Raw genomic sequence first — 57,671 nt, forward strand, 5'->3', positions numbered from 1 at the left:
TCTTTGTACTGCTCGTCAGTAATTTCTGACTTGGGTCTAGCCCATAAGGCAGTTGCTTGATTGATGGTCTCAAACTCATCTTTTATAACTTGCTCTTTTTTTTCTTCGTCCCATTCCTCTTTCTGCATCTGGATGGGCAAGGAAATGTGATCCGAATACTTACGAATGATGGATTTCAATTTCCAAGAAGACAATAACTCGTCTTCGCCTTCGCGCAAGTGTAAGGTGATCGAGGTACCACGCTCAGGACGATTGATGGTTTCAATCGTGAATTCGCCAGCACCTTGAGACTCCCAACGCACACCCTCGGAGGCGGGTAAGCCCGCACGTCGCGTTTCCACGATGATGTTGTCAGCCACGATAAATGCTGAATAAAAGCCAACACCAAACTGACCAATCAGAGCAGCATCCTTTTGCTGATCGCCAGAGAGTTTTGCAAAGAACTCTTTGGTGCCTGAACGGGCGATGGTTCCGAGATTGGCAATCACTTCATCCCGGCTCATGCCAATCCCGTTATCACTGATGGTGATGGTTTTAGCTTCTTTATTGAAGCTGATTTTGATCTTTAACTCTGGATCGGACTCGTACCAATCCGAATGGGTCATCGCCTCAAAGCGTAACTTGTCAGCAGCATCCGAAGCGTTTGAAATGAGCTCTCGTAAAAAGATTTCCTTGTTGGAATACAAGGAATGGATCATTAACTGCAAAAGTTGTTTTACTTCAGCCTGAAAGCCAAGGGTTTCTTTTACTGTGCTCATCGGAAATGTCCTTTTTTGTTTAATTTTTGATTGCTTAACATATTGGGGCAGCTTAAGCAATTTCAAGAGCCTAAATCGTATCGATAATCGCCTACAATAGGGGTCTTGCCCCCCGCTATAAACCTGAGATCGGCGTATGAAAAAGCTTTATATCAAAACATTTGGCTGCCAAATGAATGAGTATGATTCGGACAAAATGGCCGACGTACTTCATTCAGCCCAAGGCATGGACCAAACGGATCAAATTGAAGATGCTGATGTCATCTTGCTAAATACCTGTTCCATCCGTGAAAAAGCCCAAGAAAAAGTGTTTTCTGATTTAGGACGTTTGCGGGAGCTAAAGCAGTTAAAGCCTAACCTTTTAATTGGCGTAGGCGGATGTGTTGCCAGCCAAGAAGGTAAGCAAATTATTAATCGTGCCCCGCATGTGGATTTTGTCTTTGGCCCACAAACCCTGCATCGTTTACCAAAACTAATTGATGAGCGACTCGCCACTGGTCAATCGCAAGTGGATATCTCATTTCCAGAAATTGAGAAGTTTGATCATCTCCCGCGCTCACGTCAGACCAAAGGTTCCGCCTTTGTCTCCATCATGGAGGGCTGTTCAAAGTACTGCAGCTACTGCGTAGTACCGTACACACGCGGTGAAGAGGTATCTCGCCCCTTTGAGGATGTACTCACTGAAATTGTGGGCCTAACCGAACAGGGTGTGAAGGAAATCACTCTATTAGGTCAAAACGTCAATGCCTATCGCGGGCTCATGGGCCATACATCAGAGATTGCTGATTTTGCCCTGCTCCTCGAATACATGTCAGAGATACCGGGGCTGGAGCGGATTCGATTTACCACGAGTCACCCAAAAGAATTTACCCAACGCCTAATTGATGTCTATAACCGAGTCCCGCAATTAGTAAGTCATTTACACCTTCCCGTACAGCATGCCTCTGATAAAATTTTGTCGGCAATGAAACGAGGCTATACGAGCTTAGAGTTCAAAAGCATTATTCGCAAAATGCGCTCTGTTCGTCCCAATCTCTCGCTTTCAAGTGACTTCATCGTAGGCTTTCCTGGGGAAACCGAAGCTGACTTTGAGAAGCTAATGGATATGGTGACCGAACTGCAATTTGATAATAGCTATTCATTTATCTTTAGTCCTCGGCCCGGCACTCCTGCAGCCAATCTAGAAGACGATACGCCCTATGAAGTCAAATTAAAGCGCTTGCAACGTTTGATTGCGCAAGTTGATTCTCAAGCACTTACGGTCAGCCAAGCAATGTTAGGTAATGATGAGCGCGTCCTGATTGAGGGCTTAACGAGAGATAAGGCACATTTACTAGGGCGTACTGAGAACAATCGTGTCGTCAATATCGTGATCCCTGAAGGAGATGCTGATCAAAGCGCAGTCGATCAATGGATTGGACAGATGTTAGAGGTTAAGGTCACCGAAGTTCTAAAGCACACTCTACGCGGTGAAATTATTCATTCTTTGGTTTAGATTGATTAATGAGCCAAACCTTAAACCTTGATCTCCAGTTTGCTACGCAAGCCCTGCAAAATCAGGTTTTGAGGATTACGAGTTTGGCGCAAATTCGTAAATGGGCTGGGGCCTGTTTTCAATACAAGGCAATGATCACGCTTCGGTTTGTAAATCAAGCCGAGGCTCATGATCTCAATCTATTTTTTCGCGGCTTTGATAAGCCGACCAATGTTCTCACTTTTTCCTATCCAACACAGGGAAAATCGATCGAAGCAGACATTGTTTTATGTCTTCCAATCCTGCGCAAAGAAGCTAAAGAACAGCAGAAGCCGCTCGTGGCCCACCTCGCCCATCTTTTGATTCATGGCTGCTTACACGCCAAAGGCTATGACCATTTAAAGCCAAAAGATGCCAAACAAATGGAAGCCTTAGAGATCAAGATATTGCAATCGCTTGGCTTTGCAAATCCTTACTAAAAATGATTCGTTTGATGGAGAGTCATCAAAATGTTTTATGCTGTCTATTAATTTATGTCAAATAGCCTGATTGATCGCCTAAGCGCGTTTTTTTCTGACCAGTCTTCTGATCCCAAAGCGCAGCGCAAAGAGTTGATTGAGACTCTTCGTGAAGCCCAAGCCGAAGGGCTTATGGATGCCGATGCCCTTTCAATGATCGAGGGTGTTTTTCAGGTTGGCGAATTATCCGCTCGCGATATTTTGCTTCCTCGCGCCCAGATTGACTGGATTGATATCAATGCGCCCTTATCTCAAATCATTGCGGATGTGGTTAAAACTGGTCACTCGCGCTTCCCAGTGTATGAAGGCAATCGAGATCAAGTCATTGGGATTCTATTAGCCAAAGATCTCTTGCGCCATTTCACTGAAAAGGATTTTCAGGTTCGCGACTGGCTTCGGCCAGCTGTATTTATTCCTGAATCAAAGCGTTTGAGTGTACTGCTCAAGGACTTTCGCAATAACCGTAATCATTTAGCTATTGTGGTCGATGAATACAGTGGTGTGGCTGGCATGATTACGATTGAGGATGTGATTGAGCAAATTGTTGGTGATATTGAAGATGAGCATGACATCGATGAGGAGGCCGACAATATCACCGTCTTAAAAAATGGCGACTATCGTATCAAGGGCATGACCGAATTAGAACAGCTCAATGATGAGTTAAAAACTGACTTCTCGGCAGAAGATGTAGAAACCGTTGCCGGGCTAGTCATTCAACATTTAGGTCGAGTACCAAAATTTGGCGAGCGGGTTCGTATTGATGGTTATGAATTCGAGGTCCAACGTGCCGATCCCCGTCAGGTCCATATTCTTCTGATGCGCCGCATTGCAACCCCCAACGTTTCTACCACCGATTCTTAATTGCAAAGTAGTCGTCTTCAGGCCAATCCCGTTGTTTATGGCGCCTTACTTGTTTTTTTAGGGGTTCTCTTAGCAGTCGCGAGTGAGCTTCCCTTTAGTGGCTTCATTCAAATTGCCATATTTGCTTATGTTCTATACATACTGGGCGGGAACGGCGAGGCAAAATCCAGTCAGGCATTTCGGGATGGATACTTACTTGGCCTGGGCTATTTTGTAATCGCTCTTTGGTGGATTTTTATTAGCCTACACGATGTTGGTGGAATGACAGTCTGGTTATCAAGCCTTGCTGTTTTCGCTCTAGCCAGTCTCATGGCGATCTATTTTGGATTAGCTAATCTGATTGCAAAGCAAGTTACTTATTCTGCGTGGCGATCTCTTGCGATACCTGCCGCATGGGTGCTAACCGAATATTTGCGGGGTCAGATCTTTACTGGCTTTCCCTGGATGGGATTTGCCGAGTCGCAAGTAAATGGTCCATTTGCCAATATTGCACCCTACTTCGGCGGCCTAGCCTGTACCTTTTTATTTATCTGGACCGCCTTGCAATTGAGTCGACCCCGACTACGAAATATCGTTGGCATCGTGGGAGTGGTTGTAATTATCCAGATCTTGGGAATGTGGTCCTTCACCAGCCCCAAAGACTCACCCATCTCAGTGCGACTGATCCAGGGAAATTTTGAACAAAGCCTCAAATTTAATCCCGCCGAAATTCTTAAACAGATTCATTTCTATCGTGATGCAATTGTTAAAGCCCCGGCTGACTTAATCATTGTCCCTGAGACTGCATTCCCATGGCCCGAGACAGATATTCCTGATCAGTCGATTGAACGCATTCAAACGTTTGTGAATGAGACAGATAGTCATGTGTTACTTGGCTTAATTGGCAAAATTACTAAAGGCGATACTGCGGTTCAGTATTCCAATCGAGTCAGCGGGTTTTCTAAAGAGCAGTCGATCTACCGCTACGATAAACATCACTTAGTTCCTTTTGGCGAATTTATTCCTCCAGGTTTTCAGTGGTTTGTGGATGCTTTTAAAGTGCCGATGAGTAACTTTGCCAGAGGATCGATTGATCAAGCCCCATTTTCAATTCGTCCCCGCTCCAATACAGATCGCCCCCTTTATGCAGCCATCTCAATTTGCTACGAGGATATTTTTGGTAACGAAATCGCCACCCGAATTCGTAATAGCCAAGATCCAGTTAATCTTTTAGTGAATGTGACCAACTTGGCTTGGTTTGGCCAATCGCAAGCCCCCATGCAGCAATTGCGCCTCTCCCAATTGCGCTCTCTTGAAACTGGCCTGCCCAGTTTACGCGCCACTAATACCGGAATCACTGCAGTGATTGATGAGCGTGGACGAGTCATAGCAAGCCTTCCCCAATTTGTGCAGGGCGAGCTTGAGCTGCGTGTACAAGCCTTTGAGGGACGAACGCCTTATGTGATCTGGGGTAATTGGCCAATTTTGATCTGGGTACTTTTTACCTTGGGGATTGGCTATTGGCGAAGAACACGACCGAACTGATTTTTTAACAAGTCCTTGGTTTGCCGAGTAAAATCAAGGTCTTATCTAAAAAATCATTGTGTAGCATGCTAACGTTTCAACAAATTATTCTCAAACTTCAAGATTATTGGGACCAACAGGGTTGTGCGCTGTTGCAGCCTATCGATCTCGAAGTTGGAGCCGGTACCTCGCATACAGCCACTTTTTTGCGAGCCATTGGTCCCGAACCCTGGAAGGCAGCCTATGTTCAACCTTCACGCCGTCCCAAGGATGGTCGTTATGGTGAAAACCCAAATCGCTTACAACACTACTATCAATACCAAGTTGTTTTAAAACCAGCACCTGCGAACATCTTGGATTTGTATCTAGGTTCCTTAAAGGCTTTGGGGCTTGATCTGAAGCAAAACGATATTCGTTTCGTGGAAGATGACTGGGAGAACCCGACCTTAGGGGCATGGGGCCTTGGTTGGGAGGTTTGGCTTAATGGGATGGAAGTGACTCAATTTACGTATTTTCAACAAGTGGGTGGCTTAGATTGCAAACCCGTGTTAGGTGAGATTACCTACGGAATTGAACGTTTAGCGATGTACTTGCAAAACTGCTCAAACGTCTTTGATCTTGTCTGGACAGACGGTGTGACCTATGGTGATGTATATCACCAAAACGAAGTAGAGCAATCGCGCTATAACTTTGAGCACTCCAACACAGAGTTCCTGTTCGCAAACTTTAATCAGTACGAGAGCGAAGCAAAGCGCCTAATGGAGCAAGCGCTTGCACTACCTGCGTATGAGATGGTTTTAAAAGCAGCCCATACATTTAACCTTCTGGATGCGCGTGGGGCTATTTCAGTCACAGAGCGTGCTGCTTATATTGGTCGTATTCGCAATCTATCACGATTGGTCGCGCAAGCGTATTACGAATCACGCGAACAATTAGGCTTTCCCATGTTGCAAACCAAAGCGCATTAAGGCATTAATTTCTATATGAACCATCTCCCCTTACTGCTCGAACTATTTACCGAAGAGCTTCCCCCAAAATCACTCAAACGTTTAGGCGAATCCCTTTCACAATCGATTTACGAAAGTTTAAAGAAAGCTCAGTTACTAAGCGCCAGTAGCACCTGTGAGTCTTTTGCCAGCCCTCGACGGTTAGCAGTTCTCATTAGCGATGTATTGGATCAAGCGCCAGATTATCCGGTGCGAGAGAAACTGTTGCCACTCTCAATTGCCTTTGATGCACAAGGCAAACCCAGTCAAGCGCTTACTAAAAAGTTGGCAAGCTTAGGTCACTCTGATACTCCACTGAATCAACTGGAACGCAGTGGTGAAGGTAAAAATGAAGCACTTTATTTAAATATGATTGCCATAGGTGCGCGTCTTGAATCGACATTACAACAGGCCCTAGTGGATGCAATTCATCATTTGCCGATTGCAAAGATGATGCATTACCAGATTCAAACGCAATCAGGTGCAATTGAGGAAGTTCAATTTGCAAGGCCTGTGCACCGCATCATTGCATTACACGGATCGAAGACGCTTGCGATTCATGCCTTGGGAATTGATGCAAGCAAGCAAACTGAAGGTCATCGTTTTTTATCCTCCGGGATTATTACCATTGGCGATGCGCAGGAGTACGAGGCCCGACTTGAGGCTGCAAAAGTAATCCCTTCATTTGCCAAGCGCCGCGCTTACATTGAATCTGAGTTACAAAAGGCTGCCAACGGCCTGCGGGTTTTAATGCCAGACGCTCTTTTGGATGAGGTTACTGCCTTGGTAGAGTATCCGGCGATCTATACCTGCGAATTTGATCCTGAGTTTTTGAAAGTTCCTCAGGAATGCTTGATTCTGACGATGCAAACCAATCAAAAATACTTTGCCTTGATCAATCAAGATGGCACGCTAAGCAATCGCTTTCTCATCGTCTCGAATATACAAACGGATCAACCAAGGTCAATTATTTCTGGGAATGAGCGTGTTATTCGCCCCCGTTTGGCTGATGCTCGCTTCTTTTATCTGCAAGATCAAAAGCGCACTCTAGAATCACGCGTTCCTGATTTAGCCAAGGTGATTTATCACAATCAATTAGGAAATCAGTTACAGCGTTCTGAGCGGGTCCGAGCTATAGCCAATGAAATTGCTAACAGCCTGAATCAAACTGGATTACAGCTTAATCTACAAGAGGTTGACCGGTCTGCACAACTTGCCAAAGCCGATCTGTTAACGGATATGGTTGGCGAGTTCCCAGAACTCCAAGGGGTCATGGGGCGTTACTACGCCTTAGCTAATCGTGAAGCACCCGATGTCGCTGCCGCGTGTTACGAGCACTATCTTCCTCGGTTTGCTGGGGATTTTCTGCCACAAACCTTAGTGGGAACCGTATTGGCGATTGCCGATAAATTAGAAACTATTGTTGGGATTTGGGGCGTCGGTCTTGCGCCCACAGGCGATAAGGACCCCTATGCACTGCGACGCCATGCCTTGGGCATTTGCCGGCTGCTAATAGAAAAGAATCTACCACTCAATCTCAAGCAACTCATTGGTCTTGCGAAGCAGCAGTTTTTGAATCTAGCTTTGAAGATCGAGATTGATGAAGAGCTTATCTATCAATTTATTCTGGATCGATTAAAAGCATATTTAAAAGATCAAGTCGTTGATGGAGCTACATTTAGCCCCTTAGAGATTGATGCGGTACTAAGTACCCATCCGCAAAAAATCAATGACCTAATTGCACGTTTATTGGCCATTCGAAGTTTTAATCAATTACCGCAAGCAGCTGCGCTCGCAGGGGCCAATAAACGAATTAGCAACATCCTGAAGAAGGTTGATGGTAAAGTGAATGTGGAGATCAACTCAAGTTTGCTCACCATTGCAGCTGAAAAGAATTTATATACCACCCTTACTCAATTACAACCGCTACTCGATCAGAAACTCCAAGCCCAACAGTTGATTGATCTATTGCAAGATCTAGTCTCGCTCAGCGAGCCAGTGGATCAATTTTTTGCAGATGTGATGGTGATGGATGAGAATATTGAGCTTCGAAATAATCGCCTTGCTCTACTACAGCGCCTCCACCAACAAATGAATTTAGTTGCTGATATTGGCAAACTTGCATGACCGTTAAAGTCGATAAGCTAATTATTTTGGATCGTGATGGGGTGATTAACCAAGATCGTGACGATTATGTGAAATCATGCGATGAGTGGATCCCGATTCCCAATAGCTTAGAAGCGATTGCATTACTTTCTCAGGCAGGCTACACCCTGACTATTGCCACCAACCAATCGGGTATCGCACGTGGCTATTACAGCCTAAATGAATTGCATGCGATGCACCAGAAAATGATGGATTTGCTCAAACCACTGAGTGGCAGGATTGATAGTATTTTCTTTTGCCCCCATACTGATGCCGATCACTGTGACTGCCGCAAGCCTAAACCGGGCTTAATGCAACAAATTGCAAACCGTTATTTAAAAAGTCCTGCAAATCCAGCATTGCCATTAAGCAATGTTCCTCTCGTGGGCGATTCATTACGTGATCTTTTGGCAGGAACGGCTCTGGGCGCCAGTCCGCACTTGGTCCTAACAGGGAAAGGTCGCGATGTTAATAGGGCTGAGTTACCTAACAATGCTCAGATCCATGAGGATTTGATGGGTTTTGCACAATCAATTTTGGCGCAGTCATGATTTGGCTTCGTTCACTTCTTTTTTTTATTAGTCTTGTAACGTACACGCCGCTGTATGCAGTTTTCTGCTTAATTACATTTCCATTTCTAAATGAGCATGCTCGCTATCGCATCATTCAGTTCTGGGGTCGAAGCATTATCTTTTTCCTGGAATTCTTTTGCGGCGTTCGGTTTGAGGTTCTAGGAAGGGATAATATACAGGCAGTGATTGATCAGCCTGTGGTCATTCTTAGCAAGCATCAATCGGCTTGGGAAACGATCGCGTTCTTACAGATTTTTCCTAAAGAGCTTTGCTATGTATTTAAACGTGAACTGTTATGGATTCCATTTTTTGGTTGGGTGATTGGATTGCTGAACATGATTCATATCAACCGTTCGGACACAGGTGGCTCTGCAATATCAGTTGCCAATCAAGGCAAGGAGCGTTTAAAGGCGGGTAAGTGGATGATTTTGTTCCCTGAGGGCACCCGAACACCCGTTGGATCCCATAAGCCTTATCGTAAGGGTGGGGCCCGCTTAGCCGGACTCACGGGAGCAACCGTATTACCAGTCGCCCACAATGCCGGGCGCTACTGGCCACGAAATAGCTTTTTGAAATACCCTGGGCGCATTACAGTCTCCATTGGACCGTCAATACCCTCCCAGGGCAAATCTGGGGATCAATTACATGAGGCCGTAGAAACCTGGATCGAGGCTGAAATGCGACGAATTGACCCAACAGCCTATCAAGCCAAATAATCACTTCCCTGATAGCATCAACGCCCACTGAATATAACGTTCCACTGAAATATCTTGGGCGCGTGCTTTTAGATCCGTATCGGTCAGATTTAGTTGCTCAGCAATACTCTGTAAATTACTGCGTAACATTTTGCGACGCTGAGCAAAGGCCAAGGCCACAACCTGGCTGAGCGCATCCCATTGTGCTGGTGTTAAAGCAAAATCAGCACGCGGAATCATCCGAATCACTGCAGAATCTACTTTGGGTTGCGGCTCGAACGCAGTCGGCGGCACATCTAATAAATAATCCACGTGGTACCTTGCTTGCAACATGACCGATAAGCGGCTGTACTCTGAATCGCCCGCTGATGCAGCAATACGTTCCACCACTTCAGCCTGCAACATAAAGATTTGTTCATCGACCCATGGAGCTGCTGCAATCAGATGGAATAGCAACGGCGATGAAATGTTATAAGGCAGGTTGCCAATCAAGGAGCAACGCTCTTTCGAAAGCTTGGCTTGCTTAGCCCAGCTAGCAAAGTCGAATTGAAGAGCATCTCCTTCGTGAATGATCAGGCCATCTAACCGCTCTCGCTGTTTTGCTTCTTGCCATGTCTGAACAATGTCACGATCGATTTCAAGTACCTCAAGTTTTTCAAGTCGCTCGAGTAAAGGTCGGGTAAGCGCACCAAGCCCCGGGCCAATTTCAAGAACGTGCATGCAAGGTGTCGGATTTAAAGCATTCACAATCGCAGCAATTACTCCCTGATCGATCAGGAAGTTCTGTCCAAAGCGCTTACGTGCTCGATGCATCGTGATTCAATTTTGTAAGAGCCAACTCTCGTGCGAGTTGTAAAGCAGCAAACATACTCCGCCAATCCGCCCTACCATGTCCAGCAATATCGAGGGCTGTGCCATGATCAACCGAAGTCCTGATGTATGAGAGACCCAAGGTCACATTCACTCCCTTAGCAAAACTTGCAAACTTAAAGGGGGCTAAGCCTTGATCATGGTACATGGCCAAGACTGCATCAAATGAATGCAAGCGATCCGCATGAAATAAGGTATCGGCTGGATACGGTCCAGAAGCCAAAATCCCCTCGTGTTTAGCAGTCTCAATCACAGGAATAATCACTTCAAGCTCCTCGCGACCAAGATGGCCGTCCTCTCCAGCATGGGGATTTAAGCCGGTCACCGCAATGCGGGGCTTTGTAATCCCAAAGCGTGCCTGCAAATCTTTTTGCATGATTCTCAAGGTACTTAATAAAGTCTCAAACTGAATTGCACCGGCAACCTCACCAATAGGCAAATGGGTGGTGGCAAGAGCAACTCGTAAGGGGATTGCTTGCCCTTTGCCACTGAGTGCCTGGGGGATTTCACCGCACAACATCATGACGACCTGGCGCTGCTGATCAAGATCAGCCAAAAACTCAGTGTGTCCTGTGAATGGATGCTGCGGTGTATCCAAAATACTTTTTTGAACGGGTGCAGTGATGAGTGCGTGATGTTGACCAACTCGACATGAATCACTAGCCGCTTTTATCAAGGAAAGCACGTACTGCGCATTGGCTAAATTAAGAACACCAGATTGTGGTGGGTAATTTAGGGGGATATGTGCAACTTGGATTTGAGGCGGTAATATCTCATTTGCAAATAACTGCCGATCGCCAAATAAGCTGATCTCTACATCCGCATGATCTGCTACGAAGGCTTTGGCAGCTGCTAATGAAACTTCAGGGCCAATGCCAGCAGGCTCCCCAGTACTCAGTGCGAGCTTAACGGACTTGCTCATCCAGATTCAAAATCTTGACAGTCGCCGTATCGCGCAATTGACGCAACCAGTCTTGGTAGGCTTGCTCGAACTTACGCTCTCGAATGGCAGCTCGAGCAAACTCACGTTGCTTCTCAACCGTTAATTGTGCATCGCGCCGCTCGAGCACTTGAATTAAATGCCAACCAAATTCCGTCTTAACAGGATCGCTCACTTCGCCGATTTGTAAGCGGTTCATGGCAATCTCGAATGGGGGCACCAATTCGCCAGGACCCATCCAACCCAATATGCCGCCATTCTGGGCTGAGCCATCTTCCGAGAATTTCTTTGCCAAAGACTCAAAATCAGCGGTCTTAGCACGAATCTGATCACGATAACCTTGTAGGCGTCGCTCAACATCGGCGTCTTGCAATCCTTGACGATGACGAATCAAGATATGTCGCGCTAGTGTTTGCGTAACAATCATATTTTGTGGGGTGAGATCCGCCGGATTAGCATTACTAGTCGCTGCGCGGGCCCCCGTACCGCTGGAACGTCGATCCATGACTTTTAGTACATGAAAGCCGGCTGGGCTTCGTACTACTGATGGTGCCACTTGGCCAGGGCCAAGATTTCTTACAGCCTCAACAAAGATTTGAGGTAAACGATCTTGGGTCCGATAGCCAAGATCCTGAAACTTAATTCGAGAGTTCTCTTTATTGGCTTGAGCGGCCAGTTGCATAAAATCAGCGTCCCCGCGTGCTTCTTTTAATAATGCTTCAGCACGCTTTCTGGCATCAGCTTGAGCGCTAGGGCCAGCTCCGTCTTCTACCGGAATAAAAATTTGAGCAACTGCAATCTCTTCGGGGCCTGAGCCTGCTGCAGCAGGCTCTGCTCCGCGACGCTGCATCTGCTCAACAATAAAGTTATCGATTTCAGCATCGGAGATCTTAATTTGTGAGTCAACCTCTCGTTCTCGTAAACGCGCTTTTAGAACATCTTCACGCAACAACTCCCGATAGCGCTGAAAACTCATGCCTGATTTGGTAACTGTCTCCCGAAATTCATTGAAGGTCAACTTATTCCGAGTTGCAATGTCTTCAATAATCTTATTGAGCTCTTTATCGTTAACGGCTAAACCAGTTTGCTCAGCTTCCTGCATTTGAATCTTCTCTAAGATCAAGTTTTCGAGCACTTGCTTACGCAGCTCGCTACCCTCTGGCAGTTTTTTTCCGCCAGCTGGTGCTTGCTTTTGGATCGAGGCAATCCGATCATCAATTTCCTTGCGCGTTACAACCCCAGTGTTAACAACCGCCACTACGCCATCAATGTTTACGATCTTAGGCTCATTAGGAGACGGATTATTTTGTGCACCTAATGGCTGACTAAACAACACGCCCAAGAATCCACATACCATCAAATAACGAAGCATGCTGAACTTTAGGAATGAATCACGACACAAAATCATTATTGATAATTTTCGTAGGGTGAAGGTGGCAAAGGCTTGGCTACTGGTTGGTACCCAGGAACGTTCAGACGCATCTCATCGACTGGATTATTTCCAACACTAGCAAAACCTCTAAATTCTAATTGAAAAAGGACTTGGGTAGTGGTGATCTGGGAGGTATTACGGGCTTGCGAGTATGCAAACCGAGCGGTCCAACAATCTGCGTCATACTGCAATCCCACTAAGGTATTTAAGGTCTTCGCTGTTAAGGCATCGTATCCCCAACGGCCTAATACGCGATATTTTTTAAATATTGGCCACTCGCCAAACGCATTGTATTGATCGGTCTGAGTCACACCAGAGTTCGTGCCATCGGTTGGTGGATTCCAAACATTACGGTAGGCAAAATTAAGACTACGGCCTGGAGTCGGTCGCCACCCAGCACCCACGCTACTTTGTACAAAGCGGTTAAGTTGCGTGTTGTACTGTCCAAACAAATCAACGTTAAAGTTTCCCAGCAAACGGATCGTACTAGCGCCCAAGGTATCGGAATAACGTGTTGGGTTTTGGATCGTACCGTTCAAACCCACCCGTTGACCTGTGAAGTCTTGGCGTTGGGCCAACGTTACCGTAGCTCGCTCGGCACCGGTATTTGTTTCTAAAACACGACTAGTCAAGCCCATCGTTAATTTATTGTTATCAGCCACGCGATCATTACCCACGAAGGTGTTCTCACTAAATATTTGAGTAATACCGAAGCCAGCATCAGCAGTATCAAAGAGCGGGGTCTGTGCCTGACTTTGGAATGGCGTATATACATAAAATGCACGTGGCTCCATGGTCACAATCATGTCGCGCCCAAAGAAACCCTTCATCTCTCTTGCATCACGCTCAAACGCCAAACCAGAATCCAAACTAAAAGTTGGCAAGGCAAATCCTTGAATAGGTTGATTTAAGGATTGATTAATCGAGGTCGATGGACTATTAGTGAGCACCCCAGAATATTGATTGGCCTGAAAACTTAACTTGGGTCTCAAGAAATATCCTGGGGTAATTTGTGGCAAGGCGATACTACCCCGAATCACCGTTCGATCAGCCTGACTAAATGACCCCCCCTGTGGCATGCCAGAGGCTGGTGCATACAGATTATTGGTGTTATATGAAAAGCGCGTAAAGTCCGCATTGAATGTAATGTCAGGGGTTCGATTAAATCCACCTGAGAACGATCCCGGGGCGCCCAAGGCGCGCTGATTACGATAATTGGCGGTGACTTGGGGCAAGATGTTGTATGGAGAAGTAACAGGTGCTGTTGGGTCTGGCTGCAGGGTCTGAAAGGTCAGTGCCCGCGCTGTGAAATTCCAGTTTTTGATACCGCCATAATTGGTTCCCACTTCTTGCCGAAACTGATTCGTGACTGCGCCGCCAATGCCATATGAAAAATCGATCGGATATAAGTTATCCGACACCTTACTTACATTCGCGTAACCATTCCACGCTCGGCCCAACATTTGTCGCTGTTGCCAGTCGTACTTCCAGCGATCGCGCCCTAAAATTTTGTCGTAGTTCATGAACTGACCGCTAAGCGTTCCTGAATACTTGGGATCAATGTAACGAAGATCACCGCCTAGCAATGTGCCGCGGTGGTTCATGAACCGAGGTGTAACGGTGAGATCGCGATTCGGTGCAATATTGACATAGTACGGCTGTGCAATATCTAAACCATTTATTCGAGTTATAACCAATCACGGGAGCCAATAATCCGGAGCGACGTTGATTGGACGTAGGCAAACTAAAGTAAGGTGCGTAGGCAATCGGCACATCAAAGAAACGCATCACACCATTGCGCCCAGTCATTTGTTTCTGTTCTTGATCAACCTCAATCTGACTAGCCGTGAAATACCAATCTAAATTATCTGGACTGCAAGTGGTATAGGTGGCTTTATCAAAGATAAATACATCGGCTGACTCAATCGTTAGCCTATTCGCTTGACCACGCCCGCGCACATCCCGAAGCTCATAGTTCGGTTTATCCATCTCGCCTTCGCGTGCATCAACCTTAAAGCGTGCGCGGGGTCCTGAGAACTGAGTATTTCCTTTAATAAGCTCAACGTTGCCAATTAAATTTGCAATATCAGTATCAGGGTCATAATTAATTTCATCGGCCTTGATGATGGTGTTGTTCCGACGAATTTGAGCGCGCCCCTTCAAATTCATTTGACGATCAACCACCCCATCAATTTCATCGCTAAAGGTGAAGGTCAAGGCCTCACTATCTGGAATCGGTTTACCAACCCGTAATTGATCATCTAACTTTAAGACCGTAACTTCGGCACGACTAGGAACTAAGGTGGTGGTCGGGAGCGATCCAACTGGTAATGGTCGAGGTGGCTCGCCAATCGGAACCGGCGCTTGCTTTTGTAACTCCTGCTGAGTCTGGTTTTGTTGTGACGATGGTAATAATGGTGAAATCGTATTAACAACTGAGCCTAAGTTTTGGGCCATCAGTGGCATGGCTAGCATTAGAGGGCTAAGCAATAACCCCCGGCCCAGGATCACGAGCGGGGTCTTTAAAGATGCAAGATAGGCGCTGATGCCGGCGCGAAGGCGATAATGACTCATGGATCCAGACAGCCCTTATTATACGAATCGATCATGCCTGACAATCGCTTAATTCAACTGAATCAATGGCTTGATGGCCTAGTGGGCCGTTGGGGGCTAGAGCCCACCAGCTTGGCCCCGGCTTCCGCAGATGCCAGCTTTCGGCGCTATTTCCGAATAAATAGCTCTCACCCACAATATCCTAGTCTGATTGTGATGGATGCTCCGCCCGATAAAGAGGCCGTTTTGCCCTTTATTCAGGTTGCCAATCTTTTAAAGGATGCGGGGCTTCATGTGCCCCTGATCCTCGAAGAAAACCAGGAAAAGGGATTTCTACTGCTCAGTGATCTGGGAAATAAAACCTATCTGAGCGTCTTATCTCCCAATAATGCAAAAGCGCTTTACCGAGATGCCAGCCAAGCCTTAGTTCAAATGCAGCATGCTAGTCGTGAGGGCGTATTACCCCCCTACGATGATGCAACCCTGCAGCGCGAACTCGATCTATTTGATGAGTGGTATTTAAAACGCCATCATCAATACACCCTAAGTGATGGTGAGAGAAATGAACTTCATACCATTTTTCGGTTGATCAAAGAAAATAATCTCGCCCAATCGCAAGTATTTGTCCACCGAGATTTTCATTCTCGCAATTTAATGAATTGCTCTTCTAATAATCCTGGGATTTTGGATTTTCAGGATGCTTTATACGGACCGATTACATATGACATTGTCTCTTTATTGCGCGATGCTTACATTGAGTGGACCGAGGAAGAAGTGCTTGATTTCTTAATCGAGTATTGGGATATGGCCCGCGCAGCCGGCTTGAAAGTTCGGCCTGATTTTGCTGATTTCTATCAGGATTTTGAATGGATGGGGCTGCAACGTCATCTGAAAGTCCTAGGCATCTTTGCGCGCTTGTATCACCGTGATGGCAAAGCCAATTACTTAAACGACATTCCCTTAGTTCTCAAATACACGCGTGCAGTTGCGAGTCGTTACAGCTGCTTTAAGCCTCTTTTGCGGATTTTGGATCAGGTTGCAAAGCAGTCGTCTTAAACTGTTCACTATCGATGACTGTACAGAATCTACCTTGTCTTTTATTGGCCGCTGGTCGTGGGGAACGTATGCGCCCATTAAGCGACCATACTCCGAAACCCTTATTAAAAGTTCGTGGCAAATCATTGCTCAGCTGGCATCTAGAATCACTGCAGCGAGCTGGCATTCAACATGTGGTGATCAACCATGCCTGGCTTGGTAAACAGATCGAGGCGGCATTAGGTAATGGTCATCAGTATGGATTGTCTATTCAGTATTCTCCGGAGGTAACTGCCCTGGAGACAGCCGGGGGAATCTGCCAAGCGCTACCCATTCTCAACCCGGCCGACTTCTTTCTAGTGATGAATGGGGATGTTTTTAGCCCCAATTTTCCCATTCATGAATTGGTTCAACGTGTCAATCAACTCCGTAATCAAGATCAGTTATTGGCTCATCTTATTTTGGTTCCTAATCCACCCCATCATCCGACGGGCGACTTTTATCTTGACGGAACGATCGTACGCGGCGAGGAGTATTTGAATGCCAACTGTCCAAAACTGACTTTTTCAGGGATTGGCATCTACCACCGGAGCTTATTTGATGGCTTAAATCGGGGAGAAAGTGCTAAATTAGCCCCAATCTTACGCAGGGCAATGCTCAATCATCAAATCTCCGGTGAAAAATATTTAGGTTCGTGGCAGGATGTAGGTAGTCCTGAACGCTTAGCTGAACTAAATCGATCCTAAATCCATCAAGATGAATCGTCCCAACTCGCACAATCCGCTCATGCATGCCTGCCAACAGCGTCGTGATCGCTTGGCATCCATCATTCAAGCCAAAACAGGTGGTGGGGTAGTCATTCTAGGAACGTCCCCCGAAAAGGCACGCAATCGAGATAGCGACTTTCCTTATCGGCATGACAGCGACTTCTTTTATCTCACCGGTTTTGAAGAGCCTGCGGCTACTTTAGTGATGGTGGTTGCAAAATCCAGCTATGAGACCCATCTCTTCTGTCGCCCCAAAGATCTCGAACGCGAGATTTGGGATGGATACCGCTTAGGCCCCCAAGAAGCGCCCTCCCATTTACTCATAGATGCTGCATACCCAAACTCTGAACTAGACCAAAAACTGCCGGATTTCTTAGCGGATCAAGATGCGGTATACATCAAACTGGCCGCAGCCTCACAAGATGATGCATCGATGCGGCAATGGATGAATGCGGTACGTCAGCGCGCCCGCATGGGGATCAATGCACCGGAGGTATTTCATGACATTGAAACTATTTTGCATGAAATGCGTTTGTTTAAGGGGCCCGAGGAAATCGCCATCATGCGACAAGCCGCAGCGATTTCTGCGCAAGCTCACATTCGCGCCATGCGCTCTTGTAAGCCCGGAAAACGTGAATATCAATTAGAAGCGGAGTTGCTCTATGAGTTTCGTTATCACGGGGCCGAGAGTGTTGCTTATAACAGCATCGTAGCTGCTGGTGCGAATGCCTGTGTGTTGCATCACCGTGCAGGATCGGCTGAACTCATAGACGGTGATCTGTGTTTAATTGATGCTGGGTGCGAGCTTCATGGCTATGCCTCCGATATCACCCGAACCTTTCCAATTAATGGACGATTTAGTAGTGCCCAGCGCGCGCTCTATGACATTACACTCGCTGCCCAACAAGCAGCGGTTGATGCAACTCGTCCAGGCTATTCGTTTATCGATCCCCACCAAGCTGCGCTAAAAGTTCTGACTCAAGGCTTGATCGATGAAAAGTTGATTCGGATTAGCGAAGTAGGCTCTCTTGATAATGCCATTGAGACAGGAGCCTATAAGCGCTTTTATATGCACCGTACTAGCCATTGGTTAGGTATGGATGTCCATGATGTGGGATCCTATCGAGAACTTACCACTGTTACTCAACCTGATACTGAAAGACCTTGGCGCATTCTTCAAGAGAGTATGGTGCTTACCATCGAACCCGGTCTTTATATACGCCCAGCTGAGGATATTCCGCAGGCCTATTGGAATATTGGAATTCGGATTGAAGATGATGCTCTAGTGACCGCCAATGGTTGCGAACTCATTTCCCGTGGGGTCCCAGTTGATCCAGTTGAAATTGAATCCATCATCCGCTCTTAATGGATGAGCGTATGAACCCATCTCATGCAGTTGTCATTCAAGGCGGGGGTCCTGTCGGTCTTGCCTGCGCAACTTGGCTTTTACAAAAAAATCCACGTATTAGTCTAACCTTGATTGATCGCAATCCAGAGGATGATGAGCAAATTCAGTCAGGCGATCAACGTGGTATCGCGCTATCGCATGGCAGTAAATTATTACTGGATACGATCAACGCTTGGCCATCCAATTGCCCTGCGATTCACCGAATTCACGTCTCTCAGGTCGGTCGCTTTGGTCGAGCTTTAATGACGCGCGAAGAACTGGGGCAGGATGCCTTGGGTCATATTAGTCGCTATCGTGATATTCACCTGACCCTTAGAAAGGCACTGCGAGCTCTGGGGGAGCATTCACCTAATTTTGTATGGCATCACAACGCGGATGAAAGCTTCAATACACCACTAGCTGCATGCATCGTACATGCCGAGGGCGGGCTGTTTAAGCAGCAAGATTGGGTCGAGTCAGGCCGCGATTACCGTCAAGCTGCCCTCGTGGGCACTGTGGATGTTGAGCATCCAATTGCCCATCAAGCGTGGGAGCGTTTTACCGACGAGGGTCCGCTTGCGCTTCTACCCTCGCATCTTGGACCTAATACGCATAATCTGGTCTGGTGCGCCTCCCCAGAATCGAGTCAACGCCGACTAGCTCTCAGTGATGATGAGTTTCTCAATGAACTGGAGCATAGTTTTGGTCGGCGCCTGGGTCGATTTACCAAGATCGCTAATCGCCGTTTGTATGACCTTGGCTTGAACTACCGCAAAGAAATTTGCATTGATCATGAGGTATGGATTGGTAATGCCGCACAGACCTTGCATCCCGTGGCTGGCCAAGGCCTTAATCTTGGCCTACGCGATGCTTACCTAGTCGCTGAGAAACTCGCCGACCTCTTTAAGCAAACACAGGCAGTAACGCCTAATGCTGTGAAAACGCAACTGCTTGAGTATGCAAAAAGCCGCCAAATTGATCGGCGCGTAACGATTGGTATTACCGACTTCTTAGCACGCGTGTTCACGTCACCACTACTCCCCATTCGGGTCTCGCGTGGCCTAGCACTAAGCGCTCTCGCCTGGCTACCTCCTGTAAAAGTTACTCTCGCCAAGCAAATGATGTTTGGGCGGCGCTAGATTGCCTAAAAATTAAGCAGTTGAGTAACGGGTGTGGTACAGTGGTGCCTCCAATCCAGATCCATTTCCCTCGGTATGCAAATCGGTCCTTACTCACTAGCCAATGCTCTATTTGTTGCGCCTATGGCTGGTGTCACTGATCGCCCCTTTCGACAATTATGTAAAAAATTAGGGGCAGGTTATGCGGTCTCGGAAATGATCGCCTCCAATGCCATGCTGTGGAATAGTGAAAAAACCTTGAGGCGCGCCAATCATGTTGGCGAGTTCAAACCCATTGCAGTCCAAATTGCAGGAGCAGATCCAAAGATGATGGCGCAAGCAGCTCGCTTGAATGTGGATCGAGGCGCTCAAATCATTGATATCAATATGGGCTGTCCGGCAAAAAAAGTGTGTAATGTCGCCGCTGGTTCTGCCCTCCTAAAAGATCAACCTTTAGTACAGCAAATTGTGGAGTCGGTGGTTCATGCTGTTGGCACTGGCCCTGATGCGGTGCCCGTGACACTCAAAATTAGAACCGGCTGGGATCGTGATCATAAGAACGCGCTAGAAATTGCAAAAATTGCGCAGGACGCTGGAATTTCGATGCTCACGATTCATGGGCGTACCAGAGCGGATTTATATCATGGTGACGCCGAATATGAAACGATTGCGGCCGTGAAAAGCCATATCAGCATTCCGGTGGTTGCTAATGGCGATATCAACAGTCCCGAAAAAGCCAAGCAGGTTTTGCGCATCACTGGCGCGGATGCACTCATGATTGGACGAGCAGCACAAGGCAGACCCTGGATTTTTCGGGAAATTGAGCACTATCTAAAAACGGGTGAACTCCTACCTGCCCCACGGATTCATGAAATTCAAGCGATCCTCAATGAGCATCTACTAGATCACTACGCATTCTATGGCGAGTACACGGGGCTGCGAACCGCGCGCAAGCATATTGCCTGGTATTGCAAAGGCTTACGCAACTCGCATGCGTTTCGTCACCAAATGAATAGCGCCGAGGATTGCAAAACCCAATTGCAACTCGTCAATGATTATTTTGATGAAATGAAGCTCCACTCGGATCATCTTTTATTTTTAGAAGCAGCCTAATTGACCCATTATGAAAAGTAATAAACATCCCGTTACGGAGTGCATTGAGATCAATCTGCAACGCTACCTTGATGACCTCAAAGGTACACCGCCCAATGATATTTATCAAATGGTCTTGAGTGTGGTTGAAAAGCCGATGTTAGAACTGGTGATGGCACATGCCAAACAAAACCAATCCTTAGCCGCATCGTATTTAGGGATTAATCGCAATACCTTACGCAAAAAACTTTTAGAGCATCGCTTAATCTAATTATGATTCGTACAGCCCTCCTCTCCGTATCCGATAAAAATGGTATTGTTCAGTTTGCTCAAGCACTGCATGGCTTAGGTGTAAAACTGATCTCAACTGGCGGCACCGCTAAACTGTTGGCCCAAGAAGGCTTACCGGTTACTGAGGTGGCAAGCCTTACCGAGTTCCCCGAAATGTTGGACGGTCGGGTCAAAACCTTACACCCAAAGGTTCATGGCGGCTTATTAGCTCGACGCGACTCCAAAGAACATATGGCCGCCATCGCCAAGTACGGGATTGAACCAATCGATCTATTGGTGATTAATCTCTACCCCTTTACGCAAACGGTTAGTCAGGACCAGTGTAGCTTTGAGGAGGCAGTTGAAAATATTGATATTGGCGGACCAGCCATGTTACGAGCTGCCGCTAAGAATCATCAAGATGTCACCGTACTCATCTCCCCAGCGGATTACACAATGGTTTTGGATGAGATGCGTCGTAATCAGAATGCAGTTTCGTTTGCAACCAACTTAGCACTAGCCAAAAAAGTGTTTGCACATACCGCCCAATACGATGGAGCAATTGCGAACTACTTAAGTTCTTTAGACGATACGCAAGATCATCAGAAGCGCCACCCCTATCCACAGACTCTGCATTTAGCATTTGAGCGCGTTCAAGAAATGCGCTATGGTGAGAACCCTCACCAATCGGCAGCGTTTTATAAAGACCTCGTACCGCCTGTTGGGAGTCTCGCTCATTATCAACAGCTTCAAGGTAAAGAGTTGTCTTTTAACAATATTGCCGACTCAGATGCTGCCTGGGAATGCGTTAAATCCATTAGTCATGATCAAGCGGCGTGTGTCATTATTAAACATGCCAATCCTTGTGGCGTAGCGATAGCGGATACCGCAGAAAAAGCCTATCTAAAAGCATTACAAACCGATCCAACTTCTGCTTTTGGCGGAATCATTGCACTCAATCGTACCTGTGATGAGGCATGCGCTACAGCAATTGCAAAGCAATTTGTTGAAGTACTCATCGCGCCCTCTTTTACCGAGTCTGCCAAGGCAATTTTTGCTTCTAAGCAAAATGTACGTCTTCTCGAAATTCCGCTTCCTAACGAAGGGGCTAATCCTCTGAATCAATTTGACTTCAAACGCGTCGGGGGCGGTTTGTTAGTGCAGTCGAGTGATTCAAAGAATGTACTTCCCCAAGAATTACAGGTCATGACTAAACGTCAGCCGAGCCCCACCGAATTAGCCGATTTAATGTTTGCCTGGCGAGTCGCCAAGTTTGTGAAGTCGAATGCAATTGTGTATTGTGCCAATGGCATGACCTTAGGGATCGGCGCTGGACAAATGAGTCGGATTGACTCTGCCCGAATTGCAAGCATTAAGGCTGAGCATGCCGGCCTGAGCCTGAAAGGTTCTGCGGTTGCGAGCGATGCCTTCTTCCCGTTTCGGGATGGGCTAGATGTAGTTGTGGCTGCCGGAGCAACAAGCGTAATTCAACCGGGTGGTAGCATGCGCGACCCCGAAGTGATTGAAGCGGCTAATGAGCATGGCATTGCAATGGTGTTCACTAGCACACGACACTTTAGACATTAATCATGCGCTGGTTGGGTATCGATCCTGGCTTACGAACCACTGGCTTTGGAGTCATTGAACTTGAAGGCCAGCAATTGCGCTACATTAGTTCAGGCACGATTGAGAGTGGCGAAGTTGCCTTAGGTTTACCTCATCGTCTTGGCACCTTATATCAAGGTGTCCAAGAGGTGCTTCTTCGCTACCAGCCCGATGCCGCTGCCATTGAAGAGATTTTTTTAAACGTGAATCCAAGATCCACCCTCATGTTGGGTCAAGCACGAGGTGCCGTAATTGCCGCCCTTGTTTCAACCGGCCTTTCGGTCTCTGAATACAGTGCGCGTGGCGTCAAGCAGGCGATCGTCGGTACTGGTCGGGCCAATAAAACACAAATGCAAGAAATGGTAAAGCGTTTACTCAAGCTCAAAAAAAGTCCATCACCCGATGCAGCCGATGCACTTGGGGTCGCCATTTGTGCGGCTCACCATCATCAGGTTCAAATGAGTAAAGCAAAGCGTTAAGATAGAGGCATGATTGGACGTATCCATGGCACACTTATTACGATTTCAGCTCCTAAATTGCTGATTGATTGCCATGGGGTCGGCTACGAAGTCGACGTGCCAATGAGCACCCTGTATCAATTACCACCTGTGGGTCAAATGATCACCCTTCTTACGCATTTCCATGTACGCGAGGATCAACAACAATTATTTGGTTTTGCCACCGGAGCCGAGCGCAACGCCTTCCGAGCACTCATCAAGATCAGTGGGGTTGGGGCACGCACTGCCCTAGCGGTGCTATCGGGCATGAGTGTGAGTGAGTTGATTCAAGCAATTGCTACCCAAGATCCAGGTGCCTTAGTTCGGGTTCCTGGTATTGGCAAAAAGACGGCTGAACGCCTTTTATTGGAGCTCAAGGGTAAATTAGCCCCCGATTTAGGAATTTCCCAGAATCCATCTGGCAAGCCCGATACCACTTCCGAGGTGATTCAAGCATTGGTTTCCTTGGGATACTCGGATAAAGAGGCGCATCTGGCAGTTCGCCAAATCTCTGCCGATACCAGTGTCTCCGACGGGATTAAGATCGCCTTGAAATCTCTTTCAAAAGGTTAAGTCGTGGTAATTCATACTGATAACTTAGATGCTGATGATGGTGATGAGCGGATTGTTAACCCCGGGGCTGGGCAAGCCGAAGCCGTATTTGAGCGCGCCCTTCGACCAAAGCAGCTCGATGAATACGTTGGTCAAAGCAAAGCACGCTCACAACTGGAAATTTTTATCAATGCGACCCGTAAGCGCAAAGAAGCCTTAGATCATGTTTTATTGTTCGGCCCACCCGGTTTAGGCAAAACGACCCTAGCGCACATCATTGCCCGAGAGCTTGGGGTTAATCTTCGACAAACTAGTGGTCCAGTATTGGATCGCCCCGGTGATCTTGCCGCACTTCTTACCAACCTCGAAGAAAACGATGTCCTTTTTATTGATGAGATTCATCGGCTCTCACCAGTCGTTGAAGAGATTCTTTATCCAGCTCTTGAGGATTATTCGCTCGATATTATGATTGGTGAGGGTCCTGCAGCCCGCAGTGTGAAGTTGGACCTCAAGCCCTTCACATTAATTGGAGCAACGACGCGTGCTGGTATGCTAACCAATCCCTTGCGCGATCGCTTTGGGATTGTGGCAAGACTTGAGTTTTATTCGTCCGCTGAGCTTACTAAAATTATTGAACGTTCGGCCACCTTACTGAATGCCCAGATTGATCCCCAGGGTGCAAGCGAGATCGCGCGTCGCGCCCGCGGCACTCCTCGGATTGCGAACCGCTTACTTCGTCGGGTTCGGGACTATGCTGAGGTGAAGGGTAGCGGAGTAATCACAAAATCAATGGCTGACGCTGCCCTAGCCATGCTAGATGTTGATCCGATGGGCTTTGATGTCATGGATCGCAAACTACTCGAGGCGATCTTGCATAAATTCAATGGAGGTCCAGTCGGCATTGATAACTTGGCTGCAGCCATTGGCGAAGAACGCGACACTATTGAAGACGTATTAGAACCCTTTCTGATTCAACAGGGATATTTACAACGCACCTCGCGTGGCCGCATTGCGACTCGTCAGTGTTATGAGCATTTTGGCCTCAAGGCGCCAAGTAGCTCTGCAAACCTCGATTTACTCGATTGAGTGACGTTATTTTAAGAGCGTGACTTTAACAAAGCGGCGCTTACCAACTTGAACCACATAAGTGCCGGGCTCCAATTTCAGGGTCTTATCACTCACAACTGATCCATCAATCCGTACACCATGTTGCTCAATATTGCGATTGGCCTCCGAGGTCGATGGCACCAAATTAGCAGCCTTCAAAAGAGCAGCAATACCGAGCGGAGCCCCCGTTAACTCAAGCGTAGGAATATCGTCGGGTATTCCGCCTTTGGCGCGATGATTAAAGTCTTCCAGCGCCTTCTCTGCAGCTACCTGCGAATGAAAACGAGCCACAATTTCTTGGCCCAATAACACCTTGCAATCCCGCGGATTTCGTCCCGCAGCGACCTCTTGCTTCATGAGATCGATTTCGGCCATCGGTCTAAATGACAATAATGTGAAATAGCTCCACATGAGCTCATCGGAAATACTCATCACCTTGCCAAACATCTCATTGGCGGGCTCGTTGATACCGATGTAATTGCCCTTGGACTTACTCATCTTCTCAACCCCATCAAGACCCACCAAAAGAGGCATAGTCAAGATGCATTGCGGCTCTTGGCCATACTCTTTTTGTAGTTCACGACCGACGAGAAGATTAAATTTTTGATCGGTGCCCCCAAGCTCTAAATCACTATGTAAGGCCACTGAGTCATAACCCTGCATGAGTGGATACAAAAACTCGTGCACCGAAATCGGCACACCACCCCGATAGCGCTTGGTAAAGTCATCGCGTTCCAACATCCGGGCGACTGTGTATTTAGCCGCTAAGGTAATCATGCCGCGCGCGCCCAACGCGTCACACCACTCGCTGTTGTAACGTACTTCCGTTTTACTGGGATCTAAGATGATGCTAGCTTGCTGATAATACGTTTTTGCATTGACTGCAATCTCTTCTGGGGTTAATGGCGGACGGGTGCTATTGCGCCCAGACGGATCGCCAATCATGCTGGTAAAGTCGCCAATCAAGAAAATGACAGTATGACCTAGATCTTGTAACTGACGTAGCTTGTTTAAAACAACGGTATGCCCCAAGTGAATATCCGGTGCAGTTGGATCCAAACCCAATTTAATTCGTAAGGGTTTGTGAGTTGCTTCGCTGCGCGCTAATTTCTGTAGCCAATCCGCCTCGACCAATAACTCCTCACAGCCACGCTTGGTAACTTCCATAGCCTCAAGTACGCGCGGGGTCACTGGATAGGGTTTTGTGCTCATACCTAATTTTTTCAGTTAAATTAAGGGTTTAATTTCGTTAACGTGATATTGTCGCATTCTCAAGAAAGTTCGCCACACCCTTGAATTCTAATCAAGCAAACGCCTCGAGCTCTCTATTCATTGGGCTCATGTCGGGAACCAGCCTCGATGGTATCGATGCAGTCTTGGCTGAAGTTGATGCTACTGGCAAAGCTCACCGGATTCAGTCCCACAGTGTCGGGTTTGATGCGCACCTGAGGTCGGAGCTTGCCGAATTGCAATTTGCTTGCAGCAACGAACTTCATCGCGAACACCTTGCAGCCAACGCACTTGCCAATGCGTATGCACAGGCATGCCAAGAGCTGTTGCGGATTCAAAATATTCAGCCTAGCGCAGTCAGCGCAATTGGTGCCCATGGGCAAACACTGCGTCATCAACCCGCTTCCGATCATCTGAAAAGCTATACCCATCAGAGCCTAAATGCGGCCTTATTGGCTGAGCTCACTGGGATCACGGTCATTGCTAATTTTCGTGAGCGCGATATGGCTGCTGGTGGCGAAGGTGCACCTCTAGTGCCTGCCTTTCATTATGAGCAGTTTTATGATCCCCTTGAAAATCGTGCCATTTTGAACATTGGTGGAATTGCTAATTTAACGATTCTTCCAGCATCTGGTGAAGTCACTGGTTTTGATTGTGGACCGGGCAATTTATTACTCGATGCGTGGGTACATCACCATCTTGGAAAAGCGTTTGACGATGACGGACGGTGGGCCAGTACGGGCACACCCAATTCAGAACTGTTGGAGCGGATGTTACAAGACCCTTACTTTGCAAAGCATCCTCCCAAGAGTACGGGGCGTGACCATTTTAATTTGCACTGGCTAAATCATTTGATGATAGGGCTTGCGCTCTCCCCTGAGGATGTTCAAGCTACGCTCATGCAGCTCACGATTGATAGCATCCTTGGTGCATTACGCTCTTATGCGTGCAATACGCAGGCCCTGATTGTGTGCGGAGGCGGCGTTAAGAATATTGCCCTACTTGAGCTTCTTAAAATTCAAGCTCGCCATCAACTACCGAATCTAAAGATTGCCTCATCAACCCAATTTGGGATTGATCCCCAACTGGTTGAAAGTCTGGCTTTTGCCTGGTTAGCCTGGGCCTTCATGCAAAAACGGCCAGCAAATGTGCCGGCCGTTACTGGAGCAAAAGGTTTACGAATCCTTGGGACGCTCTACCCTGCCTGAAATCAATTAGGCTGAAAAGGATGAGCCACAACCACAAGTGGTAGTTGCATTCGGATTTTTGATCACAAACTGCGAACCATTGATATCTTCTTTATAGTCAATCTCCGCGCCCACAAGATACTGAAAACTCATTGAATCAACCAATAAAGTCACCCCGTTTTTTTCAAAACTGGTGTCATCCTCATTAACAGCGTCATCAAAAGTAAACCCATACTGAAATCCAGAACATCCGCCGCCCTGAACAAAGACACGAAGCTTTAACTCAGGATTTCCTTCTTCAGCAATTAAGTCAGCAACCTTAGCGGCTGCACTATCCGTAAAGATCAATGGCACTGGTGGCTCAGCCATGGCTGAAGCTTGATCAACAGCGGTATTGGTAGCGGTCATGATTACTCCCTTTTAAACATCTATACGATTGATTGTAGGCTCTAATTCCCCTATTTGCACAGGGTGAATCATGGCATGAGGGCAATCTGCTCGAGGCCCATGGATTCAGGAAAGCCAAACATGATGTTTAGGCACTGGACACCTTGGCCCGAGGCACCTTTCACCAAATTATCTTCAACCACCAAAATGACGAGGGTGTCGCCACCGTCAGGCCGATGAACCGCAATCTTCATGCCATTACTGCCCCGCACTGAGCGGGTTTCTGGGTGGCTCCCCGCTGGCATGACATCCACGAAGGGCTCATTGGCATAAAAACTTTCATATAGGGCCTGAAAGTCGACCGATCTACCCTCTGCGGTTAACTGAACGTATAGGGTTGAATGGATCCCCCGAATCATCGGGGTTAGATGTGGCACAAAGGTCAAAGCCACCTGATCATGCCCTGCAATAGCCCTCAAGCCTTGCGTAATCTCAGGCAAATGACGATGGCCCTTAACGGCATATGCTTTGAAGTTATCACTTGCCTCAGATAGCAAGGTAGCAATTTCGGCTTTACGACCTGCGCCGGAAGTTCCAGATTTACAGTCGGCAATGATTCGCTGGGCATCAATGAGCAACTTTGAGAAGCCGTTCTTTGGCGATAACAATGGAGCAAGCCCTAGCTGCACCGACGTTGGATAGCAACCTGCCAAACCAACGATCCGAGCCCGCTTTATTTTCTCCCGATTGATTTCTGGCAAACCATAAACAGCCTCCTTCAAGATGTCTGGGCATGCGTGCGGCATTCCATACCATTGCTCAAAGACCTTGGTGTCTTGAAGACGAAAGTCTGCGGCAAGATCTAATATCTTCACATTGGCTGCGAGTAATTCTTTAGCTTGCGCCATTGCCACCCCGTGTGGAGTCGCAAAAAATACAGCATCACATTCAGTAAGCTTGGCATTCTCTGGAGTAGTAAATTTCAAATCCACGCGATTGCGTAAGGATGGAAACATTTCAGCAACAGCCATGCCGGCTTCAGATCGAGAAGTGATCGAATGCAGTTGAACCTGAGGATGCTGGGCCAAAAGGCGAAGTAATTCAACGCCCGTATACCCCGTGCCACCCACAATACCAACTTTAATCATGCTCTTCTCCATTGCCACTGATCATTAGACAAATTGTATAAAAATAAAGGGCCGCATTAGCGGCCCCTTCCAAACATTTCGGTGTCGCTTAACGCTTACTGAATTGCTTACGACGGCGAGCGCCGTGTAAACCAACTTTCTTACGCTCAACCTCACGGGCATCACGAGTCACCAATCCAGCTTTTGACAGGGTTGGCTTGAGAGCCGCGTCATAATCAATCAGCGCACGGGTTACACCGTGACGCACAGCACCAGCTTGGCCAGTCTCGCCGCCACCGCGAACGTTCACTTGAATATCAAACGTGGTTAGATTGCTGGTCAGCGCTAAAGGCTGACGAGCGATCATACGTGAAGTTTCGCGTGCAAAATAAGCGTCAATGGGCTTGCCATTCACGGTAATCTCACCTTTACCTGATTTAATGAAGACGCGAGCCACTGAGCTCTTGCGACGTCCTGTTCCGTAGTTCCAATTTCCGTACATATCGCTTCCTTAAATCTCTAAAGGTTTAGGCTGTTGAGCCGCGTGGGGATGCGTAGAATCGCCATAGACTTTGAGCTTCTTGATCATGGCGTAGCCAAGGGGGCCTTTAGGCAACATGCCTTTCACAGCCTTCTCAAGAGCGCGCGCTGGAAAGCGTGCTTGCATCTTGTCAAAGTTGGTCGAGCTAATACCACCAGGATAGCCACTATGACGGTAATAAATCTTATTGAGTCCCTTACTTCCAGTGACGCGAAGTTTGGATGAGTTGATAACGACAATAAAATCGCCAGTATCGACGTGAGGGGTAAATTCGGGTTTGTGCTTGCCGCGTAAACGGAGTGCCACTTCACTGGCGACACGACCGAGGACTTTGTCCGTAGCGTCAATCACGAACCACTCGCGCTTTACCTCATGCGGTTTTGCGGAAAAGGTTTTCATGATTACTTTCAAATTGTTTGGTCAACACACTCCAACTCAGAAATCGCACTTTGGCTCCGCTTATGTTTGCAGGCTCGCAGATCAGATCCCTCAATTGGTCCAACAAATTACCGCTGACCGAATCGGTAATTCAGTAAAGCCTTGAATTATATATCAAAAAAAACCCGGGAATCAATCCCGGGTTGAAATCCACCAATGTTTGGGTGGAGGAGACATCAGTAGAATGCAAACTTGATACTTAAAAAATGACTTTAAGTAAATCAAAATTGACATCAATAGAATAATTTTAGGACTAAACCTTGTGCATTGCAAGAAAAAATTTGGGTTTACCCTATATTTTATATAAGACTTATAGGGCCATTTTTTGATACAACGTATTGATTTAATTAGAAATAATATTATTTGAGGATTTTTATATGATGGAATGCAAAATCGACTGGTTACCTAGCGCCGGGATGGCTTTTATGGCACGGACGGGCACAGGCCATATCCTCAATATGGACGGCGCCCCCGAAGCGGGTGGGAATAACTTAGCACCTCGCCCGATGGAGCTCTTGCTGGCAGGCGCAGGGGGTTGTACGGCGTTTGATGTGGTTTTAATCCTACAACGCTCTCGTCAAGCCGTGAGCGGCTGTGAGGTGTCTGTAAAAGCGGAGCGCGCAGAATCCGACCCGAAGGTATTCACTAAAATAAATCTACATTTTTTGGTGAAGGGCTCGAACTTAGACCCCGGTAAGGTTGAGCGGGCGATTGCACTGTCTCACGATAAGTATTGCTCAGCCACTGCAATGCTTGGCAAAACGGCTGAAATTACCTACAGCTTTGAAGTAGTGCAGAGTTAACCGATAAGCCGGATTCTGTCGCCCTAATTTGCATTAAGGGGCAATCATTCCTCTAGGCCTGCAGTTACCTACAGGCTCAAGCTCCCTACCCGCAAACTCGACGGGCCATGTCAACATTTGCTTACTTGGGATTGCTCCGAGTGGAGGTTGCCGCGTTTCACCGTAACTGAATACGCTCGTCTCTGTGGCCCTATTCCGCACGTCACCGTGGATGGCTGTTAGCCAACACCCTGCCCTATGGAGTCCGGACTTTCCTCTCCTTTCTTACGAAAGCAGCGATTGCCTGGTTAACTCTGCGATGACAGTCTAAACGAGGAAACAAATTTGTACTGCTAAATTAATGGGCAATGGACCAGCCGATGGTTTCACCCGCACGCAAAGGAACAAGAATTGACTCCCCCATGGGGTACTCAAATGGTACGGTCCGGGGTTGATTCACAAGAGTTATTGTTTCTGTATGTCGAGGTAAGCCGTAATAGTCAGCACCAAAATGACTTGCAAATCCCTCGAGTCGATCAAGTTTCCCAACACTATCAAAAGCCTCTGCATAGAGACCCAGTGCATTGTGCGCGGTATAGCATCCCGCGCACCCACAACTACTCTCCTTTTCACCTTTTGGATGAGGAGCGCTATCCGTTCCCAAGAAGAAGCGTGGGTTACCGCTGGTTGCCATTTCTACTAATGCAACTCGGTGCTCCTCGCGCTTGAGGACAGGTAAGCAATAATGGTGAGGACGAATACCACCAGTAAACAAACTATTTCGGTTCATTAGTAGATGGTGAGCCGTAATCGTTGCAGCTAGAGTATTCCTGCCATCGGTATTGGCATCACGCACATAGTGGGCCGCTTGCTTCGTCGTAATATGCTCGAACACGATACGTAGTTCTGGAAATTGCTTACGAATGGGGTCCAAGATACGATCAATAAAGACCGCTTCACGGTCAAAGATATCAATCGCTTGCTCGGTAACCTCACCATGAATCAGTAAGGGAACCGAATAGCGCTGCATGGCCTCTAAAGCGGGGTATGCTTTTTTAATATCTGTGACACCGCCATCGCTATTCGTTGTCGCGCCCGCGGGGTATAGCTTAAATCCAATAATACCGTTCTCGCTAGCTTTTTTGACCTCGTTCGCTGAGGTATTGTCTGTGAGATATAAGGTCATGAGCGGGGAGAAATGACTAATTCCCAGTTGTTTTAATGCCTTCTGAATCCGAGCCTCATAGGCTTTGGCTAGATCAACCGTAGTAACCGGTGGTTTCAGATTGGGCATGATGATTGCGCGCCCAAATTGAGCTGCGGTATGCACCAAGACATCATTTAGGACAGCGCCATCTCGAACATGTAAATGCCAATCGTCTGGGCGCGTGATGGTAAGCGTTCTGTTCATGGTCAGTCGATCAAAATCATCCGAAAATCATTCACATTGGTTAAGGTTGGACCTGTATGAACTAGGGCATTGAGTTCAGCAAAGAAGCCGTAACAATCATGCAATTGTTGAAAGCGACTAGCGCGCAAGTCTTTCTCTTGTGCTTGTAGCCGTACTTCAGGAGTAAACCAAGCACCTGCATTTTTTTCACTGCCATCAATGCCATCAGTATCAGCAGCAATAGCGGATAGCGTTTTTAAATCAGCGGTTGCAGCAAACAAGGAAAGCAGAAACTCTGAGCAGCGACCGCCGCGCCCTTGAGTTCCAGGAGGTAAAGTAACAGTGCACTCCCCACCAGAAATCAGCGCCACGGGGAGCTTCGCCCAACTGGAATGACAGGCTATCTCGCGAGCAATACCTGCGTGTACAAGACCAACGTCTTTAGCTTCACCGGTAATCGTATCCCCCAGAATAATGGCAGTGTATCCAAGACCTTTGCAATATTGCGCTGCAGCCTCAAGACTGCGATGTGCAGTTGCAATTACATGATTACGTAGGGGATAGCGATGTTGATCAATATCCGCTTGCTTTAATGTTTCTGGGATCTCACCCGCTAATCCTTTTTGCAAATGGGCCAATACCGATCCTGGAATACTTCCTTCATCCAAATGGTATTTCGCGAAAATCTGTAGTGCATCAGCATAACTTGAGTAATCTGCTGCACATGGCCCACTTGCAATGTCCGCCGGATGATCGCCAGTCACATCCGAAATGAGTAAAGCCTCGACTTGAGCACCGCGCGACAGAGCAGCGCGCGCCAAATTACCGCCCAAGATGGCCGACAAATGTTTGCGGACAATATTCATTTCTTCAATCGGTGCACCGCTATTGAGTAAAGCTTCGGTGGTCTTACGCATGTCATCGATCGTGATTCCTGGCTGCGGCAAGGTTAATAAACTCGAGCCACCACCAGAAACAAGCGCAATAAGGGTATCCCCAGGCTGTAAGGTACTGACCAAGCGCAATACTTCCGCAGCACCATCCATTCCAGCCTGATCGGGTACCGGATGGCCGGCTTCAACGATCTTGATCTGTTGCGTTAGCGATGCATGACCATAACGAGTAATTACTAAACCATCGATTGATGTATCCGGCCAATGGCTTTTGGCATAGCTCTCTAGAGCACTTGCCATCGCAGCGCTTGCTTTACCTGCGCCAACCACGAGACATCGACCTTGCGGAGCCTTACCCTTTGGAAAAATTTTGGCAAGATACTCTGGAACGATTTTTTTAGGATCGGCAACGGCTAGTGCCGCCGCAAACGCGCCCTCTAAATGCAGCTGACGACTTGAGGAGGGCTGTGAGGTTTGCATTTGCCCATTTTAAGCCTAATTATCAATGGCTTGATCAGGGTCAATCGGTGCGTTTTCTTGTAACTGCCACATGGAAGCATAGCGGCCATTGGACTCTAAAAGCTCATAATGCGTACCGCGTTCGATGATTTGCCCGTGCTCCATGACTAAGATTTGGTCGGCATGTACTACCGTTGACAATCGATGGGCAATGATTAAGGTGGTCCGATTTTTTGCCAAATTGAACAATTCTTCCTGAAAGGCGCGCTCGGTCTTTGAATCAAGCGCCGAAGTAGCTTCATCAAAAATTAATAGGGCAGGCTTCTTTAAGAGGGTGCGTGCAATCGCAACCCGTTGCTTCTCACCACCAGAAAGCTTGAGACCGCGTTCGCCCACAGGGGTGTCGTACCCCTCTGGCAGATGTTCAATAAACTGGCTCATCTGTGCGGCACGCGCTGCCTCTACAATCGCCTCACGACTTGCCTGCGGGCTTCCATAGGCAATGTTGTAGGCAATCGTGTCATTGAACAAGACGGTGTCTTGAGGAACAATGCCAATCACTTTGCGTAGACTAGCTTGCTCCACATCTTGAATATTTTGGCCATCCAATAGGATCGCACCAGATTGCACATCGTAAAAGCGAAAGAGTAATCTCGCTAAGGTACTTTTGCCAGCCCCACTTTGCCCAACTACCGCGGTAATCGTCCCGGCTGGAATCGTAAAACTCAAATCCTTCAAAATCTCACGCTTCTCGTTATACGAAAAGTAGACATGCTCAAACCGAACCTCGGGGCCCTTAGCAAAATCCCGAATAAGCAAAGGCTTGGCATTTTTGGAATCTTTGATTTCTTGGTCTTCATTCAAAAGCGTGAACATGTGATCCATATCGGTGATCGACTGCTTCATTTCACGATAAATCACCCCCAAGAAATTTAAGGGGATGTATAACTGAATCATGAGCGTATTCACAAGCACTAAATCACCTAAGGTCATCGATCCATCGACCACGCCCTGAGTGGCTCGCCATAGAATTAAAACCAAGCCGACTGCAATAATTGCCTGCTGACCTAGATTCAGAATCGCTAAAGATTGTTGTGAGAGGATTGCAGCAGACTGATAATGCTTAAGATTTTCGTCGTAGCGACGCGCTTCAAAATGCTCATTTCCAAAATACTTAACAGTCTCAAAGTTAATCAAGGAATCAATCGCGCGTTGATTGGCTTTTGAATCCATTTCATTCATCGTTCGCCGATAATGAGTGCGCCATTCGGTTACTTTGATCGTATAAAAAATATAGATGACTAATGCAACAAAGGTAATAATTGCAAACCAAATATCGTAGTTATAAGCGAAATATGCCAACACCAAAGCGAATTCAATCATGGTTGGCAAAATACTGTAGAGCGAGAATGAGACCAGAGTTTGAATACCACGCGTCCCTCGTTCAATATCGCGACTCACTCCACCGGTCTGACGACCTAAATGAAACTGTAAGCTCAAGGCATGCAAATGCTCAAATACTTGTAACGCAATCTTGCGCACAGCACTTTGGGTCACTTTTGCAAAAAGTAATTCACGTAACTCGGAAAACAGTGATGCAAGTAAGCGCAATGCGCCGTAACCCACAATCAGGCCCGCAGGAACGATTAAATAACTTTGCAAAGAACCGGGCTTGATGTTCATGGCATCAATCAGGTCCTTTAAAACAATCGGGACACCCAAGTTAGCAAATTTGGCAGCCACTAAGCACAACATAGCAAAGAGAACCCGAAAGCGATGCTCAAACAGATATGGCAAAAGATCTTTAATGACTTGCCAATCCGAACGATTAGCGGCTCGCTTGATGGGCAGCATGCCACCCGATGGCTGGTTCTGAGCGCCTCTCATCGTGTCAACTGAGAGGAATCGTTGTAAAACTGCAAAATGGCATCTCGATTGGTATGAGAAAAACACTTTTGTGCAGCCTCTTGATAAGGCAGCCAAACATACTGCAAATGCTCCCGAGGCGCTAACCGAATCGTAGTATTTGTGGGAACCTCCAGAGCAAACCAGTGCTCCGTATTGCGCTCGACCCCCGGGGGGTAGCGATGACGCCAACCTGGATAAATCTCATACTGCACGGCATGATGAAGATTTTGAAGAGCATCCAAAGGCAGGGCTTGGATGTTGATACCGGTCTCTTCGGCCACCTCTCGAATCGCCGCGCTCTCGAGTGGCTCATCAATAAAATCAAGACTACCAGTGACCGATTGCCAAAATCCTGGCCGATCTGCCCGCTCGAGCAGAAGGACTTCCCGATTTCTGTTGTGAATAAGGACTAAAACCGAAATCGGGATTTTCAAATCAACCCACCGGATTGGTATTGCGTAACCGGATATGTAGTTCACGCAATTGACGCTCATCGACAGGACTTGGAGCTTGCGTCAATAAACATTGTGCGCGCTGAGTCTTGGGGAAGGCAATCACATCGCGAATCGACTCTGCACCCGTCATCATGGTCACAATGCGATCCAATCCAAACGCAATTCCTCCGTGGGGAGGTGCGCCGTATTGCAGGGCATCCAATAAGAAACCGAATTTTGCTTTCGCTTCGTCTGGCCCAATCTTCAGTGCACGAAATACCTGACTTTGGACAACCTCTTGATGAATACGAACCGATCCACCACCGATTTCGCTACCATTCAATACCATGTCATAGGCTTTTGCCAGGCATTTACCGGGATCAGTTTCTAATAGCTTCAGGTGTTCATCTTTGGGGCTAGTGAAAGGATGATGACAGGCAACCCAACGGGCATCATCTTCATCGTAATCAAACATTGGGAAATCAACCACCCATAATGGCTTCCAACCTTCTGTAAAGAGTCCCTGTTTCTTACCCCAATCCGAATGACCAATTCGCAGACGAAGATTTCCAATCGCATCATTAACGATCTTGGTTTTATCTGCACCAAAGAAAATCAGGTCGCCATCTTTTGCTTTGGTTCTCTCTAATATTCCGGCAATTGCAGCATCGTGTAGATTTTTTACAATCGGCGACTGCAATCCATTGCGCCCTTCTGCAACTGAATTAACCTTAATCCATGCCAAACCCTTGGCACCATAGATCGATACGAATTGCGTGTAATCATCGATTTCGCTACGGCTGATTTCTGCTCCGCCAGGAACGCATAAGGCTACAACCCGACCACCCTCTTGATTGGCGGGCCCCGAAAATACTTTGAAATCAACATCACGCACCAGGTCAGTTAATTCAGTAAATTCCATTGCAACCCGTAAATCGGGTTTATCGGAACCATAACGCGCCATCGCCTCTGAATACGGCATGATAGGGAATGGATTGGGTAGCTCCACCTTCATCACGGTTTTAAAAATATGTCGCATCATATTTTCAAAGAGAGAACGGATCTCAAGCTCGTCTAAGAATGCGGTTTCACAATCAATTTGGGTAAATTCAGGCTGGCGATCCGCACGCAGATCTTCATCACGAAAGCATTTTGTAATTTGGTAGTAGCGATCAAAACCGGCCACCATCAATAATTGCTTGAATAATTGAGGCGATTGGGGCAAAGCAAAAAATTGACCATCGTGAACGCGTGACGGCACCAGATAATCACGTGCGCCCTCTGGGGTGCTCTTCGTAAGCATTGGCGTTTCAATGTCAATAAATCCGGCCGCATCTAAATAACGTCTTGTTTCCATAGCAACCTGATAACGCAAACGCAAATTCTTTTGCATTTGCGGACGACGTAAATCCAAGACCCGATGGGTCAAGCGCGTCGTTTCAGAAAGATTGTCATCATCAAGCTGAAATGGTGGGGTTACCGATGCATTTAATACATGTAAGTCATGGCACAGAACCTCAACCTTACCGCTGATTAAATCTGGGTTCTCGGTTCCAGCCGGTCTTGCGCGAACCAAGCCTTTAATTTGAATACAGTATTCGTTACGGACCTCTTCGGCCTGTTTAAACATATCGGGACGGTCTGGGTCGCAAACCACTTGTACAAATCCCTCTCGATCGCGCAGATCAATAAAAATGACGCCGCCATGATCGCGCCGGCGATTAACCCAGCCAGCGAGGGTAATTTCTTGACCAATTAAAGAATCAGTAACCTGACCACAGGTATGACTGCGCATCGACATAAGTATTCCTAATGAGGTTGATTGAGGGTCTTGGGTTGAGCGATTCGAGGTGCCACCGAACCCATCGACACAATATGCTTGAGCGCTTCTTGCACGCTCATATCCAGCTCGATTACATTGGCACGCGGCACAATCATAAAAAAGCCGGAGGTTGGATTTGGTGTGGTTGGCAAAAATACATTGACATATTCACCGCCCAACTTATTGTTCACTTCAGGCGCTGCGGTGCCGGTTTGGAAAGCGATTACCCATGACTCAAGATGTGGATAACGAATCAACAGAGCTTTACGAAAGGCTTGGTTATTTCCAGAAAATAAAGTGGAGGAAACCTGCTTCACACTCGAATAAATGGAGCGCACGATTGGGATACGGGTCACGGTTCGGTCCCAGAGCTTGAGCCACCATTGGCCCGCAAAATTAATTGCAAGGAAGCCCGTAAATCCAATCACTGCCAATACGATCAGAATCCCAAGCCCCGGGATTTCACGGAAATGCCGTAATTCCCCTGAAAATTGACCAGGCGAAAGCGTAATGATGGCCGACATTACCCAACCAAAAATTTGATCGATGACACCCAGCCCCCATGTGATCACCCAAATCGTGACCGCCATCGGAATCCAAACCAAAATGCCAGCAATAAAGTATTTTTTCATGAGAATTTGTGCCTAACCCGCTATTTTAGCGAGTTAAGGCCAATTCAGGCGGATTTGCCTTAAATGGAGTGGATTCGGACCAAAACCAAAAGAGCGCCGACTAAGAAACCGCTGAGGAATAAAGCGATTCCGAGCCATTGGCGACGTTTGCGTCGCTCATCGATTAACAGCTGTTTCAGCAAATCCAACTCAGGGCGCTGCTCTTTACGGTGAACCTGTTCCAGGTTTTCAGCAATCAGACGTGGCAAGGTAGGCAAAATCTTCGCCCAATTTGGCGCCTCTTTCTTTAGCCCATCAATGAGTCCTCGCAATCCAAGCTGCTGGCTCACCCAGCGCTCCAAAATAGGTTTAGCGGTTTTCCAAAGGTCGAGGTCAGGGTCCAATTGACGACCCAGGCCCTCCACATTTAAGAGGGTCTTTTGCAATAAAGTAAGTTGGGGTTGAATCTCAACCTTAAAGCGACGTGATGTTTGAAAGAGTCGCATCAACACAATACCCAAAGAAATATCTTTCAGTGGTCGATCAAAATAGGGTTCGCAAACGGTGCGCACTGCGCCCTCCAACTCTTCTAATCGAGTATTTGCTGGAACCCAACCTGATTCAATGTGTAACTCGGCAACACGCCGATAGTCGCGATTAAAGAATGCCAAGAAATTCTGGGCCAAATAATTCTTATCAAACTCGCTCAAATTTCCAACAATCCCGAAGTCGAGGGAGATGTATCGACCAAAGGTATTGGGGTCCAAGCTGACTAAGATATTTCCTGGGTGCATGTCCGCGTGAAAGAAGCCATACTCAAAAACTTGAGTAAAAAAGATCTCAACCCCATCGATAGCCAACTTCTTAAAATCAACTCCTGCAGCGCGCAACTCATGCGTTTTACCAATTGAGACGCCATACATCCGCTCCATCACAATCACATTGGTATGGCATAAATCCCAAATCATTTCAGGAATCATGAGTTTGTCGGAGTCTGCAAAATTGCGGCGCAATTGGCTAGCATTAGCCGCTTCGCGCATCAGATCAAGTTCATCGTGCAAATAGGTATCAAATTCGGCGACCACCTCTCGTGGCTTGAGTCGTCGACCATCTTCTGAAACTTTCTCGACAATGCGTGCCAAGTCATGCATTAAAGCCAAGTCGCTCTCAATCACCGGCAAAATACCAGGGCGCAATACTTTGATGGCGATCTCTTTATTAGCCCACTCGGGATGCGTCTCGTTACCTCGCAAGACTCCAAAATGAACCTGCGCGACCGATGCACTCGCCACTGGCGTTGCATCAAACGATGAGAAAATCACTTCGATCGGGTGGCCTAATGCTTTTTCAATAATCGCCTTGGATTGCTCATTAGAAAAAGGCGGGACACGATCTTGAAGCTTCGCTAGTTCATTAGAAACATCATCGGGCAATAAATCCCTACGGGTCGATAGGACCTGACCAAATTTAACAAAAATTGGGCCAAGCGCCTCAAGTGCTAAGCGAATTCGCTCGCCACGAGGTAACTGACTTGGGGAGGTTGATGCAATGAGTCCAAGAAAGAACCGGCGCACACCGGGTCTCAAATTATCGCGAATCAGCCCAAATAAATTAAAGCGCCAAGCCGTATAGAAAATAATGCTTAGGCGAACAATACGACTCACAGTTAATCCCGACTTTTTTGTAAAAAGGAAATTCGTTTTTCAAGGCGCTCAACCGCATCACGAACTGCCTGGATCTCCATTTTATGAGAAACAAAATCGCGTTGATGCAATAAGACTTTTTTTTCCTCACTTAGGTACTCGACCATATTCCCTTGTAAATCAAGGATTGCTTTCTCTGTCGCTTTAGCAAAGCGTTTGGCTTGCGTACTAATATAGTGTGCGGGTGCATCACCGATAATTCTGGCTAAATCTTCCTCGTACTCCCAACGCAATTGATTTGAAAGCTTAGCAATCAATTGAGCCAATTGGGCATCGCCCGTTATTTTGACGGCTCTCATCGCCCGGTCTTTGATGGTTCCCTGCGGGGCGCTAAGCGCTGAAAAGCTGTTGGCATCAACTTCTAAAACCAAATTAGGATGCGGATGCACTTCAGATAAAAGAGCAATAAACGAGTCGTCCTGAATTTGCCATTGCATTGACCCGATTGGCAAAATTAACTCGATTACCTGCCCTTGATGATTACTTAAATCACGCAAAGCCCACTGCTCACGCTCAAGGACATGATTAATGGCGCGCACCAAAGCCGTTTTTGGGAAATCAAAACGCAGGTTCATAGTGTAAAAAACCCGCACAAGGCGGGTTTTCCAATCGGGGAAAAGTTAAAGCTTAAACCAATTGCTGAATACCAGCTAGAACCCAGCCTCCAGGACCATTGACGGGCTTCGATAAATTCCAAACCTCCCTAAATGGTTCAGCGGGTCCATCTGCCTGTTCCCGAATCATGCCAGTGAACTCAACGCTGCACAGGTAGGTATTCGCATCGGTCTCAACACCCAAGAGTTCAGCGTTTAGCGTGACTACATCGGTATGATTTACACCTTCAGCACGGCCCTGCAGATCACGTTGCAAGCTGGCAAACATTTCGGGGGTTGTAAATTCGCGCAATGCCTCAAGATCGCCAGCATCCCAAGCCTTTTGCAAACGTGTGAAGTAGTGTTTTGCATTGGCCAAAAATGCGATTTGATCAAAGCCTTCAGGCAGTTGATAAGCAGGAGCCTCATCAAGTATTGGGCTTGGCGATCCAAATCCAGCATTCACTGGATGACTAGGCGTAAAGGCAGGCTCTTGCCTCGCGGTTCGTTGCATTCCATTAGAGGCAGGCACTGGGCTTGGCATATTTTTAGCGCTGGCTGGCATAAAGCGGCGCAACACGAATAACAATACAAAACCAACTAAGACGGCCAATAAGAGTCCTGTCAAAAATGAAGCAGCGGCCTCACCTAAACCAAAATGCGAAAGCAAGTAAGCAATTCCAAGACCTGCTGCAAGACCGCCTAACATTCCACCTAAGCCCGAACGCTTAGCTGCAGCGGCTGGCGCAGCAGCTTGAGCAGGTGCCGCAGCAGGTTGCTGCGCTTGCTGTGCTGGTTTTTGCTGGGCCGGAGGTTGTGCTTGTTTTTGCTTAGGCGCGTTGGCTGAGCGACCGATGTTCGACCCACCGCCCAAACGCTTTGCGTCAACAACAGCGACATGCCCAACCGATAAAAAAGCAAAGGACAGTGCAAAAACACCGGCTTTTAAATAAGTACTTTTCATTGAATCAGTCTCCCATCTACGATCTGTAAGTATTACTTTACAGTGAATATCTAGTATTTAATACCAATATGCAAGGCGACGATACCCCCAGTCATCCTATGGGTATGGACCTCATCAAACCCAACGCTCTCCATCATGGCTTTGAGGGTTTGGGCATCTGGATGCATGCGGATTGATTCTGCCAAGTATTGATAACTAGCGGCATCCTTCGCAACCTTGTCCCCAAGCCATGGCAGCACCTTAAAGGAATATAGGTCGTAAATTGGGGCTATGAGTGGGTCTGGCTTGGAAAACTCCAAAACCAAAACCTTACCCCCAGGTCGAATCACCCTAGCCATCTCCGACAAGGCATGCTCTTTATGCGTCATATTCCGCAGACCAAATGCAACGCTCACTACATCAAAATGGTGATTTGGGAAGGGGATCTGTTCTGCATCAAACTGAATGCATGGAATTGCAAGACCGCGATCCAAAAGTCGATCTCGACCTACCGATAGCATGGATGCATTGATATCGCTTAACCACACCTCAGCCTCAGGATGAATGCCCCATTGCGCAGATTGCGCAAAAGAGTAGGCAAGGTCGCCAGTCCCACCAGCAATATCAAGCACCCGGTCGCCGGGCTTAACATTCGCTTGGGCTAAGGTAAATTTTTTCCAGAGGCGATGCAAACCGGCCGACATCAGATCGTTCATGATGTCGTATTTCGAAGCTACCGAATGGAAGACCTCGGCAACTTTCTCGGCCTTTTGAGACTCATCAATACTTTGATATCCAAAATGGGTCTTTGACATATTTAGTGCCCACAACCATGGGATTTAGTCACCATCGCAGCATCGCGATCAATACCGGCGATTTTGCAGCGCTCAAGGTAATCTTTCCACAAAGACTCTTGGTTTTCACATAACTCATACAAATAGTCCCATGAATAAAGACCCGAGTCATGACCATCTGAAAAAGTTGGCTTAATTGCGTAATGACCAACTGGCTCAATGTTTACGATGCCAACGTCTCGCTTACCCGTTTGTAAGACCTCCTGCCCTGGTCCATGACCACGTACCTCGGCTGATGGTGAGTAAACACGCAAAAACTCAAAAGGTAAACGATAGCTCTTTCCATTCTCGTATTGAAGCTCGAGAACCTTTGAGTTTTCATGCACGATTAAATTGCTTGGAATCATTACACTAATACCCTTTCAATTCCGCCTTGGTTGGCCTTAGTTATATAGCTTTCAAGCCAATTGTCACCCAATAAATGCTTGGCCATTTCAACCACAATGTAATCCGCCTTGGTCTCGCTATCGCCATCAAAACGCGATAAGCCTTGTAAGCACGATGGGCAACTGGTTAATACTTTAACTTCACCAGCAAAGTCTTTCCTTAGTTCGGTCGCACCCTTTTCCATTTCAATTTGCTTGCGATAACGCACTTGAGTTGAAATATCTGGCCGAGTAATTGCTAGCGTACCGGACTCACCACAGCAACGCTCGTTCTTCACAATTGCCGTGCCATCCTCAAGTGTAATCAGCTCATTGACTGTCTTCAAAGGGTCCTGAAGCTTCATGGGGGTGTGGCATGGATCGTGATACATATAGCGAACTCCCTCAACACCCTCAAGTCTTAGCCCTTTCTCGAGCAGGTACTCATGAATATCAATAATTCGACAACCTGGGAAGATTTGATCAAACTGATAGCCTGCCAGTTGATCGTAACAGGTACCACAGGAGACCACGACTGTTTTGATATCGAGATAGTTCAAGGTATTAGCCACCCGATGAAATAGCACTCGATTATCCGTAATCATTTTCTCGGCTTTATCAAAGTCGCCGTTTCCCTTTTGCGGATAACCGCAGCACAAATACCCAGGGGGTAGTACGGTTTGCACACCAACGTGCCAAAGCATTGCCTGAGTCGCCAATCCCACTTGTGAAAATAGTCGCTCCGAACCGCATCCTGGGAAATAGAAAACCGCTTCCGTATCAACACTCGTCTCCAAAGGATTACGAATAATCGGGACATAGTCTGCGTTTTCAATATCCAAAAGTGCGCGGGCAGTCTTTTTGGGTAAATTGCCGGGCATCTTCTTATTCACAAAATAAATCACCTGCTCTTTCAAAGCAGGCTTACCAACTGTCGCAGGTGGTGATTGTGTTTGCTGAACGGCCCATTTTTTGAATAATTGATGGGCAAAGCGCTGCAAGCCATAACCCCATTCAATCATCACCTTACGACTCATTCGGATGGTTTCGGGATTAGTTGCATTGAGGAATAACATCGATGCGCTAGTACCTGGATTAAAGCGGCGCTGCCCCATCTTACGTAATAAATTGCGCATATTCATGGTGACATCACCAAAATCGATTTTGACTGGGCATGGCGTATAGCACTTATGACAAACTGTGCAGTGCGCAGCAACATCGTCAAACATTTCCCAATGCCGAATCGATACCCCGCGGCGGGTTTGCTCTTCATACAAAAATGCTTCGATCAATAATGAAGTGGCAAGAATTTTGTCTCTGGGGCTATACAACAAATTTGCTCGAGGCACATGAGTTGCACAGACTGGCTTGCACTTTCCACACCGCAAACAATCTTTTACGCTGTCAGCAATCGCTCCGATATCGCTTTGTTGCATGATGATCGATTCGTGACCCATGAGTCCAAAGCTTGGGGTATATGCCATTTGTAGATTGGCATTTGGCATCAGCTTGCCTTTATTAAAGTGGTTGTTTGGATCCACTCGATTTTTATAAGAACGAAATTCTTTGAGTTCCTCGTCCGTGAGGTACTCTAATTTTGTAATACCAATGCCATGCTCACCCGAAATCACGCCGTCCAAGGAGCGTGCCAAAACCATAATGCGATCAACTGCACGGTGGGCATCTTGCAACATCTCATAATCGTCCGAGTTCACCGGAATATTGGTGTGAACATTGCCGTCTCCAGCATGCATATGTAAGGCAACAAATACGCGTTTGCGTAATATCTTCTGATGAATTGATTTAATTTCTTTTAATACCAAATCAAAGGTGGAGCCACCAAAGATGACTTGCAGTGGGGCAAGCAATTCGTTTTTCCATGAAGCGCGCAGGGTACCATCTTGCAACTGTGGGAAAAACTGATCTATTTTCTCTAACCACTCTGCCCAGCGAGACCTTACTTCACGCAGTAGTGTCTGGGCCTGAATGACGCGATCGCCCACCATTTCTGCTCGTGAAATATCCTCAATCTCGTCATTTGCACGAATCGGAAGTGTTGCTTGATTGATATATTGCTCGAGGGCATCAAGTAACTGAATTTTATTTTTAAGCGATAGCTCGATGTTAATTTGATCGATTCCATCGGTGTACTCGCCCATTCGCTCGAGCGGAATCACCACATCCTCATTAATCTTGAATGCATTAGTATGCTTTGCAATCGCCGCCGTTCTCGCTCGATCCAACCAAAACTTCTTACGCGCTTCGGCACTTACTGCCACAAAGCCTTCGCCTACACGCCGATTGGCCATACGCACCACTTCGCTAGTCGCAGCAGCAACGGCCTCCTCATCCTCTCCAGCGATATCACCGATGAGTACCATTTTGGGCAAACCGTTGCGTTTGGATTTTGTGGAGTACCCCACCGCTTTTAAATAGCGGTCATCGAGGTGCTCGAGTCCCGCCAATAGGGGTCCACCTTTTTTACTTAAATCATCCAAATACGCTTTGATCTCAACAATGCTTGGAATGGCTTCACGTGCCTGGCCAAAAAACTCCAAACAAACGGTACGCATATGCTTTGGCATACGATGCAAAATCCAGGTGGCACTCGTAATCAGACCATCGCAACCTTCTTTTTGAATACCCGGTAAGCCGGATAAAAATTTATCCGTCACATCTTTACCTAAACCTGCTTTCCTAAATTTAGCGCCCTCGATTTCTAAAACCTCGGAACGTAAAACCTTGGCTTGAGGTGCCGCCTTGCCATCCGACCAGATCAAACGAAACCGAGCAACGCCTTGATCATGAATCTTGCCAAGGTTATGGTCGAGCCGCTCAATATCGAGCCAATTTCCATCGGGATCCACCATGCGCCAACTAGCCAGATTATCCAAAGCGGTTCCCCATAAGACTGCTTTCTTACCACCTGCGTTCATAGCGATATTTCCGCCAATACAGCTGGCATCCGCTGAGGTTGGATCGACAGCAAAAACGAGTCCTTGTTTTTCTGCGGCATCTGCTACACGACGGGTCACCACGCCCGCCCCAGAGAAAATCGTAGGCACCGGAGCACTTAGGCCAGGCAATACAGAATGTACGACCGCTCCAAGATCAATTAACTTTTCTGTATTAATCACTGCCGACATTGCCACCATTGGAATGGCGCCACCGGTATAACCCGTACCACCTCCGCGCGGAACAATGGTCAGCCCTAACTCAATACAAGCTCTGACCAAGTTTGGAATTTCTGCTTCGGTATCTGGCTTGAGAACAACAAATGGATACTCGATTCGCCAATCGGTTGCATCGGTAACGTGCGCAACGCGTGACATTCCGTCAAATGCGATATTGTCAACATGTGTAAATTTGCTAAATATCCTCTTGGCCTGCTTGCGCAATTGCGATACGGTTTGAAAGTTATTCGCAAAGGATTCCACTGCAGTGCGAGCGGCTGACAGCAAATCGTTGACCTGTTCAGCAAAATCTCCAGAGATCCGTTTTTCAACCTCACCCAAACGATGCCATAGGGCCTGAATGAGTGCCTCGCGTCGTTTGGGGTTATCTAATAAATCATCTTGTAAATAGGGATTACGCTCGACGACCCAAATATCGCCCAGCACCTCAAACAGCATCCTGGCAGAGCGGCCCGTGCGTCGCACACCACGCAACTGCTCCAAAATTTCCCAAGCCTTCGCCCCTAAAAGACGAATGACGATCTCTCGATCAGAAAATGAGGTGTAGTTATACGGAATCTCACGAAGACGATGGGATTGCGTATCGATCTCAGACAAACTATCTAAGGAGATAGGTGCGTTCATAGTGGCCAATCGATTAAAGCTCTATTTTAGATGAGCTTGATCATTCCCGTTACCAATCGATTTGGCACAATATTGAATTAATTTAAGGACTTATGTACTAAGCATGGTACGCTTTCGTGATGAAAAATGATTATTTAAGCCGAATTGAGAACGCCAAGGTCTACGATGTTGCACGCAAAACAGAATTAGAGAAGGCTCGGGATCTAAGCGCACGCTTTCAAAACACGATTCTTTTAAAGCGCGAAGACAGTCAACCGGTCTTCTCATTTAAGTTGCGCGGTGCATATAACAAAATGGCCGGATTGAGCCCGGCGGCTCTTAAAAAGGGGGTGATTGCCGCCTCTGCCGGTAATCATGCGCAAGGTGTTGCACTGTCCGCCGCTAAACTCAAATGCAAGGCGGTGATCGTGATGCCAATCACTACCCCTCAAGTCAAAATTGATGCAGTGAAGGCTCACGGTGGCAAGTGGGTGGAACTGGTCTTGACCGGTGATTCTTACAGCGATGCCTATCAAGAAGCTCAACTGCTTCAGAAAAAGAAGGGGTACACCTTTATCCACCCTTTTGATGATCCAGACGTCATTGCTGGTCAAGGCACGATTGCTAAAGAAATCCTCGATCAACACCCCGATCCAATTGATGCCATTTTTGTGGCAATTGGCGGAGGAGGCCTAATCTCAGGAATCGGCGCCTACATCAAATCAGTTAGGCCAAAGATCAAAGTGATTGGTGTGCAAACGGTTGACTCAGATGCGATGAAACAGTCTTTGCAACTAGGCAAGCGTGTTGAACTGAAGGAAGTTGGTCTGTTCTCAGATGGCACCGCGGTCAAGCAGGTGGGCAAGGAGACCTTTAAGATCTGCCAACAGGTAGTTGACGACATTGTCTTAGTCGATACGGATGAAATCTGCGCTGCGATCAACGATGTCTTTACTGATACGCGCAGTATTTTGGAGCCCGCAGGCGCACTCGCTATCGCAGGTTTAAAAAAATATGTTGAGAAGCATCATCTCAAAAAGAAAACCTTGGTAGCCATTGCGTGTGGTGCCAATATGAATTTTAGTCGTCTACGATTTGTGGCTGAACGTGCCGATGTGGGTGAATTTCGTGAGGCAATCTTTGCGGTCACCATTCCTGAAGAGCGAGGCTCTTTTAAAGCGTTTTGCAAAATGCTCGGTAAACGCAATGTCACTGAATTTAACTATCGCATCGCACATGCCGACCAAGCGCATATTTTTGTTGGCATCGGGACCCAACGGGCGGGTGACAACAAAACAATTGCCAGTGCCTTTCGTAAAGCCGGATTTGCAACCATTGATCTAAGCCATGATGAATTGGCCAAAACGCATCTAAGACACATGGTTGGTGGTAGTTCCGCTTTGGCCAAAGATGAACTACTCTACCGCTTTGAGTTTCCAGAACGCCCAGGTGCGCTGATGCGCTTTCTAGATAGCCTGGCCCCGAACTGGAATATCAGCTTGTTTCATTACCGTAATCATGGGGCCGATTATGGACAAATCTTATTAGGAATTCAGGTGCCGAAGAACGAACAGCTGGCCTTTAAACAATTTTTAAAGACTTTAGGCTATCCTCATTGGGATGAGAGTAAGAATCCTGCGTACCGCCTATTTCTAAAATAAGATGTCCTATACCCTCGCTGGAAAACTAGTCGTTGCCATTTCATCGAGAGCACTCTTTGATTTTGAAGAGGAAAACCGCCTGTTTGAACAAAGTGATGACAGTGCCTACATGAAATTGCAACTAGAACGCCTAGCGATTCCAGCCCAAGTGGGTGTTGCTTTTCCTCTTGTTAAAAAATTACTCCGCTTTAATCAAGATCAACCACGTGTTGAAGTTGTAATCCTTTCACGTAACGATCCGGTCAGTGGTTTACGCGTATTTCGTTCTGCCAAACACCATGGACTTAGCATTGAACGCGGCGTCTTTACCCGCGGTAGGCCGCCGTATCACTACTTAAAATCGCTGCAAGCCAACCTTTTTTTATCAGCGAATGAGGAAGACGTGCGTGCCACGCTTGATACCGGCTTTCCGGCTGCGCGCGTCTACCCAGAATCAACCAAAATGGCCGAGAACAACCCTAATGAAATCCGCATCGCCTTTGACGGAGATGCTGTTTTATTTTCAGATGAGGCCGAACAAGTTTTTCAGGATCAGGGTCTAAAAGCATTTGTTGATCATGAAAGTCAACGTGCTGCCATTCCATTGCCACCAGGTCCCTTTAAGCCCTTGCTAGCCGCCCTTCACCAACTGCAAACGGAGGCTCTGCCTAAAAATGAAATGCGTATCCGGACTGCTTTAGTAACAGCCCGCTCCGCACCGGCCCATGAACGTGCCATTCGCACCCTGATGAACTGGGGAATTGATGTAGATGAGGCGATGTTTCTTGGGGGTCTATCCAAGCGCGAATTTCTCAAAGAGTTCGAGCCCGACTTTTTCTTTGATGATCAGACCGGTCATTGCAATGCCGCCTCCAGCGTAGCCCCAACAGGGCATGTAATTTCTGGGGTTAGTAATACCAACCGGTCTAAAGCCTAAATTTTTCTATGTCTGAATTTGTTCTCGGTCAGCAAAGTGCTTACCCCAATCAATATGACCCAGGTTTGCTATTTCCCATCCCTCGGGCTGAGAATCGCAAAATACTAGGTATTGAGGAAGGCTCACCTCTACCGTTTTTAGGAATTGACCTTTGGAATGCCTTTGAATTGAGCTGGCTAAACCCCAAAGGCAAACCACAAATCGCATTGGCTGAATTTGCGATTCCTGCAGAGTCACCATGCATGATTGAGTCAAAGTCGTTCAAACTTTATCTCAATAGCCTCAACCAGCATCATTTTGAAAATAGTGATGCGGTACGTAAGTGCCTGAGTCATGATTTAGCTTCGGCCCTGGGTAGTTCATTGCAAATCAAGTTGCTTGACCCATCCGCAATACAAGATCAAAAAAAATATCCACTAATGCAAGAACTGGCTGGTCAACTTCTCGATCGCCTTGATATTGAAGTCGATCAAACACAGATTGCTGACCCGCTACTTCTATGTGCAGATCAAAACTCAGCCCCGGTTACACAAACTCTGGTCTCGCATTTACTGAAATCCAATTGCCCGGTTACCGGTCAACCCGATTGGGCCAGTGTACAAATTCATTACCAGGGTCGGCCTATCGATGAGGAAGGGCTATTGCGCTACCTGATTGGCTTTCGTCAGCTTGGTGAATTTCACGAACACTGTGTTGAAAAAATCTTTTGGGATATTAAGAGACGCTGCCAACCAGAAAAACTCTCCGTTTATGCGCGCTACACCCGACGAGGTGGTTTAGATATTAATCCGTTTCGGACGGATTTCAATGCTGCCTGGCCTAACAATATTCGTCACGCCAGGCAGTAATACTAGAACGGAATATCATCATCCATTGCATCAAGTGCGTTCGCGCTTGGACTAGATGAACTCTCAGCAGGCTTAGAACGACCGCCTGACGATTCCTCTCCGGAACCAGCCATTCGCGCACCGAGCATTTGCATGCTGTCAGCAATGATCTCGGTGGAATACTTTTCTTGTCCACTTTGATCCGTCCACTTTCGAGTCCGCAAGCGGCCCTCGACATAAACCTGTGAACCTTTTTTGAGATATTGACCCGCAATTTCAGCCAACTTACCGAAAAAGGCAATACGATGCCATTCGGTATTCTCTTTCATCTCGCCTGTTTGCTTATCTTTATAGCGATCTGAAGTGGCCACTGAAATATTGGTGACAGCGTCACCACTGGGCATATACCGAGTTTCTGGGTCACGCCCAACATTACCAACGATGATGACTTTATTGACTGAAGCCATTTTGTCTCCCGAAGAAAATTAAATAAAAAGTGTGGCTAAAGCTACTTTGCGGTTTGCGACGATGGAATATCACGCATTGGCCAAGCAATTATAAGCCAGGCAATGATCAAAACAGTGCCCCCAATGAATACCGAAAGGTTGCCAAAGATCTGCATCATGAGTCCGCCGAGCGCTGCACCGGTAAATAATCCGACAGACTGAGTCGTGTTGTAGATGCCCAATGCCGCTCCTTTTTCATCTTTGGCCCAACGCGATACCATCGAGGGTTGCAAGGCTTCGAGTAAATTAAATCCGATAAAGTAAATCAACAATGCACTGACAATGGTTGTTATGGAATGAGCTTGCAAGAAGATGATTTGTGCAATCAATAGGATGACAACAGCTGTAAGTAATACAAGCCGTAATTTCTTTTTCTTTTCTCCATAAATAATTCCAGGCAACATCAAAAAGAATGAAACAACGACCACTGGAAAGTAAATTTTCCAATGGTCATCTAAGGGCATGCCCGCATCCACGAGTAAGCGCGGCACAACCAGGAACATGGCTACTTGGGTGGCATTAAGCACAAACACTCCCACATTGAGCCGGAATAATTCAGGTCTTAGAAAAATTTGCATCAGAGGCTGATGTTCACCCCGAATTTGCTTTGGAGGACTTGGTACCAAGAGCCAGGCAACCAAAAACCCAATCAAGCCCAACAGTGCCAATAACAAGAACATACCATCAAGGCCAATGGCCCGATAAATTGGCGTCGCAATCACCAATGAAAGGGCAAACGAGATGCCAATACTTCCTCCCACAATCGCCATTGCCGCAGTTCTTACTTGCTCGCGCGTTAAATCTGCTACCCAGGCAGACACTGCGGCAGAGATTGCGCCCGCCCCCATAAGTCCTCGCCCAATGGCAATCCACAACAAATCATCACGACTGGCTGCAATCAATGCGCCAGCAATAAATAAACTCAATCCCCATAAAACGACCGGCTTACGACCTACCCGATCCGAAAGAATTCCTAGAGGAATATGGAAAAAGGCCTGAACAATATTAAAAATTCCAAGGGCCAAACCGACCCATAAGGCATTCTCTCCCCCCGGTAAATCCTTGGCATGCAAGGAGAAAACGGGTAACAGCAAGAAAAGTCCCAGCATTCGCAAGCCAAAGATACCGGCAAGGGCAAGGGTTGAGCGTAATTCGGAAGAGTTCATGGGAAAAGGCTATATTAACAAGTTACGCTGAAAAATCATGAATAACGAAATCAAAATCCGTGGGGCCCGAACCCACAATCTAAAAAATATCAATCTGGATATCCCCCGCGAGAAGCTGGTAGTGTTGACCGGCTTATCCGGTTCTGGCAAAAGCTCTTTGGCTTTCGATACGCTCTATGCCGAAGGACAGCGTCGCTATGTTGAATCACTCTCAGCCTATGCGCGCCAATTTCTTCAGTTAATGGAAAAACCCGATGTGGATGTAATTGAGGGTTTATCTCCCGCAATCTCCATCGAACAGAAAGCAACTAGCCATAACCCGCGCTCAACCGTTGGCACTGTCACTGAGATTCATGATTACTTGCGTCTACTCTTCGCGAGGGCGGGCACCCCCTACTGCCCAGATCATGCTTTACCTCTTGAGGCACAGAGCGTCTCGCAAATGGTTGATACGGTTATGGCAATGCCAGCCGATGCCAAACTGATGATCTTGGCTCCTGTGGTGAGTGAACGCAAAGGTGAGTTCGTTGACTTATTTGAAAATCTCCAAGCTCAGGGGTTTGTGCGTTTTCGCATTCGCTCTGGCGGTGGCACGAGTAACGCCGCCAAAGCCGAGATCGTTGAAGCTGATCGTCTACCGCAACTCAAGAAAAATGATAAGCACTCAATTGAAGTCGTGGTTGATCGAATTCGCGTCAAAGAGGATATTCAACAACGGCTTGCCGAGTCATTTGAAACCGCCCTACGACTCGCCGATGGTAAGGCCATGGTAGTCAATATGGACACTGGGGAAGAAACCATCTTTTCTAGCAAATTTGCTTGCCCCATTTGCTCCTACTCATTACAAGAACTTGAACCTCGTCTCTTTTCCTTTAATAATCCGATGGGAGCCTGCCCTAGCTGCGATGGACTTGGTCACATCTCCTTTTTTGACCCCAAGCGGGTTGTGGCACACCCTGACTTGTCGCTCGCAGCAGGAGCTATCAAAGGTTGGGATCGCCGCAACCAGTTTTACTTCAAGCTCTTGCAAACCTTAGCGAAGTTTGGCGGCTTTGATCTTGAAAAGCCTTTTGAGAAATTACCCAAAAAAGCCCAGGACCTGATCCTCTACGGATCCGGGGATACAACCATTCCATTTGAGTACCTGAATGAAAAGGGTCGCTCGGTTGTGCGCGAACATGCCTTTGAGGGAATCCTTGCTAATTTTGAGCGGCGCTATCGAGAAACTGATTCGTCGGCTGTTCGAGAAGAATTAGCACGCTATCAAAATATTCGTGCTTGTCCAGATTGCGGCGGTACCCGTTTACGCAAGGAGGCGCGCTTTGTCAAAGTGGGCGATGGTCAGCAAGCGCGCGCCATTTATGAAATCAGTGCTCTACCTTTGCGTGAAGCTCAAGACTATTTCAATACCATCCAATTAAAGGGTGCTAAACGCGAAATTGCTGACAAAATCATTAAAGAGATCGCCTCGCGTTTGCGCTTTTTAAATGACGTGGGTCTAGATTACTTATCTTTAGAACGAAGCGCCGATACCCTTTCGGGTGGCGAAGCACAACGAATCCGGCTTGCCTCACAAATTGGCTCTGGACTCACAGGCGTGATGTATGTACTCGATGAACCTTCAATTGGATTACATCAACGCGATAACGATCGCTTAATTGCAACCCTCAAACACCTGCGCGATCTTGGTAACAGCGTATTGGTTGTAGAGCACGACGAGGACATGATACGGGCCTCAGACTATGTCATCGATATTGGACCTGGGGCGGGCGTACATGGTGGAAAAATTGTTGCCACTGGAACGCCAAGCGAAGTCGAACATCATCCTAATTCATTAACAGGTGCCTACTTATCTGGCCAAGAAAAAATTGCAGTTCCCCAAAAACGCACCGAACATGATGGGCGCTTTTTAAGCATCATCGGTGCGAGTGGTAACAATTTGCAAAAAGTGGATGCACACATCCCCGTTGGCTTATTAACTTGTGTCACTGGCGTATCTGGCTCTGGTAAGTCAACTTTAATTAACGACACCTTGCATCATGCGGTTGCCCAACACCTTTATGGCTCGAGCGCTGAACCAGCTGAACATGATCATATCGACGGTATTGAACACTTTGACAAAGTGATTAATGTGGATCAATCGCCGATTGGCCGCACACCACGCTCGAATCCCGCAACCTATACGGGCCTATTTACTCCGATCCGAGAACTCTTTGCTGGGGTCCCAGCTGCTCGTGAACGGGGATATGAAGCAGGTCGATTCTCCTTTAATGTCAAAGGTGGCCGCTGCGAAACCTGTGAGGGTGACGGCGTTCTCAAGGTCGAAATGCATTTCTTGCCCGATGTCTATGTACCTTGCGATGTGTGTCATGGCAAGCGCTATAACCGTGAGACCTTGGATATTCGCTATAAAGGCAAGAATATTCATGAAGTTCTGTCTATGACGGTGGAGCAAGCCCATGAATTCTTTGAAGCCGTTCCGGTAGTTAAACGCAAACTTAAGACCTTGCTCGATGTTGGTTTGGGATATGTCTGCCTGGGCCAAAGTGCCACCACCCTTTCGGGGGGCGAGGCGCAGCGTGTCAAGCTCTCGCTAGAACTCTCCAAGCGGGATACGGGACGGACCCTTTACATCCTTGATGAACCAACCACGGGATTGCATTTTCATGACATCAAACTATTGCTTGAGGTGATTCATACCCTGAAAAAGCAAGGGAACACCGTGGTGATCATTGAGCACAATCTGGATGTGATCAAAACCGCTGACTGGTTAATTGATCTTGGGCCGAATGGGGGCGCTGGCGGTGGTCAAATTATTGCCACTGGTACTCCCGAAGAGGTCGCAAATCACCCTGCTAGCTTTACCGGAAAATACTTAAAGCCCCTCCTTAAAAAGCAGGCTAATTCAAGCCCCATCAAGAAAAAAGATCTCGAAAAACTTGGGCTTTAGATCCTGCAAAGGGGTAGTCAGCATATACTTATCCCCATGAATGCAAAGAACCAACGCGCTCTGGAATTAGCCTGCACCACCCTTGATTTAGAAGCGGATGCGATTCGCAAAATGCGGGATCGCTTAGCCCAAGATGGGCAGTCAGCCTTGCTGCTTTCGGTTCAGCTTCTCGAACAATGCCGCGGCCGAATTGTTGTTTCAGGAATCGGCAAGTCAGGTCACATCGCCCGAAAAGTAGCCGCCACCTTTGCATCAACCGGTTCTCCCGCATTTTTTGTGCATCCCGCCGAGGCAAGTCATGGCGATTTAGGCATGGTCACTCGTGATGATGTATTCGTAGCGATTTCAAACTCCGGTGAAACCGACGAATTACTCACGATTGTCCCCATCATTAAACGAACTGGCGCAAAATTAATTGCCTTAACAGGGGATCCTAATTCTTCACTTGCTAAATTGGCAGATGCACATCTTGATATTAGTGTTGACAAAGAAGCTTGCCCGCTCAATATGGCACCAACAACTAGCACGACGGCAGCCCTGGCTATGGGTGATGCACTCGCTGTTTCTCTATTGGATGCTCGAGGCTTTAAAGCGGAAGACTTTTTACGCTCTCACCCCGGCGGAAGACTAGGTCGAAAATTAATTGCCCATGTCTCAGAGGTCATGCGTGATCTCTCAAGCACTCCCAAAATCAATGTAAAGGCATCGTTTGTAGAAGCACTTGCAGAAATGAGTGGTCAAAAGATGGGTTTGGTCGTGATTGTGAATGACACCAACCAAGTATTAGGTATTCTGACCGATGGGGATCTACGACGTTTGCTCGAAAAACAGGCAAGCATCGACTCAATTAGTCTGGCAGACGCCATGACCCCTAACCCAAGAACCATACCGCCTGATTTAATTGCTGAAGAAGCCATCGCAATGATGGAGCAACATCGGATTAATCACTTAATTGTGGCTGATCCTGAAAAACGCTTACTAGGCGCCCTCAACTTGCATGACTTATTTGCAGCTAAGGTAATTTAATTGATGGCACCGACTCTTCAATCACACACTACAAACCCATTAACTAACTATCCTCAAGCACTCGAGCGAGCAGCGCAAGTTCGTATATTGGTACTTGATGTCGATGGCGTTCTCACCAATGGTCAGGTTTTTTTTGGGCCAGACGGAAAAGAATCAATCAAGGGCTTTGATATTCAGGATGGCTTTGGCATCAAACTTCTTCAAAGCGTTGGGGTTGAGTGTGCCGTCATTACCGGTCGTCACTCAAAAATGGTGCTTGGGCGCTGTGATGAACTCGGTATTACGCATGCATTTACTGGTGTCAGTGATAAAAAATTAGCACTCCTAGAATTACAGCAACGGGTTACCTTTAATCCTGCCATCGACCTAGCAGTGATGGGAGATGATTGGCCTGACTTATCGATCATGCAATCTGCGGGCTTGCGAATTGCTCCTGCTCAGGCCCACGAAGCGGTCCGTCAAACCGCCCACTATGTCACGCAGGCCAAAGGTGGCTTTGGTGCGGTTCGTGAAGCCTGTGATTTAATCCTCAAAGCCCAGGGGCATTACGATTCGCTACTAGCCAAAGCCAGAGGCTAGGCAAACTCTTCATGAGACTTTCTCGGCACATTATTTATTTATGGATCGTACGCGGTTTATTACGTGTCCTTCCCTTTTTGTTAATGGGCTCGCTAACTTTGGCCACCTTCTGGCTAGTCAAGCGCAGTACACCGCCTGAGTCGCTTGCACTAGCACGCGTGCCACAACACGTACCGGATTACATTCTCAAAAATGCAACTCTATCCAATCTCGATGAGCAAGGACAAACAAAATACCGTGTTTTGGGAAGAAAACTAATTCACTATGAAGACGATGCATCGATCGATCTAGAGCGTCCGCGGATTCGTATCTTTCAAGATCAGGGCGCACCCGTTACAGTACGGGCCGAGCGTGGTCATATTGATGGTGATTTAACGATCTTGGATCTGTATGAAAATGGTGAAATTTTTCGTCCGGCTCAAGAGGCTTTGGGGGATCGCAAGGCTGCCCCCCAATTACTGGCCCGCTCAAGTTACTTCCAAGTTTTAATTAATGATGATATTGTGCGTACCGATAAACCATTAGAGCTTCAACAGGGAATGTCGATCATGAATTCAAGTGGTGGTGGAACGTTTAATAACGTCGATCACAGCGCAAGCCTTAAAGGGCAAGTACGTGGTCGAATCGAGCCTGCTGAGCAAAAGGGTCGTAATTGAGAACCCTGATTTTTATCCTGGCTCTTAGTGCGCTCTCCCTGTCTGCCAATGCCAATCAGGCTGATCGAGACAAGCCGTTGATCATTAATGCCGATCAAGTTGATCTTGATGATCTAAAGCAAAAATACACTCTAACCGGTGATGTTCTTTTAATACGCGGCAGCATGGTCGGCACGGGTGAGCGCGGCTTTGTCCTAGTCACCCCAGAGGGCTATCAAATGATTGACCTAAACGGAAAGTCTAATTTACCAGCCTCAATGCGCCAACGTCGCGAAACCCTGCAAGATGAGTTTATGCAAGGGATCGCCAAAGATATTCTTTATGATGATCAGAAGGAAAGGCTTTTGTTGGTTGGTAATGCCACCGTCAAGCGCCTACTCAATATGCAAATGCTCGATCAACTCCAAGGTTGGCAAATTGAATATGAAGATGTTAAAGAGAGTTATCAGATCAAACCACAAAAGTTGGACCTAAGTCGTCCCCCGCAATCAAGGGCAATCTTGGCTCCCAGAAAAAAAGTGCTTGTTCAATAAGATGACCTCGGCTTCTCCCTCCGTTCTTCAAGCGACATCGCTGCAAAAGCGGTATGGCTCTCGCACAGTTGTACGTGATGTCAGTATTGAGGTCGCAAGCGGTGAGGTCGTTGGCTTATTGGGACCTAATGGTGCTGGCAAAACAACCTCGTTTTACATGATTGTTGGCTTGGTCCCGCTCGATGGCGGGGATATTCGCTTAAATCAAAAGAAAATTAGCCATCTTCCGATTCACCAGCGTGCTCGAATGGGACTATCTTATTTACCCCAAGAGGCTTCTGTTTTTCGTAAATTGAATGTGGCGGAAAATATACAAGCCGTATTAGAGCTTCAAGAAACGAATGGCAAACCATTAAGCAAAAAGCAAATTCAGGCTCGTTTAGATGAGCTACTAGGCGAATTACAAATTAGTCACTTGCGCAATAATCCAGCCCTTTCCCTGTCAGGGGGGGAGCGGCGGCGAGTTGAAATTGCGAGGGCACTTGCCTCTTCACCTAAATTTATCCTGCTCGATGAGCCGTTTGCAGGTGTTGATCCGATTGCTGTAGGCGAAATCCAACGGATTGTGCGTTTTCTAAGGGACCGCCAAATTGGGGTTCTGATCACCGATCACAATGTGCGCGAGACTCTCGGCATTTGCGACCACGCTT

At 47.2% G+C, this 57,671-nt stretch carries 54 protein-coding genes and 1 other RNA gene (2 of these 55 running past the window's edge); 29 read left to right on the forward strand and 26 right to left on the reverse strand.

Going from position 1 to position 57,671, the window contains the following annotated elements:
- Positions 1-758, reverse strand: partial view of a molecular chaperone HtpG gene (htpG, locus tag QUE60_RS08075; protein WP_286226689.1) — the start only. The gene continues 1,141 nt to the left of window position 1, outside the view; 758 of the gene's 1,899 nt are visible here — the first part of the coding sequence; the start codon lies at positions 756-758; its stop codon lies off the left edge, out of view.
- 136 nt (positions 759-894) lie between these two features.
- Between htpG and miaB the strand changes: the two genes are divergently transcribed.
- The 8 genes from miaB to QUE60_RS08115 all read left to right on the forward strand — a co-directional run bounded on the left by miaB (position 895) and on the right by QUE60_RS08115 (position 9,533).
- Positions 895-2,253 (forward strand): tRNA (N6-isopentenyl adenosine(37)-C2)-methylthiotransferase MiaB, encoded by a 1,359-nt coding sequence (gene miaB / locus QUE60_RS08080; protein ID WP_286226690.1) that lies wholly within the window; start codon positions 895-897, stop codon positions 2,251-2,253.
- A gap of 8 nt (positions 2,254-2,261) precedes the next feature.
- Positions 2,262-2,711: an rRNA maturation RNase YbeY gene (gene ybeY, locus QUE60_RS08085; RefSeq protein ID WP_286226691.1), complete on the forward strand. Its 450-nt coding sequence runs from the start codon at positions 2,262-2,264 to the stop codon at positions 2,709-2,711.
- Positions 2,712-2,765: 54 nt separating this feature from the next.
- Positions 2,766-3,611 (forward strand): HlyC/CorC family transporter, encoded by an 846-nt coding sequence (locus tag QUE60_RS08090; protein ID WP_286226692.1) that lies wholly within the window; start codon positions 2,766-2,768, stop codon positions 3,609-3,611.
- Positions 3,612-5,135, forward strand: a complete 1,524-nt coding sequence (gene lnt / locus QUE60_RS08095) for an apolipoprotein N-acyltransferase (protein WP_286226693.1) — start codon at positions 3,612-3,614, stop codon at positions 5,133-5,135.
- A 65-nt stretch (positions 5,136-5,200) separates the two neighbouring features.
- Positions 5,201-6,082: a glycine--tRNA ligase subunit alpha gene (gene glyQ / locus QUE60_RS08100; protein ID WP_286226694.1), complete on the forward strand. Its 882-nt coding sequence runs from the start codon at positions 5,201-5,203 to the stop codon at positions 6,080-6,082.
- 15 nt (positions 6,083-6,097) lie between these two features.
- Entirely contained in the window at positions 6,098-8,227 is a 2,130-nt protein-coding gene (gene glyS / locus QUE60_RS08105; protein WP_286226695.1) for a glycine--tRNA ligase subunit beta, read from the forward strand.
- Positions 8,224-8,796 carry a D-glycero-beta-D-manno-heptose 1,7-bisphosphate 7-phosphatase gene (gmhB, locus tag QUE60_RS08110; RefSeq protein ID WP_286226696.1) on the forward strand — a complete coding sequence of 191 codons (573 nt, stop codon included), beginning with the start codon at positions 8,224-8,226 and terminating at the stop codon, positions 8,794-8,796. The genes glyS and gmhB overlap by 4 nt, the downstream gene beginning before the upstream one ends.
- Complete coding sequence (locus QUE60_RS08115; RefSeq protein ID WP_286226697.1) at positions 8,793-9,533, forward strand: lysophospholipid acyltransferase family protein; 741 nt, start codon at positions 8,793-8,795, stop codon at positions 9,531-9,533. Before gmhB ends, QUE60_RS08115 begins: the two co-directional genes overlap by 4 nt.
- Here the strand turns inward: QUE60_RS08115 and rsmA are convergent, their stop codons facing one another.
- Genes rsmA through QUE60_RS08140 form a run of 5 tightly spaced genes read right to left on the reverse strand, consistent with a single transcriptional unit; the run spans position 9,534 to position 15,328 of the window.
- The gene (rsmA, locus tag QUE60_RS08120) at positions 9,534-10,325 is read right to left on the reverse strand and encodes a 16S rRNA (adenine(1518)-N(6)/adenine(1519)-N(6))-dimethyltransferase RsmA (RefSeq protein ID WP_286226698.1); all 792 of its coding nucleotides are present in this window, start codon (positions 10,323-10,325) and stop codon (positions 9,534-9,536) included. It lies immediately after the preceding gene.
- Positions 10,309-11,304, reverse strand: coding sequence for a 4-hydroxythreonine-4-phosphate dehydrogenase PdxA (pdxA, locus tag QUE60_RS08125; RefSeq protein ID WP_286226699.1), 996 nt, complete (start codon positions 11,302-11,304; stop codon positions 10,309-10,311). The genes rsmA and pdxA overlap by 17 nt, the downstream gene beginning before the upstream one ends.
- Positions 11,288-12,694, reverse strand: coding sequence for a peptidylprolyl isomerase (locus QUE60_RS08130; protein WP_286226700.1), 1,407 nt, complete (start codon positions 12,692-12,694; stop codon positions 11,288-11,290). Before QUE60_RS08130 ends, pdxA begins: the two co-directional genes overlap by 17 nt.
- Before the next feature lie 35 nt (positions 12,695-12,729).
- Positions 12,730-14,358: an LPS-assembly protein LptD gene (locus QUE60_RS08135; RefSeq protein WP_286226701.1), complete on the reverse strand. Its 1,629-nt coding sequence runs from the start codon at positions 14,356-14,358 to the stop codon at positions 12,730-12,732.
- Complete coding sequence (locus QUE60_RS08140; protein WP_286226702.1) at positions 14,327-15,328, reverse strand: LPS-assembly protein LptD; 1,002 nt, start codon at positions 15,326-15,328, stop codon at positions 14,327-14,329. Before QUE60_RS08140 ends, QUE60_RS08135 begins: the two co-directional genes overlap by 32 nt.
- A gap of 33 nt (positions 15,329-15,361) precedes the next feature.
- On the opposite strand from QUE60_RS08140, the gene QUE60_RS08145 reads away from it, so the two are divergent.
- From QUE60_RS08145 to ruvB, 10 genes are all read left to right on the forward strand, one after another.
- Positions 15,362-16,363 carry an aminoglycoside phosphotransferase family protein gene (locus QUE60_RS08145; RefSeq protein ID WP_286226703.1) on the forward strand — a complete coding sequence of 334 codons (1,002 nt, stop codon included), beginning with the start codon at positions 15,362-15,364 and terminating at the stop codon, positions 16,361-16,363.
- 14 nt (positions 16,364-16,377) lie between these two features.
- On the forward strand, positions 16,378-17,088 hold the full coding sequence (gene murU / locus QUE60_RS08150; RefSeq protein WP_286226704.1) for an N-acetylmuramate alpha-1-phosphate uridylyltransferase MurU: 711 nt from the start codon (positions 16,378-16,380) through the stop codon (positions 17,086-17,088).
- 10 nt (positions 17,089-17,098) lie between these two features.
- On the forward strand, positions 17,099-18,475 hold the full coding sequence (locus QUE60_RS08155; RefSeq protein WP_286226705.1) for an aminopeptidase P N-terminal domain-containing protein: 1,377 nt from the start codon (positions 17,099-17,101) through the stop codon (positions 18,473-18,475).
- 11 nt (positions 18,476-18,486) lie between these two features.
- Entirely contained in the window at positions 18,487-19,635 is a 1,149-nt protein-coding gene (locus QUE60_RS08160; protein ID WP_286226706.1) for an FAD-dependent monooxygenase, read from the forward strand.
- Positions 19,636-19,710: 75 nt separating this feature from the next.
- Positions 19,711-20,727 (forward strand): tRNA dihydrouridine synthase DusB, encoded by a 1,017-nt coding sequence (gene dusB, locus QUE60_RS08165; protein ID WP_286226707.1) that lies wholly within the window; start codon positions 19,711-19,713, stop codon positions 20,725-20,727.
- Between the two features lie 10 nt (positions 20,728-20,737).
- Positions 20,738-20,977, forward strand: coding sequence for a helix-turn-helix domain-containing protein (locus QUE60_RS08170; RefSeq protein WP_108509095.1), 240 nt, complete (start codon positions 20,738-20,740; stop codon positions 20,975-20,977).
- Between the two features lie 2 nt (positions 20,978-20,979).
- Positions 20,980-22,563 carry a bifunctional phosphoribosylaminoimidazolecarboxamide formyltransferase/IMP cyclohydrolase gene (gene purH, locus QUE60_RS08175; RefSeq protein ID WP_286226708.1) on the forward strand — a complete coding sequence of 528 codons (1,584 nt, stop codon included), beginning with the start codon at positions 20,980-20,982 and terminating at the stop codon, positions 22,561-22,563.
- 2 nt (positions 22,564-22,565) lie between these two features.
- Complete coding sequence (gene ruvC / locus QUE60_RS08180) at positions 22,566-23,060, forward strand: crossover junction endodeoxyribonuclease RuvC (protein WP_286226709.1); 495 nt, start codon at positions 22,566-22,568, stop codon at positions 23,058-23,060.
- 9 nt (positions 23,061-23,069) lie between these two features.
- Positions 23,070-23,651 (forward strand): Holliday junction branch migration protein RuvA, encoded by a 582-nt coding sequence (gene ruvA, locus QUE60_RS08185; RefSeq protein ID WP_286226710.1) that lies wholly within the window; start codon positions 23,070-23,072, stop codon positions 23,649-23,651.
- Positions 23,652-23,654: 3 nt separating this feature from the next.
- A complete protein-coding gene (ruvB, locus tag QUE60_RS08190; RefSeq protein ID WP_286226711.1) occupies positions 23,655-24,716 on the forward strand; it encodes a Holliday junction branch migration DNA helicase RuvB in 1,062 nt (353 codons plus the stop codon).
- Positions 24,717-24,722: 6 nt separating this feature from the next.
- On the opposite strand, the gene tyrS is transcribed toward ruvB, so the two are convergent.
- A complete protein-coding gene (gene tyrS, locus QUE60_RS08195; protein WP_286226712.1) occupies positions 24,723-25,949 on the reverse strand; it encodes a tyrosine--tRNA ligase in 1,227 nt (408 codons plus the stop codon).
- Between the two features lie 80 nt (positions 25,950-26,029).
- On the opposite strand from tyrS, the gene QUE60_RS08200 reads away from it, so the two are divergent.
- Entirely contained in the window at positions 26,030-27,175 is a 1,146-nt protein-coding gene (locus tag QUE60_RS08200; protein ID WP_286226713.1) for an anhydro-N-acetylmuramic acid kinase, read from the forward strand.
- Positions 27,176-27,181: 6 nt separating this feature from the next.
- On the opposite strand, the gene erpA is transcribed toward QUE60_RS08200, so the two are convergent.
- The 4 genes from erpA to rplM form a co-directional block, all read right to left on the reverse strand.
- Entirely contained in the window at positions 27,182-27,562 is a 381-nt protein-coding gene (gene erpA / locus QUE60_RS08205) for an iron-sulfur cluster insertion protein ErpA (RefSeq protein ID WP_286223556.1), read from the reverse strand.
- Positions 27,563-27,630: 68 nt separating this feature from the next.
- Complete coding sequence (gene argC, locus QUE60_RS08210) at positions 27,631-28,689, reverse strand: N-acetyl-gamma-glutamyl-phosphate reductase (protein ID WP_286226714.1); 1,059 nt, start codon at positions 28,687-28,689, stop codon at positions 27,631-27,633.
- An 88-nt stretch (positions 28,690-28,777) separates the two neighbouring features.
- The gene (gene rpsI, locus QUE60_RS08215) at positions 28,778-29,170 is read right to left on the reverse strand and encodes a 30S ribosomal protein S9 (protein WP_286226715.1); all 393 of its coding nucleotides are present in this window, start codon (positions 29,168-29,170) and stop codon (positions 28,778-28,780) included.
- Positions 29,171-29,179: 9 nt separating this feature from the next.
- Positions 29,180-29,608, reverse strand: a complete 429-nt coding sequence (gene rplM / locus QUE60_RS08220) for a 50S ribosomal protein L13 (RefSeq protein ID WP_286226716.1) — start codon at positions 29,606-29,608, stop codon at positions 29,180-29,182.
- Positions 29,609-30,027: 419 nt separating this feature from the next.
- Here rplM and QUE60_RS08225 point away from each other — a divergent pair, with 419 nt between their 5' ends.
- A complete protein-coding gene (locus QUE60_RS08225) occupies positions 30,028-30,450 on the forward strand; it encodes an OsmC family protein (protein ID WP_286227514.1) in 423 nt (140 codons plus the stop codon).
- Here the strand turns inward: QUE60_RS08225 and rnpB are convergent.
- From rnpB to QUE60_RS08290, 13 genes are all read right to left on the reverse strand, one after another.
- An RNA gene (gene rnpB, locus QUE60_RS08230) (RNase P RNA component class A) lies at positions 30,439-30,745 on the reverse strand. The two genes, QUE60_RS08225 and rnpB, sit on opposite strands and share 12 nt — an antisense overlap.
- A gap of 42 nt (positions 30,746-30,787) precedes the next feature.
- Positions 30,788-31,840 (reverse strand): dihydroorotase, encoded by a 1,053-nt coding sequence (gene pyrC, locus QUE60_RS08235; protein ID WP_286226717.1) that lies wholly within the window; start codon positions 31,838-31,840, stop codon positions 30,788-30,790.
- 2 nt (positions 31,841-31,842) lie between these two features.
- A complete protein-coding gene (locus QUE60_RS08240) occupies positions 31,843-33,192 on the reverse strand; it encodes a glycerate kinase type-2 family protein (RefSeq protein WP_286226718.1) in 1,350 nt (449 codons plus the stop codon).
- A gap of 15 nt (positions 33,193-33,207) precedes the next feature.
- Positions 33,208-35,058: an ABCB family ABC transporter ATP-binding protein/permease gene (locus QUE60_RS08245; RefSeq protein ID WP_286223562.1), complete on the reverse strand. Its 1,851-nt coding sequence runs from the start codon at positions 35,056-35,058 to the stop codon at positions 33,208-33,210.
- Positions 35,055-35,513 (reverse strand): dihydroneopterin triphosphate diphosphatase, encoded by a 459-nt coding sequence (nudB, locus tag QUE60_RS08250; RefSeq protein ID WP_286223563.1) that lies wholly within the window; start codon positions 35,511-35,513, stop codon positions 35,055-35,057. Before nudB ends, QUE60_RS08245 begins: the two co-directional genes overlap by 4 nt.
- Before the next feature lies 1 nt (position 35,514).
- The gene (gene aspS, locus QUE60_RS08255; protein WP_286226720.1) at positions 35,515-37,314 is read right to left on the reverse strand and encodes an aspartate--tRNA ligase; all 1,800 of its coding nucleotides are present in this window, start codon (positions 37,312-37,314) and stop codon (positions 35,515-35,517) included.
- Positions 37,315-37,322: 8 nt separating this feature from the next.
- Positions 37,323-37,967 carry a DUF502 domain-containing protein gene (locus QUE60_RS08260; RefSeq protein ID WP_286223565.1) on the reverse strand — a complete coding sequence of 215 codons (645 nt, stop codon included), beginning with the start codon at positions 37,965-37,967 and terminating at the stop codon, positions 37,323-37,325.
- A 59-nt stretch (positions 37,968-38,026) separates the two neighbouring features.
- Positions 38,027-39,610 carry a ubiquinone biosynthesis regulatory protein kinase UbiB gene (ubiB, locus tag QUE60_RS08265; RefSeq protein WP_286223566.1) on the reverse strand — a complete coding sequence of 528 codons (1,584 nt, stop codon included), beginning with the start codon at positions 39,608-39,610 and terminating at the stop codon, positions 38,027-38,029.
- A 2-nt stretch (positions 39,611-39,612) separates the two neighbouring features.
- Positions 39,613-40,224 (reverse strand): ubiquinone biosynthesis accessory factor UbiJ, encoded by a 612-nt coding sequence (locus QUE60_RS08270; protein WP_286223567.1) that lies wholly within the window; start codon positions 40,222-40,224, stop codon positions 39,613-39,615.
- Between the two features lie 52 nt (positions 40,225-40,276).
- Complete coding sequence (locus tag QUE60_RS08275) at positions 40,277-41,206, reverse strand: Tim44 domain-containing protein (protein ID WP_286223568.1); 930 nt, start codon at positions 41,204-41,206, stop codon at positions 40,277-40,279.
- Between the two features lie 50 nt (positions 41,207-41,256).
- Entirely contained in the window at positions 41,257-42,000 is a 744-nt protein-coding gene (ubiE, locus tag QUE60_RS08280; protein WP_286226721.1) for a bifunctional demethylmenaquinone methyltransferase/2-methoxy-6-polyprenyl-1,4-benzoquinol methylase UbiE, read from the reverse strand.
- Between the two features lie 2 nt (positions 42,001-42,002).
- Positions 42,003-42,386: a gamma-butyrobetaine hydroxylase family protein gene (locus QUE60_RS08285; RefSeq protein ID WP_286223570.1), complete on the reverse strand. Its 384-nt coding sequence runs from the start codon at positions 42,384-42,386 to the stop codon at positions 42,003-42,005.
- Positions 42,386-46,222, reverse strand: coding sequence for a DUF3683 domain-containing protein (locus tag QUE60_RS08290; RefSeq protein ID WP_286226722.1), 3,837 nt, complete (start codon positions 46,220-46,222; stop codon positions 42,386-42,388). The genes QUE60_RS08285 and QUE60_RS08290 overlap by 1 nt, the downstream gene beginning before the upstream one ends.
- Positions 46,223-46,341: 119 nt before the next feature.
- Between QUE60_RS08290 and ilvA the strand changes: the two genes are divergently transcribed.
- The 3 genes from ilvA to queF are packed head-to-tail and all read left to right on the forward strand — an operon-like array spanning position 46,342 to position 49,626.
- Positions 46,342-47,862, forward strand: coding sequence for a threonine ammonia-lyase, biosynthetic (gene ilvA, locus QUE60_RS08295; RefSeq protein ID WP_286226724.1), 1,521 nt, complete (start codon positions 46,342-46,344; stop codon positions 47,860-47,862).
- A gap of 1 nt (position 47,863) precedes the next feature.
- Entirely contained in the window at positions 47,864-48,778 is a 915-nt protein-coding gene (locus tag QUE60_RS08300) for a 5'-nucleotidase (RefSeq protein ID WP_286226725.1), read from the forward strand.
- Between the two features lie 8 nt (positions 48,779-48,786).
- Complete coding sequence (gene queF, locus QUE60_RS08305) at positions 48,787-49,626, forward strand: NADPH-dependent 7-cyano-7-deazaguanine reductase QueF (RefSeq protein WP_286226726.1); 840 nt, start codon at positions 48,787-48,789, stop codon at positions 49,624-49,626.
- A 2-nt stretch (positions 49,627-49,628) separates the two neighbouring features.
- Here queF and ssb read toward each other — a convergent pair whose 3' ends face one another.
- Together ssb and QUE60_RS08315 are read right to left on the reverse strand one after the other, a co-directional pair.
- A complete protein-coding gene (gene ssb, locus QUE60_RS08310; protein ID WP_108509118.1) occupies positions 49,629-50,072 on the reverse strand; it encodes a single-stranded DNA-binding protein in 444 nt (147 codons plus the stop codon).
- A gap of 41 nt (positions 50,073-50,113) precedes the next feature.
- On the reverse strand, positions 50,114-51,277 hold the full coding sequence (locus QUE60_RS08315; protein WP_286226727.1) for an MFS transporter: 1,164 nt from the start codon (positions 51,275-51,277) through the stop codon (positions 50,114-50,116).
- 37 nt (positions 51,278-51,314) lie between these two features.
- Here QUE60_RS08315 and uvrA point away from each other — a divergent pair, with 37 nt between their 5' ends.
- The 6 genes in view from uvrA to lptB are tightly spaced (at most 36 nt apart) and all read left to right on the forward strand, a layout consistent with a single transcriptional unit that may run on beyond the window.
- Positions 51,315-54,227: an excinuclease ABC subunit UvrA gene (uvrA, locus tag QUE60_RS08320; protein ID WP_286226728.1), complete on the forward strand. Its 2,913-nt coding sequence runs from the start codon at positions 51,315-51,317 to the stop codon at positions 54,225-54,227.
- A 36-nt stretch (positions 54,228-54,263) separates the two neighbouring features.
- A complete protein-coding gene (locus QUE60_RS08325; RefSeq protein WP_286226729.1) occupies positions 54,264-55,253 on the forward strand; it encodes a KpsF/GutQ family sugar-phosphate isomerase in 990 nt (329 codons plus the stop codon).
- Between the two features lie 3 nt (positions 55,254-55,256).
- Complete coding sequence (locus tag QUE60_RS08330) at positions 55,257-55,832, forward strand: KdsC family phosphatase (protein ID WP_286223579.1); 576 nt, start codon at positions 55,257-55,259, stop codon at positions 55,830-55,832.
- 11 nt (positions 55,833-55,843) lie between these two features.
- Positions 55,844-56,488 (forward strand): LPS export ABC transporter periplasmic protein LptC, encoded by a 645-nt coding sequence (gene lptC, locus QUE60_RS08335; RefSeq protein ID WP_286223580.1) that lies wholly within the window; start codon positions 55,844-55,846, stop codon positions 56,486-56,488.
- On the forward strand, positions 56,485-57,021 hold the full coding sequence (locus tag QUE60_RS08340; RefSeq protein WP_286226730.1) for an LptA/OstA family protein: 537 nt from the start codon (positions 56,485-56,487) through the stop codon (positions 57,019-57,021). Before lptC ends, QUE60_RS08340 begins: the two co-directional genes overlap by 4 nt.
- A gap of 1 nt (position 57,022) precedes the next feature.
- Positions 57,023-57,671, forward strand: the 5' portion of a protein-coding gene (gene lptB / locus QUE60_RS08345) for an LPS export ABC transporter ATP-binding protein (RefSeq protein WP_286223582.1). Its footprint extends 104 nt past the window's final position; 649 of the gene's 753 nt are visible here — the first part of the coding sequence; its start codon is at positions 57,023-57,025; its stop codon lies off the right edge, out of view.

The sequence above is a fragment of the Polynucleobacter sp. HIN11 genome, from assembly GCF_030297675.1.
GTDB lineage: Bacteria > Pseudomonadota > Gammaproteobacteria > Burkholderiales > Burkholderiaceae > Polynucleobacter.

Coding starts and splice junctions, on each gene's coding strand:
- uvrA (WP_286226728.1), top strand. CDS start 51,315: ATGAATAACGAAATCAAAATCCGTGGGGCCCGAACCCACAATCTAAAA.
- QUE60_RS08225 (WP_286227514.1), top strand. CDS start 30,028: ATGGAATGCAAAATCGACTGGTTACCTAGCGCCGGGATGGCTTTTATG.
- QUE60_RS08155 (WP_286226705.1), top strand. CDS start 17,099: ATGAATCGTCCCAACTCGCACAATCCGCTCATGCATGCCTGCCAACAG.
- QUE60_RS08275 (WP_286223568.1), bottom strand. CDS start 41,206: ATGAAAAGTACTTATTTAAAAGCCGGTGTTTTTGCACTGTCCTTTGCT.
- QUE60_RS08315 (WP_286226727.1), bottom strand. CDS start 51,277: ATGAACTCTTCCGAATTACGCTCAACCCTTGCCCTTGCCGGTATCTTT.
- lptC (WP_286223580.1), top strand. CDS start 55,844: ATGAGACTTTCTCGGCACATTATTTATTTATGGATCGTACGCGGTTTA.
- miaB (WP_286226690.1), top strand. CDS start 895: ATGAAAAAGCTTTATATCAAAACATTTGGCTGCCAAATGAATGAGTAT.
- QUE60_RS08170 (WP_108509095.1), top strand. CDS start 20,738: ATGAAAAGTAATAAACATCCCGTTACGGAGTGCATTGAGATCAATCTG.
- QUE60_RS08240 (WP_286226718.1), bottom strand. CDS start 33,192: ATGCAAACCTCACAGCCCTCCTCAAGTCGTCAGCTGCATTTAGAGGGC.
- aspS (WP_286226720.1), bottom strand. CDS start 37,314: ATGTCGATGCGCAGTCATACCTGTGGTCAGGTTACTGATTCTTTAATT.
- QUE60_RS08330 (WP_286223579.1), top strand. CDS start 55,257: ATGGCACCGACTCTTCAATCACACACTACAAACCCATTAACTAACTAT.
- QUE60_RS08300 (WP_286226725.1), top strand. CDS start 47,864: ATGTCCTATACCCTCGCTGGAAAACTAGTCGTTGCCATTTCATCGAGA.
- rpsI (WP_286226715.1), bottom strand. CDS start 29,170: ATGTACGGAAATTGGAACTACGGAACAGGACGTCGCAAGAGCTCAGTG.
- QUE60_RS08160 (WP_286226706.1), top strand. CDS start 18,487: ATGAACCCATCTCATGCAGTTGTCATTCAAGGCGGGGGTCCTGTCGGT.
- glyS (WP_286226695.1), top strand. CDS start 6,098: ATGAACCATCTCCCCTTACTGCTCGAACTATTTACCGAAGAGCTTCCC.
- ssb (WP_108509118.1), bottom strand. CDS start 50,072: ATGGCTTCAGTCAATAAAGTCATCATCGTTGGTAATGTTGGGCGTGAC.
- pdxA (WP_286226699.1), bottom strand. CDS start 11,304: ATGAGCAAGTCCGTTAAGCTCGCACTGAGTACTGGGGAGCCTGCTGGC.
- glyQ (WP_286226694.1), top strand. CDS start 5,201: ATGCTAACGTTTCAACAAATTATTCTCAAACTTCAAGATTATTGGGAC.
- pyrC (WP_286226717.1), bottom strand. CDS start 31,840: ATGAACAGAACGCTTACCATCACGCGCCCAGACGATTGGCATTTACAT.
- QUE60_RS08145 (WP_286226703.1), top strand. CDS start 15,362: ATGCCTGACAATCGCTTAATTCAACTGAATCAATGGCTTGATGGCCTA.
- rplM (WP_286226716.1), bottom strand. CDS start 29,608: ATGAAAACCTTTTCCGCAAAACCGCATGAGGTAAAGCGCGAGTGGTTC.
- QUE60_RS08290 (WP_286226722.1), bottom strand. CDS start 46,222: ATGAACGCACCTATCTCCTTAGATAGTTTGTCTGAGATCGATACGCAA.
- QUE60_RS08260 (WP_286223565.1), bottom strand. CDS start 37,967: ATGAAAAAATACTTTATTGCTGGCATTTTGGTTTGGATTCCGATGGCG.
- QUE60_RS08090 (WP_286226692.1), top strand. CDS start 2,766: ATGTCAAATAGCCTGATTGATCGCCTAAGCGCGTTTTTTTCTGACCAG.
- erpA (WP_286223556.1), bottom strand. CDS start 27,562: ATGACCGCTACCAATACCGCTGTTGATCAAGCTTCAGCCATGGCTGAG.
- QUE60_RS08270 (WP_286223567.1), bottom strand. CDS start 40,224: ATGAACCTGCGTTTTGATTTCCCAAAAACGGCTTTGGTGCGCGCCATT.
- queF (WP_286226726.1), top strand. CDS start 48,787: ATGTCTGAATTTGTTCTCGGTCAGCAAAGTGCTTACCCCAATCAATAT.
- QUE60_RS08245 (WP_286223562.1), bottom strand. CDS start 35,058: ATGAGAGGCGCTCAGAACCAGCCATCGGGTGGCATGCTGCCCATCAAG.
- QUE60_RS08115 (WP_286226697.1), top strand. CDS start 8,793: ATGATTTGGCTTCGTTCACTTCTTTTTTTTATTAGTCTTGTAACGTAC.
- gmhB (WP_286226696.1), top strand. CDS start 8,224: ATGACCGTTAAAGTCGATAAGCTAATTATTTTGGATCGTGATGGGGTG.
- ubiE (WP_286226721.1), bottom strand. CDS start 42,000: ATGTCAAAGACCCATTTTGGATATCAAAGTATTGATGAGTCTCAAAAG.
- ybeY (WP_286226691.1), top strand. CDS start 2,262: ATGAGCCAAACCTTAAACCTTGATCTCCAGTTTGCTACGCAAGCCCTG.
- QUE60_RS08140 (WP_286226702.1), bottom strand. CDS start 15,328: ATGAGTCATTATCGCCTTCGCGCCGGCATCAGCGCCTATCTTGCATCT.
- ruvA (WP_286226710.1), top strand. CDS start 23,070: ATGATTGGACGTATCCATGGCACACTTATTACGATTTCAGCTCCTAAA.
- QUE60_RS08135 (WP_286226701.1), bottom strand. CDS start 14,358: ATGAACCACCGCGGCACATTGCTAGGCGGTGATCTTCGTTACATTGAT.
- tyrS (WP_286226712.1), bottom strand. CDS start 25,949: ATGAGCACAAAACCCTATCCAGTGACCCCGCGCGTACTTGAGGCTATG.
- purH (WP_286226708.1), top strand. CDS start 20,980: ATGATTCGTACAGCCCTCCTCTCCGTATCCGATAAAAATGGTATTGTT.
- dusB (WP_286226707.1), top strand. CDS start 19,711: ATGCAAATCGGTCCTTACTCACTAGCCAATGCTCTATTTGTTGCGCCT.
- murU (WP_286226704.1), top strand. CDS start 16,378: ATGACTGTACAGAATCTACCTTGTCTTTTATTGGCCGCTGGTCGTGGG.
- QUE60_RS08285 (WP_286223570.1), bottom strand. CDS start 42,386: ATGATTCCAAGCAATTTAATCGTGCATGAAAACTCAAAGGTTCTCGAG.
- QUE60_RS08325 (WP_286226729.1), top strand. CDS start 54,264: ATGAATGCAAAGAACCAACGCGCTCTGGAATTAGCCTGCACCACCCTT.
- ruvC (WP_286226709.1), top strand. CDS start 22,566: ATGCGCTGGTTGGGTATCGATCCTGGCTTACGAACCACTGGCTTTGGA.
- QUE60_RS08130 (WP_286226700.1), bottom strand. CDS start 12,694: ATGCTTCGTTATTTGATGGTATGTGGATTCTTGGGCGTGTTGTTTAGT.
- rsmA (WP_286226698.1), bottom strand. CDS start 10,325: ATGCATCGAGCACGTAAGCGCTTTGGACAGAACTTCCTGATCGATCAG.
- ilvA (WP_286226724.1), top strand. CDS start 46,342: ATGAAAAATGATTATTTAAGCCGAATTGAGAACGCCAAGGTCTACGAT.
- argC (WP_286226714.1), bottom strand. CDS start 28,689: ATGATTAAAGTTGGTATTGTGGGTGGCACGGGGTATACGGGCGTTGAA.